The organism is Bacillus pinisoli (genome assembly GCF_023036475.1).
Taxonomy (GTDB): domain Bacteria; phylum Bacillota; class Bacilli; order Bacillales; family SA4; genus Bacillus_BS; species Bacillus_BS pinisoli.
Map to the genome: position 1 here is coordinate 1 of NZ_JAJQKI010000017.1, position 57,671 is coordinate 57,671.

General features: G+C 37.2%; 58 protein-coding genes, 10 tRNA genes, 1 pseudogene and 1 riboswitch (1 of these 70 running past the window's edge). Of the genes and pseudogenes, 10 read left to right on the forward strand and 59 right to left on the reverse strand.

Annotated elements, in window-relative coordinates; translation table 11 throughout:
- Positions 1 to 142: 142 nt before the first annotated feature.
- From LT143_RS17685 to LT143_RS17735, 11 genes are all read right to left on the reverse strand, one after another.
- Positions 143 to 216: transfer RNA gene (locus tag LT143_RS17685), tRNA-Gly, on the reverse strand.
- Positions 217 to 231: 15 nt separating this feature from the next.
- A tRNA-Pro gene (locus tag LT143_RS17690) sits at positions 232 to 308 on the reverse strand.
- Positions 309 to 315: 7 nt separating this feature from the next.
- Positions 316 to 392, reverse strand: a tRNA-Arg gene (locus tag LT143_RS17695).
- A gap of 65 nt (positions 393 to 457) precedes the next feature.
- Positions 458 to 543, reverse strand: a tRNA-Leu gene (locus tag LT143_RS17700).
- A gap of 24 nt (positions 544 to 567) precedes the next feature.
- A tRNA-Leu gene (locus LT143_RS17705) sits at positions 568 to 652 on the reverse strand.
- Between the two features lies 1 nt (position 653).
- A tRNA-Gln gene (locus LT143_RS17710) sits at positions 654 to 728 on the reverse strand.
- A 16-nt stretch (positions 729 to 744) separates the two neighbouring features.
- Positions 745 to 820, reverse strand: a tRNA-Asp gene (locus LT143_RS17715).
- A gap of 69 nt (positions 821 to 889) precedes the next feature.
- Positions 890 to 961 (reverse strand) — tRNA-Glu (locus tag LT143_RS17720).
- Positions 962 to 978: 17 nt separating this feature from the next.
- Positions 979 to 1,069, reverse strand: a tRNA-Ser gene (locus LT143_RS17725).
- A gap of 4 nt (positions 1,070 to 1,073) precedes the next feature.
- A tRNA-Asn gene (locus LT143_RS17730) sits at positions 1,074 to 1,148 on the reverse strand.
- Between the two features lie 303 nt (positions 1,149 to 1,451).
- Positions 1,452 to 1,913 carry a SprT family protein gene (locus LT143_RS17735; RefSeq protein WP_246945288.1) on the reverse strand — a complete coding sequence of 154 codons (462 nt, stop codon included), beginning with the start codon at positions 1,911 to 1,913 and terminating at the stop codon, positions 1,452 to 1,454.
- Positions 1,914 to 2,007: 94 nt separating this feature from the next.
- Between LT143_RS17735 and cmpA the strand changes: the two genes are divergently transcribed.
- Positions 2,008 to 2,121: a cortex morphogenetic protein CmpA gene (cmpA, locus tag LT143_RS17740; RefSeq protein WP_246945290.1), complete on the forward strand. Its 114-nt coding sequence runs from the start codon at positions 2,008 to 2,010 to the stop codon at positions 2,119 to 2,121.
- Positions 2,122 to 2,232: 111 nt separating this feature from the next.
- On the opposite strand, the gene LT143_RS17745 is transcribed toward cmpA, so the two are convergent.
- The 14 genes from LT143_RS17745 to acpS form a co-directional block, all read right to left on the reverse strand.
- Positions 2,233 to 4,386 carry a Tex family protein gene (locus LT143_RS17745; protein ID WP_246945426.1) on the reverse strand — a complete coding sequence of 718 codons (2,154 nt, stop codon included), beginning with the start codon at positions 4,384 to 4,386 and terminating at the stop codon, positions 2,233 to 2,235.
- Positions 4,387 to 4,487: 101 nt separating this feature from the next.
- A complete protein-coding gene (locus tag LT143_RS17750) occupies positions 4,488 to 5,084 on the reverse strand; it encodes a PP2C family serine/threonine-protein phosphatase (RefSeq protein ID WP_246945291.1) in 597 nt (198 codons plus the stop codon).
- A complete protein-coding gene (sigB, locus tag LT143_RS17755; protein WP_246945293.1) occupies positions 5,081 to 5,872 on the reverse strand; it encodes an RNA polymerase sigma factor SigB in 792 nt (263 codons plus the stop codon). The genes LT143_RS17750 and sigB overlap by 4 nt, the downstream gene beginning before the upstream one ends.
- On the reverse strand, positions 5,838 to 6,323 hold the full coding sequence (gene rsbW, locus LT143_RS17760; protein WP_246945296.1) for an anti-sigma B factor RsbW: 486 nt from the start codon (positions 6,321 to 6,323) through the stop codon (positions 5,838 to 5,840). Before rsbW ends, sigB begins: the two co-directional genes overlap by 35 nt.
- 3 nt (positions 6,324 to 6,326) lie before the next feature.
- Entirely contained in the window at positions 6,327 to 6,644 is a 318-nt protein-coding gene (locus LT143_RS17765; RefSeq protein ID WP_246945298.1) for an STAS domain-containing protein, read from the reverse strand.
- 141 nt (positions 6,645 to 6,785) lie between these two features.
- Positions 6,786 to 7,796 (reverse strand): PP2C family protein-serine/threonine phosphatase, encoded by a 1,011-nt coding sequence (locus tag LT143_RS17770; RefSeq protein WP_272495858.1) that lies wholly within the window; start codon positions 7,794 to 7,796, stop codon positions 6,786 to 6,788.
- A 33-nt stretch (positions 7,797 to 7,829) separates the two neighbouring features.
- Complete coding sequence (locus LT143_RS17775; protein ID WP_246945303.1) at positions 7,830 to 8,234, reverse strand: anti-sigma regulatory factor; 405 nt, start codon at positions 8,232 to 8,234, stop codon at positions 7,830 to 7,832.
- Between the two features lie 2 nt (positions 8,235 to 8,236).
- Positions 8,237 to 8,593 carry an STAS domain-containing protein gene (locus LT143_RS17780; RefSeq protein ID WP_246945306.1) on the reverse strand — a complete coding sequence of 119 codons (357 nt, stop codon included), beginning with the start codon at positions 8,591 to 8,593 and terminating at the stop codon, positions 8,237 to 8,239.
- Positions 8,590 to 9,426, reverse strand: a complete 837-nt coding sequence (locus LT143_RS17785) for an RsbT co-antagonist protein RsbRA (protein ID WP_246945309.1) — start codon at positions 9,424 to 9,426, stop codon at positions 8,590 to 8,592. Before LT143_RS17785 ends, LT143_RS17780 begins: the two co-directional genes overlap by 4 nt.
- Positions 9,427 to 9,912: 486 nt before the next feature.
- Positions 9,913 to 10,263, reverse strand: coding sequence for a type II toxin-antitoxin system endoribonuclease NdoA (gene ndoA / locus LT143_RS17790; RefSeq protein WP_246945312.1), 351 nt, complete (start codon positions 10,261 to 10,263; stop codon positions 9,913 to 9,915).
- 4 nt (positions 10,264 to 10,267) lie between these two features.
- The gene (locus LT143_RS17795; protein WP_205603915.1) at positions 10,268 to 10,558 is read right to left on the reverse strand and encodes a CopG family ribbon-helix-helix protein; all 291 of its coding nucleotides are present in this window, start codon (positions 10,556 to 10,558) and stop codon (positions 10,268 to 10,270) included.
- A 144-nt stretch (positions 10,559 to 10,702) separates the two neighbouring features.
- Entirely contained in the window at positions 10,703 to 11,890 is a 1,188-nt protein-coding gene (alr, locus tag LT143_RS17800) for an alanine racemase (RefSeq protein WP_246945315.1), read from the reverse strand.
- Between the two features lie 492 nt (positions 11,891 to 12,382).
- Positions 12,383 to 13,399 (reverse strand): outer membrane lipoprotein-sorting protein, encoded by a 1,017-nt coding sequence (locus LT143_RS17805; protein ID WP_246945319.1) that lies wholly within the window; start codon positions 13,397 to 13,399, stop codon positions 12,383 to 12,385.
- A 78-nt stretch (positions 13,400 to 13,477) separates the two neighbouring features.
- On the reverse strand, positions 13,478 to 13,837 hold the full coding sequence (gene acpS, locus LT143_RS17810; RefSeq protein ID WP_246945322.1) for a holo-ACP synthase: 360 nt from the start codon (positions 13,835 to 13,837) through the stop codon (positions 13,478 to 13,480).
- A gap of 191 nt (positions 13,838 to 14,028) precedes the next feature.
- On the opposite strand from acpS, the gene LT143_RS17815 reads away from it, so the two are divergent.
- Positions 14,029 to 14,757 (forward strand): rhomboid family intramembrane serine protease, encoded by a 729-nt coding sequence (locus LT143_RS17815; RefSeq protein ID WP_246945325.1) that lies wholly within the window; start codon positions 14,029 to 14,031, stop codon positions 14,755 to 14,757.
- A 36-nt stretch (positions 14,758 to 14,793) separates the two neighbouring features.
- Here the strand turns inward: LT143_RS17815 and LT143_RS17820 are convergent, their stop codons facing one another.
- The 4 genes from LT143_RS17820 to mscL form a co-directional block, all read right to left on the reverse strand.
- Positions 14,794 to 16,221 (reverse strand): PH domain-containing protein, encoded by a 1,428-nt coding sequence (locus LT143_RS17820; protein ID WP_246945327.1) that lies wholly within the window; start codon positions 16,219 to 16,221, stop codon positions 14,794 to 14,796.
- Complete coding sequence (locus LT143_RS17825) at positions 16,214 to 16,693, reverse strand: PH domain-containing protein (protein ID WP_246945330.1); 480 nt, start codon at positions 16,691 to 16,693, stop codon at positions 16,214 to 16,216. The genes LT143_RS17820 and LT143_RS17825 overlap by 8 nt, the downstream gene beginning before the upstream one ends.
- A 63-nt stretch (positions 16,694 to 16,756) precedes the next feature.
- On the reverse strand, positions 16,757 to 17,722 hold the full coding sequence (gene uvsE, locus LT143_RS17830; protein WP_246945332.1) for a UV DNA damage repair endonuclease UvsE: 966 nt from the start codon (positions 17,720 to 17,722) through the stop codon (positions 16,757 to 16,759).
- A gap of 69 nt (positions 17,723 to 17,791) precedes the next feature.
- Positions 17,792 to 18,286: a large-conductance mechanosensitive channel protein MscL gene (mscL, locus tag LT143_RS17835; RefSeq protein WP_246945334.1), complete on the reverse strand. Its 495-nt coding sequence runs from the start codon at positions 18,284 to 18,286 to the stop codon at positions 17,792 to 17,794.
- A gap of 82 nt (positions 18,287 to 18,368) precedes the next feature.
- Between mscL and LT143_RS17840 the strand changes: the two are divergent.
- Positions 18,369 to 18,612: pseudogene (locus tag LT143_RS17840) on the forward strand (TipAS antibiotic-recognition domain-containing protein); the annotation flags it as partial.
- A gap of 56 nt (positions 18,613 to 18,668) precedes the next feature.
- Here LT143_RS17840 and cshA read toward each other — a convergent pair.
- On the reverse strand, positions 18,669 to 20,135 hold the full coding sequence (gene cshA, locus LT143_RS17845; RefSeq protein WP_418909854.1) for a degradosome RNA helicase CshA: 1,467 nt from the start codon (positions 20,133 to 20,135) through the stop codon (positions 18,669 to 18,671).
- A gap of 360 nt (positions 20,136 to 20,495) precedes the next feature.
- On the opposite strand from cshA, the gene LT143_RS17850 reads away from it, so the two are divergent.
- A complete protein-coding gene (locus tag LT143_RS17850) occupies positions 20,496 to 21,362 on the forward strand; it encodes a DegV family protein (RefSeq protein WP_246945339.1) in 867 nt (288 codons plus the stop codon).
- A 76-nt stretch (positions 21,363 to 21,438) separates the two neighbouring features.
- Here LT143_RS17850 and LT143_RS17855 read toward each other — a convergent pair whose 3' ends face one another.
- The 7 genes from LT143_RS17855 to LT143_RS17885 form a co-directional block, all read right to left on the reverse strand.
- Positions 21,439 to 22,131 carry an alpha/beta hydrolase gene (locus LT143_RS17855; protein ID WP_272495859.1) on the reverse strand — a complete coding sequence of 231 codons (693 nt, stop codon included), beginning with the start codon at positions 22,129 to 22,131 and terminating at the stop codon, positions 21,439 to 21,441.
- 62 nt (positions 22,132 to 22,193) lie between these two features.
- Positions 22,194 to 23,567 (reverse strand): UDP-N-acetylmuramoyl-tripeptide--D-alanyl-D-alanine ligase, encoded by a 1,374-nt coding sequence (locus LT143_RS17860; RefSeq protein WP_246945341.1) that lies wholly within the window; start codon positions 23,565 to 23,567, stop codon positions 22,194 to 22,196.
- Between the two features lie 112 nt (positions 23,568 to 23,679).
- A complete protein-coding gene (locus LT143_RS17865; protein WP_246945343.1) occupies positions 23,680 to 24,768 on the reverse strand; it encodes a D-alanine--D-alanine ligase in 1,089 nt (362 codons plus the stop codon).
- A gap of 315 nt (positions 24,769 to 25,083) precedes the next feature.
- On the reverse strand, positions 25,084 to 25,980 hold the full coding sequence (locus LT143_RS17870) for an NAD-dependent epimerase/dehydratase family protein (protein ID WP_246945344.1): 897 nt from the start codon (positions 25,978 to 25,980) through the stop codon (positions 25,084 to 25,086).
- Positions 25,981 to 25,992: 12 nt separating this feature from the next.
- Positions 25,993 to 27,207 (reverse strand): hypothetical protein, encoded by a 1,215-nt coding sequence (locus LT143_RS17875; protein ID WP_246945345.1) that lies wholly within the window; start codon positions 27,205 to 27,207, stop codon positions 25,993 to 25,995.
- On the reverse strand, positions 27,201 to 28,382 hold the full coding sequence (locus LT143_RS20650) for a DUF58 domain-containing protein (RefSeq protein ID WP_246945346.1): 1,182 nt from the start codon (positions 28,380 to 28,382) through the stop codon (positions 27,201 to 27,203). Before LT143_RS20650 ends, LT143_RS17875 begins: the two co-directional genes overlap by 7 nt.
- A 1-nt stretch (position 28,383) precedes the next feature.
- The gene (locus tag LT143_RS17885) at positions 28,384 to 29,328 is read right to left on the reverse strand and encodes an AAA family ATPase (RefSeq protein ID WP_246945347.1); all 945 of its coding nucleotides are present in this window, start codon (positions 29,326 to 29,328) and stop codon (positions 28,384 to 28,386) included.
- 251 nt (positions 29,329 to 29,579) lie between these two features.
- Between LT143_RS17885 and LT143_RS17890 the strand changes: the two genes are divergently transcribed.
- Entirely contained in the window at positions 29,580 to 30,029 is a 450-nt protein-coding gene (locus LT143_RS17890; protein ID WP_246945348.1) for a BsuPI-related putative proteinase inhibitor, read from the forward strand.
- A 192-nt stretch (positions 30,030 to 30,221) separates the two neighbouring features.
- On the opposite strand, the gene LT143_RS17895 is transcribed toward LT143_RS17890, so the two are convergent.
- The 18 genes from LT143_RS17895 to LT143_RS17980 all read right to left on the reverse strand — a co-directional run bounded on the left by LT143_RS17895 (position 30,222) and on the right by LT143_RS17980 (position 46,384).
- Positions 30,222 to 30,788, reverse strand: a complete 567-nt coding sequence (locus tag LT143_RS17895) for an SGNH/GDSL hydrolase family protein (protein WP_246945349.1) — start codon at positions 30,786 to 30,788, stop codon at positions 30,222 to 30,224.
- 94 nt (positions 30,789 to 30,882) lie between these two features.
- A complete protein-coding gene (locus LT143_RS17900; RefSeq protein ID WP_246945350.1) occupies positions 30,883 to 31,713 on the reverse strand; it encodes a hypothetical protein in 831 nt (276 codons plus the stop codon).
- A 12-nt stretch (positions 31,714 to 31,725) separates the two neighbouring features.
- Positions 31,726 to 34,140, reverse strand: a complete 2,415-nt coding sequence (locus LT143_RS17905) for a heavy metal translocating P-type ATPase (protein WP_246945353.1) — start codon at positions 34,138 to 34,140, stop codon at positions 31,726 to 31,728.
- A 69-nt stretch (positions 34,141 to 34,209) separates the two neighbouring features.
- Positions 34,210 to 34,416, reverse strand: a complete 207-nt coding sequence (copZ, locus tag LT143_RS17910) for a copper chaperone CopZ (protein ID WP_246945356.1) — start codon at positions 34,414 to 34,416, stop codon at positions 34,210 to 34,212.
- A 12-nt stretch (positions 34,417 to 34,428) separates the two neighbouring features.
- On the reverse strand, positions 34,429 to 34,758 hold the full coding sequence (locus tag LT143_RS17915; protein ID WP_246945358.1) for a metal-sensitive transcriptional regulator: 330 nt from the start codon (positions 34,756 to 34,758) through the stop codon (positions 34,429 to 34,431).
- 103 nt (positions 34,759 to 34,861) lie between these two features.
- A complete protein-coding gene (locus LT143_RS17920; RefSeq protein ID WP_246945360.1) occupies positions 34,862 to 35,350 on the reverse strand; it encodes a DinB family protein in 489 nt (162 codons plus the stop codon).
- Positions 35,351 to 35,556: 206 nt separating this feature from the next.
- On the reverse strand, positions 35,557 to 36,312 hold the full coding sequence (modA, locus tag LT143_RS17925) for a molybdate ABC transporter substrate-binding protein (RefSeq protein WP_246945362.1): 756 nt from the start codon (positions 36,310 to 36,312) through the stop codon (positions 35,557 to 35,559).
- A 23-nt stretch (positions 36,313 to 36,335) separates the two neighbouring features.
- Entirely contained in the window at positions 36,336 to 36,524 is a 189-nt protein-coding gene (locus tag LT143_RS17930; protein ID WP_246945364.1) for a hypothetical protein, read from the reverse strand.
- Between the two features lie 42 nt (positions 36,525 to 36,566).
- Positions 36,567 to 37,232, reverse strand: a complete 666-nt coding sequence (locus LT143_RS17935; RefSeq protein WP_246945366.1) for an MgtC/SapB family protein — start codon at positions 37,230 to 37,232, stop codon at positions 36,567 to 36,569.
- Positions 37,233 to 38,100: 868 nt separating this feature from the next.
- Positions 38,101 to 38,565 carry a hypothetical protein gene (locus LT143_RS17940; RefSeq protein WP_246945368.1) on the reverse strand — a complete coding sequence of 155 codons (465 nt, stop codon included), beginning with the start codon at positions 38,563 to 38,565 and terminating at the stop codon, positions 38,101 to 38,103.
- Positions 38,566 to 38,705: 140 nt separating this feature from the next.
- Positions 38,706 to 39,323 (reverse strand): hypothetical protein, encoded by a 618-nt coding sequence (locus LT143_RS17945; protein ID WP_246945371.1) that lies wholly within the window; start codon positions 39,321 to 39,323, stop codon positions 38,706 to 38,708.
- Between the two features lie 88 nt (positions 39,324 to 39,411).
- Positions 39,412 to 39,789, reverse strand: a complete 378-nt coding sequence (locus LT143_RS17950; protein WP_246938985.1) for a hypothetical protein — start codon at positions 39,787 to 39,789, stop codon at positions 39,412 to 39,414.
- A 394-nt stretch (positions 39,790 to 40,183) separates the two neighbouring features.
- Positions 40,184 to 40,561, reverse strand: coding sequence for a DUF4181 domain-containing protein (locus LT143_RS17955; protein ID WP_246945374.1), 378 nt, complete (start codon positions 40,559 to 40,561; stop codon positions 40,184 to 40,186).
- A gap of 907 nt (positions 40,562 to 41,468) precedes the next feature.
- Complete coding sequence (locus tag LT143_RS17960; protein ID WP_246945376.1) at positions 41,469 to 42,185, reverse strand: YwmB family TATA-box binding protein; 717 nt, start codon at positions 42,183 to 42,185, stop codon at positions 41,469 to 41,471.
- Positions 42,186 to 42,356: 171 nt separating this feature from the next.
- Positions 42,357 to 43,652, reverse strand: coding sequence for a DUF4179 domain-containing protein (locus tag LT143_RS17965; protein WP_246945380.1), 1,296 nt, complete (start codon positions 43,650 to 43,652; stop codon positions 42,357 to 42,359).
- A complete protein-coding gene (locus LT143_RS17970) occupies positions 43,639 to 44,193 on the reverse strand; it encodes an RNA polymerase sigma factor (protein WP_246945382.1) in 555 nt (184 codons plus the stop codon). The genes LT143_RS17965 and LT143_RS17970 overlap by 14 nt, the downstream gene beginning before the upstream one ends.
- Before the next feature lie 137 nt (positions 44,194 to 44,330).
- On the reverse strand, positions 44,331 to 45,386 hold the full coding sequence (locus tag LT143_RS17975; protein WP_246945384.1) for a FecCD family ABC transporter permease: 1,056 nt from the start codon (positions 45,384 to 45,386) through the stop codon (positions 44,331 to 44,333).
- A complete protein-coding gene (locus LT143_RS17980) occupies positions 45,386 to 46,384 on the reverse strand; it encodes a FecCD family ABC transporter permease (RefSeq protein ID WP_246945386.1) in 999 nt (332 codons plus the stop codon). Before LT143_RS17980 ends, LT143_RS17975 begins: the two co-directional genes overlap by 1 nt.
- A 181-nt stretch (positions 46,385 to 46,565) precedes the next feature.
- Between LT143_RS17980 and LT143_RS17985 the strand changes: the two genes are divergently transcribed.
- Positions 46,566 to 47,561, forward strand: coding sequence for an ABC transporter substrate-binding protein (locus LT143_RS17985; protein ID WP_246945388.1), 996 nt, complete (start codon positions 46,566 to 46,568; stop codon positions 47,559 to 47,561).
- A gap of 35 nt (positions 47,562 to 47,596) precedes the next feature.
- On the opposite strand, the gene LT143_RS17990 is transcribed toward LT143_RS17985, so the two are convergent.
- The 3 genes from LT143_RS17990 to LT143_RS18000 form a co-directional block, all read right to left on the reverse strand.
- Entirely contained in the window at positions 47,597 to 48,586 is a 990-nt protein-coding gene (locus LT143_RS17990) for an ABC transporter permease (RefSeq protein ID WP_246945391.1), read from the reverse strand.
- 1 nt (position 48,587) lies between these two features.
- A complete protein-coding gene (locus LT143_RS17995; protein ID WP_246945393.1) occupies positions 48,588 to 50,093 on the reverse strand; it encodes a sugar ABC transporter ATP-binding protein in 1,506 nt (501 codons plus the stop codon).
- A gap of 75 nt (positions 50,094 to 50,168) precedes the next feature.
- A complete protein-coding gene (locus LT143_RS18000) occupies positions 50,169 to 51,284 on the reverse strand; it encodes a sugar ABC transporter substrate-binding protein (protein ID WP_246945396.1) in 1,116 nt (371 codons plus the stop codon).
- A gap of 89 nt (positions 51,285 to 51,373) precedes the next feature.
- A riboswitch (SAM riboswitch) is annotated at positions 51,374 to 51,480 on the reverse strand.
- A gap of 315 nt (positions 51,481 to 51,795) precedes the next feature.
- Here LT143_RS18000 and treP point away from each other — a divergent pair.
- From treP to LT143_RS18020, 4 genes are all read left to right on the forward strand, one after another.
- Complete coding sequence (gene treP, locus LT143_RS18005; RefSeq protein WP_246945398.1) at positions 51,796 to 53,232, forward strand: PTS system trehalose-specific EIIBC component; 1,437 nt, start codon at positions 51,796 to 51,798, stop codon at positions 53,230 to 53,232.
- Between the two features lie 189 nt (positions 53,233 to 53,421).
- Positions 53,422 to 55,101, forward strand: coding sequence for an alpha,alpha-phosphotrehalase (treC, locus tag LT143_RS18010; RefSeq protein WP_246945400.1), 1,680 nt, complete (start codon positions 53,422 to 53,424; stop codon positions 55,099 to 55,101).
- A 25-nt stretch (positions 55,102 to 55,126) separates the two neighbouring features.
- The gene (gene treR / locus LT143_RS18015) at positions 55,127 to 55,840 is read left to right on the forward strand and encodes a trehalose operon repressor (protein WP_246945401.1); all 714 of its coding nucleotides are present in this window, start codon (positions 55,127 to 55,129) and stop codon (positions 55,838 to 55,840) included.
- A 229-nt stretch (positions 55,841 to 56,069) separates the two neighbouring features.
- On the forward strand, positions 56,070 to 56,567 hold the full coding sequence (locus tag LT143_RS18020) for a PTS sugar transporter subunit IIA (RefSeq protein ID WP_246945403.1): 498 nt from the start codon (positions 56,070 to 56,072) through the stop codon (positions 56,565 to 56,567).
- Between the two features lie 318 nt (positions 56,568 to 56,885).
- Here the strand turns inward: LT143_RS18020 and glmS are convergent, their stop codons facing one another.
- On the reverse strand, positions 56,886 to 57,671 hold the 3' end of the coding sequence (gene glmS / locus LT143_RS18025; RefSeq protein WP_246945407.1) for a glutamine--fructose-6-phosphate transaminase (isomerizing). It continues 1,020 nt past the right edge of the window; the window shows 786 of its 1,806 coding nt (coding positions 1,021–1,806); its start codon lies beyond the right edge, outside the window; its stop codon occupies positions 56,886 to 56,888.

The following is a 57,671-nucleotide window of genomic DNA, read 5'->3' on the forward strand; positions in this document are numbered from 1 at the left end:
TTGTTGTTGATTTAGATAAACCAACACGCTTGACGTTTTGTTTAGTTTTCAAAGAACTGTTTTTCTTAAGCAGAAGACTAATATATCATACATTTTTAAGTTTGTCCAATATATTTTCTTCAAAACTTTATTTTTTTTAAAATGGAGCGGGTGATGAGAATCGAACTCACGACATCAGCTTGGAAGGCTGAGGTTTTACCATTAAACTACACCCGCATATATTATATGTGATGGTCGGGAAGACAGGATTTGAACCTGCGACCCCCTGGTCCCAAACCAGGTGCTCTACCAAGCTGAGCCACTTCCCGTCTTACTTGGCGCGCCCGAGAGGAGTCGAACCCCTAACCTTTTGATCCGTAGTCAAACGCTCTATCCAATTGAGCTACGGGCGCTTTATTTGAAACAACAGTTTAATTAGATTAACACACTAGAAGTTATTTTGCAAGTTTTATTTTTTTGGTGCGGCCGAGAGGACTTGAACCTCCACGGGGTTGCCCCCACTAGGCCCTCAACCTAGCGCGTCTGCCGTTCCGCCACGACCGCAAAAGAAACTTTGGCAAAAAACTTTGGTGCGGATGAAGGGAGTCGAACCCCCACGCCTTACGGCGCCAGATCCTAAGTCTGGTGCGTCTGCCAATTCCGCCACATCCGCGTGGCTGGGCTAGCTGGATTCGAACCAACGCATGACGGAGTCAAAGTCCGTTGCCTTACCGCTTGGCTATAGCCCAATAACACAAAATATAATGGCGGTCCCGACGGGAATCGAACCCGCGATCTCCTGCGTGACAGGCAGGCATGTTAACCGCTACACCACGGGACCATAATATCTAATAAGTCTTGTAGGGAATAATGGAGAAAGAAACGAAAGTTTCTCCCTCCATTATTAAAGTGACCCATACGGGATTCGAACCCGTGTTACCGCCGTGAAAGGGCGGTGTCTTAACCGCTTGACCAATGGGCCATATCACTGAAAAGTTATGGCGGAGAAGGAGGGATTTGAACCCTCGCGCCGCGTTAGCGACCTACACCCTTAGCAGGGGCGCCTCTTCAGCCACTTGAGTACTTCCCCGTATTGGCTCCACCAGTAGGATTCGAACCTACGACCCTTCGGTTAACAGCCGAATGCTCTACCGCTGAGCTATGGTGGAAAAATAAAAGTTATTCTATTCTACGCATTATGCAATCACTGGTACGAACGTCCAGATCTCAGAAAGTCTTCCAAGAAGTTGCTCGATCTGTACGCTGATGCGTAACTTAAGGAGCTTGTTCGAACGTGCTCTACCGATGAGCTATGGTGGAATGTTGTTCGCTTGTGTAGTAGCGACTTGTATATAATATAACAGGTTCAAGCCGATGTCAACTCGTCGTAACTTGGTAATAATCACCTTGTTTTGTACAACTTCAAGCGACGGTTTCTATAATTTATCACAAACTATTATGGACAGTCAATACTATTTTTCTTTTATTAGCACAAGTCTCCCTGCACACCTTCCACATACATATCTAGATGTGTTAACTCTACGTCTTCTTCGATACTGTTGCTTGCAATTCTTACACTCATACACTAGGTAAGTGACATTACTATTAGTCCTAGAAGACTCCAATGTAGAGCAAAATCTTGGCGCATCCACTTTCTTTAGTAACTGTCTAAAATCATGATCACGATGCTTATATCCTTTGCCCAAAAGATGAAGATGGTAATGACAAAGCTCATGTTTAATGATTCCAACTAATTCATTTATTCCTAGTTCCTCAAAATACCTTGGATTGATTTCAATATCATGAGAGCGTAATAGGTACCTCCCCCCCGTCGTTCTTAGCCTCTGATTAAAATAGGCTCGGTGGGTAAAAGGTAATTCGAAGTGGGTACGCGATATCTCTTCAACTAATAATTGAAGCTCCTCATTCGTCAATTGGGATCCCTCCTGTCATCCATGCACCTATTAAGATGCTTTTTCATAAGAATGTAATACATCCTTCATTATATCTTTTGAGGAGGTATGAACAATGCCTATCTGGTTAAAAAATCAAATGACTCGTGCTTATTTTGAAAAAAATCGTTACCAAATTAAATTATTAAATCAGTGCTGGTTCTTTTATAGAAAAAAACATCATTCTTAATACAGTAGAAAGGAAGCTAACCAAGTTACATAGATGATTAGCTCCCTTTCTTCATTTACCTATTAAGTTATGTTATTAATTTTCAACCACTTGCATTTAGAGCTTTTCAACTTAACTTAACTGTTCACTTGGAGGTAGCATCGTTAAGGCCACTCTACCTTTTTTCACATCCACATCATCCACCCAAACAGTCACAACGTCACCTACCGAGACAATGTCGAGTGGATTTTTCACAAAACCTTTGGTCAATTTAGAGATATGGACTAGACCATCCTGTTTAACACCAACATCGATAAACGCCCCAAAGTCTACTACATTCCTAACTGTCCCCTGAAGCTCTAATCCCTTTGTTAAATCTTCTAGTTTTAGAATATCCTTTTTTAATAAAGGTTTAGGTAGCTCATCGCGAGGATCCCGTTCTGGTCTAGCTAATGAGTCTAATATATCACGCAACGTTAATTCACCAATCCCCAGTTGGGTAGAAACAGCAGCTACATCCATTTCTTTTAGCTTGTTCTTCAAGGCATCTGTTCCTAATTCAGAGATATCGGAGTCCAGTTGCTTTAGTAGCGCTTGCACTACCTTGTAATTCTCTGGATGGATGGCGGTTCGATCCAGTAAGTTTTCACCTTCAGGTATTCTTAAGAATCCGATACATTGTTCATATGTCTTCGCACCAAGTCTTGGAATCTTCTTTAATTCATCTCTACTTGAGAATTTACCTGTCTCGTCCCTTTTCTTAACAATATTAGTAGCAACTGTTTTGCTAAGGCCCGCTACGTATTGTAATAAAGAAGGGGAAGCTGTATTCACATTGACACCTACTTGGTTTACTGCCGTTTCTACTACAAAGGTAAGAGAATCACTTAGTTTTTTCTGTGCCACATCATGTTGGTATTGACCAACACCTACTGATTTGGGATCAATTTTCACAAGCTCCGCTAAAGGGTCTTGAAGTCTTCTTGCAATTGAAACAGCACTTCTTTCCTCAACTTGCAGGTTAGGAAATTCTTCTCTTGCAACATCTGAAGCAGAATAAACACTCGCTCCCGCTTCATTTACAATTAAATAGTATATGTCCTTATTGCTTTCCTTAATCAGTTCAGCAATGAATTGCTCAGTCTCTCTTGAGGCCGTACCATTTCCAATCGCAATCATTTCAATAGGGTATGAACTCAATATGTGAAGAATCTTCTTCTTCGCTTCTGCTGTTTTTGAAACTGGAGGATGAGGATAAATGACATCTATATGTAATACCTTTCCGGTTTCATCAATAGCTGCTAGCTTACACCCAGTTCGATATGCAGGGTCTACTCCCAAAATCGTTTTACCTTTAAGCGGCGGTTGAAGAAGAAGCTTTTTTAAGTTTTCCGAAAAAATATGAATAGCTCGCTCTTCAGCTGTCTCAGTAAGTTCTTTTCTTATCTCGCGTTCAATAGAAGGTTGAATAAGTCTCTTATATCCATCTTCAATTGCCGTTATCACCCATTCATTGGCTGGGGAGTACTTCTTTCCAATCACTTGTTCTGTCATATATTTAATGAACAACTCTTGCTGTACATCTATTGAGACTTTAAGGATTTCTTCCTTCTCTCCTCGGTTAATTGCCAGTATTCGATGAGGAGCTGCTTTTTGGACAGGTTCTTCATAACTGTAATACATCTCATAAACCTGCTTTTCATCCTTCTCTTCATCTTTAACAGATGTTACAATCTTTCCCTTTTGATATGTAGTTTGACGAATCCACTGACGGTATCTCGCTTCATCAGAGATCATCTCAGCTATAATATCTTGTGCACCCTGTAGTGCTTCTTCTGAATTGGAAATCCCGTGTTCTTCTGATATGTATTTGGTTGCCTCACTCAACACATCTTCTTTATGGAGTTCTAACAGCCAAATTGCTAGAGGCTCTAATCCTTTTTCTTTTGCAATTGTCGCCTTTGTCCTTCTTTTTTGTTTATAAGGTCTATATAAATCTTCGATGGCCTGCAGCTTTTCAGCCTTTTCAATAGAAGATCGTAATTCTTCTGTTAATTTCCCTTGTTCGTCAATGAGACGTAAAACCTCTTCTTTACGCTTCTGTAAGTTCTGTAGATATTGCCACTGCTCCATAATATCCTTAATCTGAACCTCATCAAGTGCGCCCGTCATTTCCTTTCGGTAACGTGCTATAAATGGAACTGTATTATCTTGCTCTAGTAGCTCTATTACATTTTCAACTTGCTTTGTCTTTAAGTTAAGCGCAGAAGAGATTTGTTTTATAATAAATGTTTGTTGGTTAACCGTAGCTTCCAATAGATTCACTCCTAGTTCATATAGTAGTGAATCTATTTTAACAAATTAACTATACAAACTCATCTTTTCCATTACTTAATTTTACCAACTAACACTGTGACATCATCGTTTCCATTATTCTGTTGCCTTACTAAGTCAATAATTGACTGTAAGGAATGGTGATAACTTAAGAGATCTTTACTGGCAATCATACCGACACCATCACTACTCATTAAAAATACTGATTCATTCTCATAAGAAAATCGTTGAATTTGAATGGATATAGGCTTGCCAGATAGGAAGCCCATTTTCGGAAGGGGGTATGTAGATTTTCCACTTGGAGAAATTATGGTGAATTTAATATTACCTATACCAGCGTATACCATTTCATTTAATGAAAAATAAATTTTTATAATTGCTACTGCAGCCCCTCGCTTTGCACGCAAGGAATCATTGCACTTTAATAGGATGGAGTGGAGATCTTCGTTGTGATGTTTATCTAGAACATTCATCACAATTTCTGATGATTCTTTAGCCTGCACTCCACTCCCCAGTCCATCTGCTATTGAAATGATGGCATAGTCAGGTTTTGTAACCACAAGAAAGCTGTCACCACAGCAATCTTTCCCTTTTTTGGATGCTTGATAAGATAGGACCTCTAGTTGTTTTGTGTTGATTTGCTCTATCATGTTATACACTCCGACTGAACGTTATCTGAATCTGCAGCTGTCCTTAACTTCTGAATGGCTCTTCGTTGCAGCCTGGACACATGCATTTGAGATATTCCTAATTTCTCACCCGCTTCTTTTTGACTAAGGTTCTCTAAGAACGTATATTTTATGACCAATCGTTCTCTCTCCGTTAACACTTTCAAAGAAGCCTCAAAATCCATTTTTTGATTAATTTGTTCATACCCTACGTCTTGGCTCCCTACCAAATCTAGGAGGGTGATGGTACTTCCGTCAGAATCGGCCTCTATTTTATGATCGACTGATAGTGCTTGATAACTCCTACCAACCTCCATCGTTTCCAATACCTCTTCTTCAGATACATCTAAGTACTGCGCAATTTCTTCTATTCTCGGAGATCGTTGTAGTTCGGTTGTTAGTTTTTCAACGGTTCCTTTAATTCTCGGTCCTAACTCTTTAATTCTTCTAGGAACATGAATACTCCATGTTTTATCACGTAAAAATCTTTTTATTTCACCAATAATAGTCGGGATGGCATAGGCCTCGAAACCTTTTCCAATACTCGTATCATATCTCCTGATAGCACCTAACAATCCCAACATACCCACCTGCACCAGATCCTCGTGCATATTACGGCCTCTGGAATACTTACGCGCTAATGACTCCACGAGTGCCCTATATCTTTCAACAATATATAGTTGAATTTCATCATCATTTGTTAGTTGAAACTTTTTTATTAACTCGATTACCTCATTATTCGGCTTGGTTGGTTGCGATTGACGTTTCATCGCTTCCCACCTGCTCTCTTTGGAGGTACTTCTTCATAAACACACTTACTCCTGAGTCGTTGTTAATTTTTACATCATCCATTAATGTATCTATCAAATATAAACCTAGGCCACCCTCATTCATTTCATAAATATCCGTTGAACGATTATAGGGTCCAAGTTCTTCTTTCATTTGATTGACATCAAAGCTCTTTCCACTATCCGATACCATGATTTGTAGATGATCATTGAATAAACCAAATCCAATGACAATCTCGCCACCTTCCTCTTCACCATAGGCATGATGTACAGCATTGGTAATAGCTTCTGATGTTGCAATTTTTAGATCTTCAATATCCTCATACGAATATCCCATTCTGCTTGCGATCCCAGAAAGAGTTAACCTCACAACCCCAACATACTCCGGTTTTGAGGGAATCTTCATTTCTATGTAATCAAAAGGCTGATTCACGTTTTATTCACCTCCAGAAATATTGATAATTTCATCTAGGCCCGTTATCGTAAATAAACGTTTTACACGTTCGTTGAGCCCCACTAACTGAAGAGAACCACCATGTTTTCTAGTTAACTTTAATACACCAATAAATACACCTAAGCCTGTACTATCGATGTAGGAAACACCCGAAAGATCAATAATAAGTTGAGCTTCCTTTTCCTCCGCTAAAGGTACAAGCTGTTCCTTAAGTTTGGGAGCTGTATAAGCATCCACTTCTCCTAAAACAGCCACACGCTGTATTAAACCATCTTGGTTAATGTTGACCTGTAGATTCACCCTTACCACTCCCTTATAAACTATCGATATTTTCCTTCAGACTGCCGCTTTGTTATGGCAATACCAACTAACTTAAAAGCGACATGTCCAAGCTATGCCAGGCCATATGAGTTATTTACCCTCATCCAACTGCACATAAACCTATCTTTTCAAAATAATGAAAGTAAAATCATCTTTTAATTGGAAATCCTGAAGTCTTTCTAATTCTTTGTAAATATTATCTACAATTTCTTGAGCGGAAAGTTGATGATATTTTATTATAAGTTCTGTAATTTCTTCTCTTTCAATAAAACCGTCTTCTGTTCTAGATTCAGTGACTCCATCAGACAATAGAACGATCATATCACCTTTTTCCATTTTTATCGTGTGCTCTTTATACTTAATAGCTTTATCGACACCTAGAACTAGCCCTGATTGAGTTAAATCATAAAACTTTTCCTCATGAGATGAATAGTAGAAACCTGGTTCATGTCCTGCTGAGGCATAGGTAAATTCATTTGAACATGGCATGTAAATACCGTACACCATTGTAATAAACATTGTTATATCGACGTTTTGCTCTACTACTCTATTTAGGTTTTCTAATACATAACTCGGGTGGTTTCTTGATTCAGGCAAGCTATCCATTGCGTACTTAATCATAGACATACAAAGAGCGGCAGGAATTCCCTTTCCGATTACATCTGCAACTGCAACACTTATAGCTCCCGTCTCATCTTCAACAAAATGAAAGTAATCCCCATTCATTTGCCTTGCCGGCACACTAATTGCGCCGATATCTAGACCATCGACCTTTGGAATATCTGTTCCCAGTAATGTTTGTTGTACATTTGCCGCTATTTCCATTTCACTTTTTATCTCTTCTTGCTTGTTTCGAAGTAGCTGGTGCTCTCGATAGACAAGGCCATACCCAATCATTACTTCTAGCAGCAGATCAAAGGATTCAACGACCTTCTTCGGTATTTCAGGGTAAAGATCCTGAAGAACTGACTTATGAATGGCTACAATTTCTTCTGGAGTAATATCATTTTCAATGGATTGTCTACTAAACTTTTGACCTTTATATAAAAGCTGCTCATTTGAGTCACGCAGATATCCTGTTAGTAATTCTTCGTATTTACTAAACATCATTTGTTGATTATCCACACTCATCACTCCTTTAGGCCAAAAAACCATTTTATTTAATTAGCTACGAAGCCATTTTATCGTTAAAATTTCAGTTCCTTTACCCACTTCTGTATTAATTGAAAAATCATCCATTAGACGCTTCACTCCTGGTAACCCAGCCCCGAGCCCCCCCGATGTAGTGTAGCCATCTTCCATAGCCCGTCTAATGTCAGCAATTCCAGGTCCTTCATCTATAGATAGAACCTTAATTCCTTTTCGATCTACTGTAAAAACTTCCTCTATACAAATGGAACCTTTTTGGGCGTACAAATATATATTTCTTGCTAACTCAGAGATGGCTGTTGCGATTCTCGCTTGGTCTACTGTACCAAACCCCATCTTTTTTGCGATATCTCTTCCCAATTGTCTAGCAGCTACAATGTCCCATTCTGATATAATTTTAACGCAGGATTGGACTTCCATCCTTATTCCCCCAATTCTTGCTGAAGCTTATCGAGTCCCTTTTCTAAGTCGATTGCTGTTGGAACATCGTTTAAGTGTATACCCAGGTCCACAAGGGTAATGGCAACAGCTGGCTGAATTCCAGTTAGTACGACCTTTGCTCCCATAAGATTGGACATACTCACTACATCTCCGATAACTTTAGCAATAAAAGAGTCTATAATTTCTACTGAGGTTAAATCAATAACAATTCCTTTTGCTCCAGTTTCATGAATCTTTTTTAAGAGATCCTCTTGGAATTGAATAGCTGTTTGATCATCTAGCTCCCATTGGATCGTTACTAACAGATATTGTCGTAGTTTTAATATAGGGATCTTCATTTTACTTCCTCCCCTAACGTGCTAACAATTTCTCGATTTGTCATATTCAATGCAGTTTCAAGACCTTTTTTCAAAGAGTTCTTTGTGACAATATGACTTAAATCTATCCCTAGATTAATAATTGTTTGAGCAATTTCAGGTCGGATTCCTACAATTAAGCATTTCGTTCCTACTAATCTTACGGCTTCTGCTGCTTGGATAATATGATGAGCAACCATTGTGTCTACTACAGGTACTCCCGTAATATCAATTAGCACGACTTCTGAACGGTGTTTGACAACACCTTGCAATAAATTCTCCATAATCTTCCTTGCTCGGTCCGTATCAATTGTTCCTATTAATGGCATCACCGTAATGTTCTCATATACCGGAATAAGTGGTGCAGAAAGTTCTTGAAGGGCCATTTTTTGCATGGTCACCGTATGCTCCCATGACCCTGAGTAATGGTTCACCATATGATTGATAATAGAATCAATCCATTCACTTACATCGTTCATGATCCGTAACTGCCCTACAGGCTCAACTTTTTGGTCCTGTAACCATAATTGAATGACCTTTCTGAATTGTTGTAACCCTTCCGTAATATAGCTAAGCGGCCACCCTAGTCTAATTATTCTCTCTGAGAAATCATTTAGTTGAACCGAGAGCTGTTCTTTTGGTAGCTCAATATCACGGATAATAAGGTCTATAAATTCTCTACTTGTGGTTAGGAATAATTGATCGGAAACAACTCGTAAACTTTTTTCATTTCCAATTACTTTTATTTCTTCTAGCCATCTTGCAACTATTTCTTCTTGGTTTTCTCGTATGAGTGCAAGTAAAAACGTATCCATACATGACTCCCCCTCAATTAAAACAATTCTATTGCACCCTTTTATATAGGCTCTTTTCTAAAACTTTGTTGCTTTCAATCTAATCTTTCAGCAATCTCGCCATATTCCGGCTTTTGGGATTTTTACGAAAGCAACAATCTTTACGAAAACAGCCTATATATATATATGTTCAAAAGGTACAAATATCTAAATCTATTATTCCATTGATGTAATCTTCTTTCAAATTCTTTAACCTAATTGGTAATATTTTTCTTATACATTACGTATAAGAATCTACCTTTATGGCTATGTTAGTTTTTTTCTAATTAATTTTGTATTAGTGAGTTTAATGCAAGTAACCTGTCGTTACATTGCGCTACCATTAAAAACTATGTTAAAAAAGGATAATCTTAACGAAGAGCACTTTACTTATAAGACTTTTAGGAGAAGAAAATAAATAAAGCTGCTTAGAAAAAATTCTAAACAGCTTCACATATGATCTTATTATTAAAAATCGATGAGTCCGAGACTGATCTGCAAGCCTTCGTCCACTTTTTCCATCATTTCATCGTCTAGATGCGTGATTTTGTCCGTCAATCGTTGCTTATCAATTGTTCGAATTTGTTCTAATAAAATGACAGAGTCACGCTCAAATCCATATCGCTTGGCATCAATCTCAACATGAGTTGGTAGCTTTGCTTTTTGGATTTGGGCAGTTATTGCTGCAACAATAACTGTGGGACTAAACCGATTCCCAATATCGTTTTGAAGAACAAGTACAGGCCTTACGCCGCCTTGCTCAGAACCAACAACTGGGGAAAGGTCAGCAAAATAAACGTCACCACGTTTAACAATCAAAGGATTACCCCCCGCTTACTAGGCGTTCAACGGTGTGATCTGCTTCTTCTTCAGCAAGGAATGCTTCGGATGCAATATTCAAGTTGATTTTAGCCATCTCCATATAGCCTCGTCTCATAGACTCACGAATATGGCGTTTTTTTCTTTCTCTCAAATACATCTTCGTTGCTTGATAAATGATGTCACTATGACTACCGTTTTCCTGTTTTATGATCCCATCTAATTCACTGATTAATTGTTGAGGTAAACGCACAATTATCTCAGTAGTTGTTGCACTAGAATCGGACACAAACATACACCTCCACCATCAACTACACACACATATTTTAATCCATTTTTAATCATATCACCTAATAGTCGATTTTGCAAAGTCCTTCTGCAAATCCTACCATATTATCTATTTACCATAACAAAATTATACATTGAATTGTATTTTTCCTTATTCGTCCTGCTTTACAAATTGAAGGATTGGATTGTTAACTTCTACAATACAATTATTTTCGATATATACTCTAGGTACACGATTACCAATCATACATGGGATTTCGTAATTAATGGTGTGAAGTTCACTTGCTATTTCATCTATTGAAATAGTGTGGTTTAACTGACTTCCAATAAGTGTAACCCTTGTGCCTATCTCAACCTCTCTTGGAAGCCTAATCATAAATTGATCCATACAGATCCTTCCGAGAATAGGTGTGCGTTCACCATTAATCAGCACTTCTCGATTACTAAGTCGCCGAAACCAGCCATCTGCATAACCCATTGGTACCGTTCCAATCCATTCATTACGTTCAGCTGTATAGGTGGCACCGTAACTTATACTTTCACCTGCTTTTATTTCCTTTACATGTGTTAATCGACTATGAAGGGAAAAAGCCTCTTTTAATTCAAAAGGCAGTATGTTCTTCATTTCAATGGACGGTGATAAACCATACATAGAAATGCCCATCCGAACGGCATTAAATAATTTGGTTGGAAAGCGAAGACCTGTTGCACTGTTTCCACAATGAATAATTGGAACTTCTATCGATAAAGACGAAATCATATCAACCGCCTCTACAAACTTTGAATACTGCTTATCAAAATAAATAGTGTCTATTTCATCCGCGGTAGCAAAGTGTGTATAGAGTCCTTCTAGTGAAAACAACGGGTTCTCCTGAACAGCTAGGGCAATACGACGAAGCTCATCCAATGTTTTTGCTCCAAGTCTATTCATCCCAGTATCATATTTCACATGGATGTTTAAAGGTAGTTCAGTCTGCAGACCCTTTGTCTTTTGAAGCCAATCTTCTTGGAAAACAGTTAGTGAGATATTATGTTCTGCAGCAATCACGGCATCTTCCGGTCGAGTCACGCCTAAAACAAGGATTGGTTCGGCAATTCCTCCTTTTCTTAAGGCTAAAGCTTCGTCCAGTATTGCCACTGCCAAAACCGAAGCACCTGCTTTAATCGCGGTTTTAGCCACTTCAAGATCACCATGACCATAAGCGTTTGCTTTCACTACAGCTATAATACGAGTTGATGAACCAAGATATTCTCGCATGTTACAAATATTTTCATAAACATTAGTTAAGGAAACCTCCACCCATGTATCTCTATAGAAAGGGGACAAAGCCAATATCATACACTTCCTTAATATCTAAAGGTATTTTTCATAGGCTCTTTTCTAAAACTTTGTTGTTTTTTTAACCTACTTTATCCGAAGTTAAGCCTCTTCTAAACAACGAAATTACGTGTTTTTCGTTTTAGAAAAGAGCGACTTTCTAGATGAAAAGTAGAAGACATTATACTAGTAAGTAAAAATCCGGCTTTTGGAATTTTTACGAAAGCAACAATTTATACGAAAAGAGCCTTTTTATATGTTAAATTATTTAACACCGTACCCTTAATGTCAAACATGAATCATAAGTTGTCATGTTCTATGTGGAGCTCCTTATAATGGTGTTATCAGTAAATAGGAGCACTATATCAGGAAAAATAGAGATTATATCAGCAAAGTTACCTCATATATCCTGAAAAATTGCATTTTATCAGCAATTCTTCCCATTTTATCAGGAATTCCTGAATTACCTAAAAATAGACCCAACATTGTGCTGGGTCTATTCATCATTGCATCTTATTTAACTGACTGACCTTGAACAGACTTTGCAACCATAATCATCTCATCTTGAGAAAGGTCATTGGATGCAATCATAAAGTCAACACCATTATGTGACCATGATAAAGAATTTTCTGTAAGAGCTCCAACTGTGAAACCTAAATCTACTGGTTCACCGCTTACCATTGAAGTTGTAGTTACAGTTGCTACACTTGCACGCTCTTGAATTAAAGTAAAGGATTTACCTTCTCCACCATATGATAGGATCAGTCGTTTACCTTCTTCAGTCTTAACTTCCTTCTCACCAATAATTTTTACCCCATCTGGTAAATCAAATGGATATAAAACTTCAAATGGTGTGTTTTGTTCTTGACCCGCCATTGTTGGCACATCAATTTGAGCAGCCGTCATGTTACGGTTCATATCAAATGCACCTTCATCAAAGCTTGCATTTAACTCAACACTTGTAAATTCAACCAGCAATAATGGGTTACGATCTGGGTCCATTACCTTTACCCCAACAGGCGTTAAATCTTTCTTGTTAAAAGTAATTTCCTGTACTGGGATGGCTTTGCTATTTTTATAATTAGTTTTTGTTTCAAATACATAGTGATCTTCAGTCGCTTTAAACACTGCTTCCTTGTCACTTAAGATATCTTTTACTAATGATTCATAGAGATAAGCTTGACTGCTATTTAGCGGCCAGTCACTTTGGAAACGGAAGCTCTTATTTAATGCAGGTGTTAATACAAATACACCCTCATCATTGCGCAAGATCATTTGACTTTGATCTTTTTGTACATTTTTTAAATCTACCTTGTAATAATGTGGTTTAGAATGCCAGATGCCAACATCATACACTTGTTCTTCTGATCCAGTTTGTAAGGTCATTTTGGCTGTTGCTTTATAGCCTGAAATTTCCTCCATCTTAGTACCTAATGCTTTGACTACATCCTCTTGACTCTTTTCTCCACACCCTGCTAAAGCAAGGACAACTAGCATTGCTAGTAAAACGAAACCTAACTTCTTTCGCATAATTTTCAGCCCCTTTGTCTCATACTAAATAATTGCTTCCCAATAGACTATATGAGACAAAGTATCACAATATGCAGACTAGCTTGACGAGCTTTCAATAATTACTTGAGCAACTGCATAGTCCTTACTATGTGAAATGGACAAATGTACGCCATTCTCTAGGGGTTTCGCGATATAAGGCTTCCCCTTTTCATCTTGTAAAATTTCTATATCAATAAACTGCAAACCCACTCCAATTCCTGTTCCCATCGCCTTTGAAAAAGCTTCCTTCGCAGCAAATCTCCCCGCTAGATACTCATATTTTCTCCGGTCCGTTAGCGTATTCCAGACACTTCTTTCACCTTCTGTTAAAATGCGGTCAACAAATTTAGGCGTCTTCTCTAATAAAGTTTCTATTCTTTTTATTTCTACGATATCTATACCTATTCCCTTAATCATTGGATCCTCTTTTCTTAAGGCTTTTTTTAAAAGCTCTTTTCTAGAACTTTGTTGCTTATTGCTTTCTACAATAAATATATAGAAAAGAGCCTTCCTTAAAGTTTTTTCAATAAAAGCTATCATGTAGGAGTAGTTACTACACATATGATAAAATTAAAACAAGTTATTGATAGAAAAGGAGTCGTTTACACATGTTTTTACGAACGGAAAACTTTCGGACGTTCCTTCAGTTTTATCCTATTGTATCATTTTTAGTAGCACTCCATTTTGTTTTATGGATATGGATTAGCTTCGGATTACCTGGAGGACGCTTCTTACTAGAGACAATGGTAGGATATAATATGTTTATTGAGCAGGGTGAATGGTGGAGATTATTCACACCAATTGTCCTTCATGCAAGCTTCGGTCATGTTTTATTCAATTCTTTCTCCCTTGTTTTATTTGGTCCAGCATTAGAACGTTTACTTGGGAGGAACAAGTTCCTACTGGCTTATGTCGGATCAGCATTTATTGCAAATGTTGCTACGTATTTATTAGAACCTTCATACTTTAGTCATGTTGGTGCATCTGGAGCCATTTATGGGCTATTCGGAATATATCTATATATGGTTATACTCCGAAAGGATTTAATTGACCAGGCAAACTCTCAAATTGTTATCACAATCTTAGTAATCGGATTAATCATGACGTTTGTAAATGGCAACATCAACGTTCTTGGTCATATATTCGGATTTGTGGGCGGTGCAATACTTGCTCCACTTGTTTTACCGAAAAGAAGAGGGTACTACACTCATGCCTCGACAGTTTCAAATTTCTCTTTTAGAAGATTATTTGCCACCATGCCACGCAAACTAGATAAGAGAACAATTATTTGGATGATCCTTGGAATCCTTATTATTCTAGGCATGATTACTCGCTAATAGGCAAATACCTTCTTAAACGACTAAAAAAGCAACCTATAAAGGTTGCTTTTTCTCATAGGAATACCATTGATAGAGCTGGTTCGCATCTTCTTCAGCTACATCCACTACCTTGAAGTGCTTGCCTGCAAGCTTCGATTGTGTAGAGATGACGATTGACGCGAGCCTATTCTTCTTTTGGAAAAAGGAATGTACCAAGTGAAAAGCTTGGATTCTATTCTTCTTCGCATAAACGGTATGACGATTGATGAATCGATATTGCAAAAGAAGTCGATGATCTAACAACACCCAGCCCGCTTCCTTATACATTTGTATCCCTAATAACACACTAATGGGAAGAATCATTAAACTTAAATATCCCCACGGATTAAGCAAGAAACAAACCGCAACACTTACTATTAACGCCGGAATCAATAGTCGAAGAATATATCTCTTTTTTGCTCTTTTTGGTAGAGGATTCACTGCTTCTTCAACTATAAAATCTGGGGTAAACCGTTCGAGTATGTACCTCACATCTTTTTTATGAATAAGGGGGAGTAAATACGTAGAGAGGTCTTCTTTTTTATCCATTGCCCCTCCGGCTACCTCGATATAGATGCTAGCGTATCCAATCAATTGACGAATCATATTTTCTTGAATTCGTACTGCTTGTACACGTTTAATCGGTATGGTCATTTCTCTTTTCTCTAACAATCCTCTTGTTATAAAAAGATTCTCTCCCTTTTTCACTAACTTATAATTTCCAAACTTAATTAATGCACTTGCAATAGAGAATACCCATGCAAAGAGGATAATCATGCTAATCCCAACCGCAATAAGAATAAAGCTTGAGCCTACGATATTTTTTGCAAAACCGTACACATAATCATAAGGGATCATATCATCTAACTGTGTAAAGAAAGCAAATAAAGCTGAAAGAACGACACCTATTCCACCAGACGTCGTTGCCATTATTAAAATGTCTTTTGGAGAAAGAGTGATTTGCTCATATTTCTCGTCCGATCCTGCCTCTTCTTCTAACGATCGTTTGGATAGGGCTATCTTCAACTCTTCTGCATCTTCTTTTGTGACAGCCGAAAGCACCGCCTCTGCTTCGTCTCCTCCTCCAGCTGTTTCTACCTGCAGCTTTACTAATCCAAAAAGTCGCTGAATGACGCCAGAAGTTATATCAATAGATTGAATTCTTTCAAGTGGAATATACCGTTTTTTACGTACAATCACACCAAATTCTATCCTCAACTCTTCATTTTCCACTCGATAAGAAAAACGAAGCCAAGATAGAATGCCGTAAATGAGCATGCCGACTATAATGACAAACATTCCCACAAGGTAGATTGAACCAAAAAAACCATCCCCTCCGCCACCAACAAACAGAAATACAATGAGGGGAACAGCTAGTTCTCTGAGTGAGCGGATAAATCGCAGCAACACCGCGATGGGATGTAACCTCTTTTTATTAATCATGCTCATCCACCACTTTTGCTAGCGTTGAAATCCGATCTCTCAGTTGCTCTGCCTCTTCCTCATCTAGCGCAGGGATTTCATGAATCGTCGCTGCTGTTGAAATGGTAACAGTAGCTAATTGATATCTTCTAAGCAGCGGTCCTTGTTGAGTATCTACATGTTGAACCCTTACCATCGGAATTAATGTTCTTTTTACCACAAATACTCCATGCTGAATATCAATTTCCGATTCATGTACCTCATATCTCCACTTTTTCCACTGCCATTTCGGGTAAAACCAAACCGAAAAGATCGATAGTAATAGAACGAATATTATTAATACAATACCGATGAAAATTGGCCAATCAAAAAACAGGGTGACAATCAAAACAGCAATAGCCACTAGTAAAAAGAATACCATGGACATGGCCGATGAGATTCTCCATACAACGAGTGCACGGTTACTTAATTTATTAAATGGTTCCTTTCTCATAAATACGCTCCTTACATTTAATCAATCTAACCTTACTATAACTAGGAACATATTTCCATTCAATTAATGAATCTTAAACGTAGATTCATTTACCTTTTCAATTCCATCTTCTTTAAGAAGATCTTCCATCAGGCGGAATAATGCATCATCCTTCTTCTTTGCTTCGATCATGCAATCAATATGAGAAATAGAACCTTTTACTTTATGAAGAAACTGTAAGAAATATTGTGGATCAATATAATCAGCATGTGCACGGTAATCCTTTTCATCACGTGGGCTGCTAATATGCATTTTAAGTGGAAGTGGAGAATGAGACCAAGTTTGAATCACTCTTTCCCACTCCTGCTCCCAGTTTTCATCTTGAAAGTTAGCCAAGTGGTGATGATAATCAAAAACAAGAGGAATGCCCAGCTTTTCACATAAATATAACGTGTCATGCAAATGAAAAGTGACATCATCATTTTCTAGCATGATCATTTTTTGGATGCTTTGAGGTACAAACTGCCAATTATGTATAAGTTGCTCCAACGCTTTTTCCTTGTCGTTATACCCTCCACCAACATGCATGACACAACGGTGTTCAAGGTCGATATTCATCCCCTTTAATAAGGACTGATGGAGCTTAAGAGTTTTAATAGAAGCATTTAACAGATCGATGTCAGGAGAGTTAAGCAGCACAAAATGATCAGGATGGAAGTCCACCCTCATCTTATGCTCTTTTACAAACTCACCAATTTCTTTAAGGTGATCTTTAAGATTAGCTAGAAAATCCCAATCCGATAGTTCTTCATGATTGGCTAGTGGGATTAGTTTTGAGCTAAATCTAAAAAATGTTATATCATGAGCGAGATTATGTTTTAATAAACGGAGGCAATTATGGAGATTAGCTTGCGCAATCCTCTCTAATTTAGCAATAGCAGCTTCTCGGTTCTTTAGCCGTTTAAACTGAGCATATGTCATGGTTTGGGATGGAGAACTGTTCTGCAAGTGAACACTCATTGCCACATATCCAAGTCTTACAATCGTCAAGTGGAACACCTCAATTAAAAATTTATTATCTTTAGTATTCCAAGACTTATCTAAGATTATTGATTTGCTTTATTTGATTCGAATCTTCATTTTAGGTTTTCGACGATCATTAGTAAAAGGTACTTCTTCCATATCTAAATAAGTTGTACAATTCGGACAGCGTTTCGCTAACGTTGGAATACTCATAAAACAATGAGGACATTCTTTTCTTGTAATAGACTCCATAGGGGCTTTTTTCATACGATTAATCTGCCGAATAATTAAGAAGGTGGCAAAAGCCACAATAATAAAGTGGATAATGGTATTTACAAATAAACCATAATTAATAGTAGCAGCCCCGGCTTCTTTTGCCTCTAGTACACTCTGCACATCTTGATTGGATAAATTAATAAACAGATTAGAAAAATCCACCTTACCCAGCATCAGACCAATGGGAGGCATAATAATATCCGTGACAAGCGAGTCCACAATCTTCCCAAACGCCGTGCCTATAATAACACCTATCCCCATATCAATGACATTTCCACGAACAGCGAACTCTCTAAAATCTTGAAAAAACTTCATATCTGATCCGTACCTCCTTTACTTTATAAAGGTATGTAAGGAATATAGTGTTATGACAGCTTGGTCATATTATCGGATTGATTACGAAAAACTTGCCTCAATTAGAACCTCTTTTCCAAATTCAGAAGAGGCACAAAATGCAATAAAAGAGTGGTTTGAATGCTTAAACTATAATTTTGGGCAATATTCACTTGAAGCCTTCAAAGGATTAGGACAGCTATATGTGGAAGATGAAAGATTTACTAAAATATATTGATCAATACGGAGAAGGTTTAGCAAAATTGTGTGAAGCTATGACTTATTTTGCTGAAACTAATAAGAATTAAGGTTACATTTAGAGAGCCAAAAGAAAGAGAGATTGGAAGCCCAATCTCTCTTTTTTTTATTGTTGCTTTGCACCTACACGGCGATTTGGTCTACGGTTACTGTTCGAAGAAGGTCTTCCACCTTTTGAACGGCTACGGTCACCACGGTCTCCGCGGTCTCCACGGTTTCCACCGTCTCTACCTTTATATCCGCCACCTTGACTGTATCCACCTTTACCTTTTGGCTTACGCTCCTTCACAACTAGTGGAGGCTCTGAAGTAAGCTTAACAGGTGTACTGTCTGGCTCTTTTGTCATTAGCTTTAACGCTGCAGCAATAATAGTAACTGAATCATGCTCTTCTAATAACTCTTCAGCTGTTCTCTTATAGAAGGACAAATTGCTCGTTTCCATTGTGCTTAAAAGCTTTTCTATGGTCATTTTTTGTTGACCTTCTAATGCTTCATCTAAAGTTGGTGCTTTCATTTTATCGATCTTACGTTTTGTTGTATTTTCGATATTTCTAAGTTGGCTCAATTCTCTTGATGAAACGAATAACATCGCTAACCCTGTCTTTCCTGCTCTACCAGTACGTCCAATACGGTGAACATACGACTCAGGGTCTTGTGGAATATCAAAGTTGTATACATGCGTAACACCTGAGATATCTAAGCCACGTGCTGCAACGTCTGTCGCAACAAGAATTTCAATTGTACCTTCTTTAAATTGACGAAGTACAGACATACGCTTTGCTTGTGTCATGTCTCCATGAATTCCTTCTGCTGAATATCCACGTGTATTCAACGCTTCAGCAAGCTCATCAACTCTACGCTTTGTTCTACCAAAAATAATAGCAAGCTCTGGAGACTGAATATCTAAGAGACGAGTTAGTACATCAAATTTTTGTTTTTCATGTACTTCAAGGTAGAATTGTTGAATATTAGGAACTGTAACCTCTTTTGCCTTTACCTTTACAACCTGAGGGTTACTCATAAAACGTTCTGCGATACGTTGGATTGGTCCTGGCATCGTTGCCGAGAATAATAGCGTTTGTCTCTCATCTGGTACTTCAGAAAGAATAGACTCAATATCTTCAATAAAGCCCATGTTTAACATTTCATCCGCTTCATCTAACACAACCGTTTGGATGCTTTGAAGACGTAAAGTCTTTCTGTTAATATGGTCAATTAATCGACCTGGAGTCCCAACGATAATATGAGGTGTCTTTGTTTTAAGAGAACGAATTTGACGTCCGATATCCTGACCACCATAAATAGGTAGAACGCGTACACGTTTAGATGCACCGATTTTATATAGTTCTTCTGAAACCTGGATCGCTAATTCTCTTGTCGGAGCAATAACAATACCTTGAACTTTTTCTTGTCTTACATCAATTTTTTCCACTAATGGAATACCAAAAGCAGCTGTTTTACCAGTACCTGTTTGCGCTTGACCAATTACATCATTACCTTCTAAAGCTAATGGAATTGTTTGTGACTGGATAGGTGTTGCTTCCTCAAAGCCCATTTTACTAATTGCATTCATTAAATCTGTGCTAATTCCTAAATCTTGAAATTTACTCAATCTAACATTCTCCTTTAATCATTCTTTACGTGTTTAATTCATTAAACGGACATTTATCCTTTACAAGTTCCGTATTCATTCATGAAATTTATATGATTAAGTAATACTACTACAGATGTATTTTGACCTATATAAAAGAAAAGCATTCCCCTTTGGAATGCTGGAAGTGGAAATTGTAAAAGAGAACTTATTCCAAACACTAAACTCCATCATACCATTATCAAGAACATTAAACAACTTTTAGTAATTATCTAACCGACAAATCATACTTATGTTAAGATTAAGTATATTTGCTATTTTATTTGAGTAGGTGAAAATGAAATGAGTATAAAAATAATTACCGATAGCAGCTCAGACTTACCAAAAGATCTTAAAGAAAAATATGATATTGAAGTTGTTCCTCTTAACATTCAATTTGGTGATGAACATTTCAAAGCTGGGGTAACAATAGATAATGAAACCTTCTACAGAAAGATGAAAGAATCAAAGGAGCTTCCAAAGTCCGCTTGTCCAGCACCGTATGATTTTCTTGAAACATTTAAGGAAACAGACGACGATTTAATTGTTCTTACGATCTCTAAAGGACTTAGTGGAACGTATGACAGTGCTGTCTTAGCGAAAAACATGCTTTTAGAAGAGCAACCTAACCGTAAAATAGAGGTACTTGATGCAAGTACTGGTTCCCCTGGAATGGTCGTTTTACTTGTACAAGCTGCAAGAGAAATCGAGAATGGGAAATCCTTTGAGAAAATTGTTACGTTATTAAATGAAGCAATTCCTAAAGTAAATACTTTTATTTTGCTTGAAACACTTGAGAATGTCATTAAAGGTGGAAGATTAGATCGATTTAAGGGGACGATTGCCAACGCGCTTAACATAAAAATATCTCTACGTGTTGATGTAGATGGAAAAATTGAGGTATTTGAAAAAGTACGTGGTGACAAAAAGGCTCTTAGACGTTTTATTGATGCCATTGGCGAATATACGAAGGAATTTGAAGATCAGACTGTATGTCTTTCTCACAGTAATTGTGAAGAAAAAGGAAAAGCGGTTCTTTCTGAAATTATGGAACGTTATCCTTTTAAAGAAGGCATACTAACAGAGATGGGTCCTCTTATTGGTACATATGCCGGTGAAGGTGGTCTAGTCTTCTCGTTCCAAGGTCCAGCTCGTAATCAAAAAATATAAACCCTTACATTTTTTACACATCAAAGACGCTTGAATTGATACTCAAGCGTCTTGTTTTTGTCTCATCTTACATAAATTAAAGTATTTCAAAAAAGGTCGATATCTCTTCCACCAATTGTTCAAAATCTGGGCCATGACAAACATGGTGAGGGGATGAGTCTAGGAAGACTAATTTTTTATCTTCAGTACCGATATGTTTAAAAATATAGTGAGCACTCTTTGTAGGTACAATTCCATCACATTCCCCTTGTATGATTAAAGTTGGATTGTGCACATCTTTTAATCGAGGCTTGATATGTTTGACCAGCATACGAAATTGTTTCGTAGCAGAAACAGGAGTGTCCATTATTTTTTTCCGGTATCTTTGGTAAAGAGTATTATCCTGAAGATGACCCTTTATTCCATCAGCTGCCATCTCCCTAATATCAATAAGTAGTTGACGAATATTTACATAATAGGCGGCAGCACTTAATAGCACCAGCTTATCAATTGGATATTTTGTAGCTAAATAGGCGGCAAGTAAGCCCCCCATGGAAAAACCTACTACATAAATCGTCTCGCAATCAGCTACTAACGATTCTAGGGCCTCTTCTACTGCATCAATCCATTGCTGATACGTGATATGAAGTAAGGTTCCTTCTTCACCATGTCCTGGTAAAATAGGTGCAACGATCTTCCAATCTGTATGGTCTTCTAGATAAGACATTAATGGCTCAACTTCATAGGGAGAGCCTGTAAATCCATGAATACAAAGACAACCAATCACCATGATCACCTTTCCAAAAAATGTTACATTACTAATAGAATGAACAAAGGTTCATCCAACTATTATTATTTCTGTGATAATGCCTCTACGACCTCTTCTAACCTCATTCCACGTGAAGCTTTAACAAGTACTACATCCTTTTCGTTAAGTTTACTTTCCACACTCTCAATAAGCTCATGTTTATTTGTAAAGGAGAAGACACGTTTGTCTGTTAGCTGCGCCGTAGCACCTGTGGCAATTTGCTTACCTAGTTCACCAAAAGTAAAGACATAGTCAATCTTTGTCGGATCAATAGCTCTACCTACCTCTTGATGAAATGGTATTTCCTGATCTCCTAGCTCTAGCATATCACCTAGAATAAGAAATTTTCGTTTATATCCTTCAAGGTCTTGTAGCAATTGAATAGCTGCTTTCATAGAGGTTGGGCTCGCGTTATAAGCGTCATTGATAATAGTCGATCCCTTGATGCCGGAGCTAATCTCAGCCCGCATTTTCGTCATCTTCAGCTGGGAGAGTCCTCTTATTGCGTTTTCCCATGTAATATTTAGTACCTGGCTTACCGCAAGTGTAGCCAATGAATTAAACACATTATGTCTCCCTAGAATAGGAATAAAAAATGGTCGCGACGCTTTATTACATGTAAAAGAGGTGCCATTAGATTCCTGCTTAATAAACACAGGATAGTATTCGTTGGTTTCTTCCTGTCCAAATGAAATAAGCTTAATATCAGTGTAGCGACCAATTCGTTCCTGTAATAATGGTTCATCTCCCATAAAAATTAACGATCCACCAGCCTTTAAACCAGCTGTAATTTCAAGCTTAGCTTCTGCGATTTCTTCGCGAGACCCTAAGTCTTGTAAATGAGACTCACCGATGTTAGTAATGACAGCTACGTCAGGCTCCGCAATCTTAGATAATAACTCTATTTCTCCTCTGCCGCTCATCCCCATCTCTAAAACAAGAATCTCTGTATCCTCTTCTGTTTTCAGAACTGTTAATGGTAATCCAATATGATTATTGAAATTCCCTTCTGTTTTTTCCACTTTATACTCAGTAGATAGAACAGAGAAAATCATATCCTTCGTTGACGTCTTACCATTACTTCCTGTGACTCCTACTACTTTTAACTTCAATTCATGGCGGTATGAATGAGCCAGCTGTTGAAGGGCAGTAAGGGTATCATCCACTAAAATTAAAGGGACATCTGAAGGCTTGTTTGGTTCATCCTTCTTCCATAAGCAGGCAACTGCTCCTTTTTGAAACGCATCTGCTACAAATTCATGCCCATTAAAACGTTCTCCTTTAATAGGGATAAATAATTTCCCATGTAGGTCATCTCTTGAATTGATGGAAACACCCTGGATGGATAATTCGGCATCTCCATGTAGCTCAGCATTTTTTATCATTCTCTCAATATCACCTAATGCTCTATTAATCAAGGCTCTGACTCCTTTCTTTTACACTGAATGTTTTTATAAATATTCTAAAACAAGGCTTTCAATATTCGTAAAAGAAACACCATTTTTTCAAATGGTGTTTAGGTTGTGATTATTAAAACGTGTGTTTGATGCTTTGTTTTTGTTCATGTCGCTCAAGAGCTAATTCAACTAATTTTTCAATTAGTTCCGGATACGTAACGCCAGTATGCTGCCACATTAGTGGAAACATACTAAACGGAGTAAAACCTGGCATTGTATTAACTTCGTTAATTAAAAATTCCCCATTAGCCGTTAAAAAGAAGTCTGCTCGAACAAGTCCCGCTCCATCAATTGCTTTAAAGGCACGAATTGCTTGCTCTTTTAGATCCTCGTATTGCTCTTCTGAAATAGAGGCCGGAATTAAAAGAGCCGTATCTCCGTCCTCATACTTTGCTTTATAATCATAAAAATCCTTCTTAGGAGCAATTTCACCTGCAACTGAACACTTAGGATCGTCATTTCCAAGAATCCCGATTTCAATTTCTCTTCCAACGATTCCTTCTTCAATAATGAGTTTACGGTCGAATTGAAAAGCTTCTACACAAGCTATCTCCAGCTCTTCACGATTTCGGCACTTACTAATTCCTACACTAGAGCCTAAGTTTGCCGGTTTCACGAAGCAAGGAAACCCAAGTTTCTCTTCTATCGCACTCATTAACTCTTCTTTTTGTTGGTCCCACTCTCTCCTAATAAAAGAAAGATATTTCGCCTGCTTTAAGCCAGCTTGAGCGAATAAGTTTTTCATGATAACCTTATCCATCCCTGCTGCAGAAGATAAAACACCATTTCCTACATACGGAATGTTCATCAATTCTAACAAACCTTGTACGGTTCCATCTTCCCCATTCGGTCCGTGTAATAGAGGAAAAATGACATCTATAGATTGATCCTCTTCCGTTTTAGTTGCAGGAAATAATTCTTTGTTTAAAGAGACAGGAGAAATGACTTGATTATCCTTAGATAATTCTAAAGCCTTCACATCTTGAGCCGGAGCCGTCAACTGTCCTCCACGGATCCACTCCCCTTGATCCGTTATGTAAATAGGATGAACATCAAACTTTGACATATCCAACGCCTTCGTAACAGCTAAAGCCGTCTGAAGCGACACCCTATGCTCTGCTGACTTACCACCATATAATAAACCTAACTTAACCTTCTTCATGAGGTTCCCCCTTATTAGAAAAGCTGAAGCGCCTCGCTCAGGCCCGACAAGCAAATGTTCCTTGGACAAAGAAAAGGCGGTTTTTCCTTTTATTTGTCCAAGGGTTATTTGACTCGAGGGCCTAGGCGCTGAAGCTAGACAAATCGAAAAGCTGAAGCGCCCCGTTTAGGCCCGACAAGCAAATGTTTATAATAAAGATCTATACTCTTTAGTTTCTATAAACAACACAATACTGATTATACAACTTTCTTAATAAAATATATATGATTCTTACGGCTCGTTTCAACACTACCCATTTTATTGAAAGGATTTAGATTACTGACGAGTATGAGCATAGTATTGAATTAATGGGCGTAATACATCCTCTACAGTACCGAACTCAAATCCTTCTGCTTTAGCTTTACTAGCATCTACAGACCAGTCTTTTGGCATCGCATAGGGACTGATTGTTTCGGGCTCGGGCTGCGATTCTTCTTTGATGATGGCTTTCTTGCCTGTTATATCTTCTATTTCTTCAATTAACTGGCGATGTGTCCAATAGCCATCTAACGCTCCATTCCATGCCCCTGTCTTCTTCGTATTCCCAAGCCAAAAAAGGAGTTCTGCTGCTTTCTCAGATGTGACGAACCCTAATCCCAGATCAAGTTCAAATACACTTATTGGCTCTTCATTCATGACTCGGTCCACAATAATTTTTAGTCGGTTTGTATAATCATCCTCACCAATGACTAACGGAAATCGGACAACCGATACTGGAACCGGCGAGAATTTTTCTAAATACTGCTCACACGCTCTTTTTGCTTCTTGATAACCGCTAAGGCCAACGTACTCATTCCTTGCTTTCAGCTCATACTCAGTATCTCCCGGTATAAAATCCGTCTCTTTCTTTTGGAGACCAAAGTCATATACAGCCATCGTGGATGTAAAGACGTAATGTTTCATCTGATCCTGCACAACATCTAAAACATCTTTCACTTCAATTGGAGAATAGGCGGTTTGATCATAAACAACATCCCATTGTAGGCCTGAAAGTCCTTTTACGATGGACTCTTTTTTTGTACGATCCAGATTTATTCTTTTTACCGTATCTCCAAATGGATCAGAAGTCGTTCCTCTTGTTGCAATCGTAACTTCTACACCTCGGTCTATTAATAATTGCACCAAGCGTTTGCCAAAAAACATAGTTCCACCTAAAACTAGTGCTGTTTTCATATTATTTCCTCCTTATTCCTTCTTAGTAGAAGATTTTTCTTTAAATTGGTTTTTGATCTGCTTAATTCCATTTGCATAGATTTGAAACTCTTGGTCTGAGAGACTAGTAACGCTATACCTGGATCGCTCATAGATTTTAAGAACTTCAGTAGCTGTCTCATCGTCCAACTGAAGACGGTTAAACCACTCTTCTACTGTCTCTTCTTGTTTTCTTTCATACCCTCTTTTTTTCAAGTAAGCTTGCAATTTATAAAACTGAAGTCTTACGTCATTCCGACCATGATCACTGTAAAAGCTATTACGCAAATTTCTAAATGCTTGTAAGAAGGAACTCTTATTCTGGTGATCTTCCTCAACCGATATCAATTGTTCTGGCTCCAAATCTGTATCTTTTACACTCTTTTTAGCTATGTAAGAAAAGTAAAGGGAGATCACCACTATTAACAATACGATAATAGTCGTAACAACATCATATTGGAGCCCTTCCATCCCTGTTTGTACATCTTTAAAAGGAAACTCAGAGGGTTCATCCATGATCCCATCTATCTCTCCCTCTTCTTGCTTTGCTTTTAACTGAAGTTTCTCAAGCATCCATGAAATCGGAAAGCCTATTATATACCCTATTACTGTCGCTAAAAATGAGAGGATTATCTTCAGAACATACATTCCAACTTGGAAGACAAGTAGTAGCCCCAGAGCAGCTCCTACCATATATAGCAATAATTGCTGGTAACTGCCCTTAACTAATACCCAAGCATGTTCTCTTACCTGCAATAACACCCTAATGACAAAAAATAATAGTAAAAGCAGTAAGAACCAGCTTACATGTTCCATTAAGAATTCTCTTTTTGACATCAAGACGAAGAACGTTGTCGCCAACACCGCTGCAAGCCAGGTTGCCTGTCTTTCTGGGTAAGATTCCTTAATGAATGTATATACTCTCCAAAAGCTAAATAATAAAAGTGAAGCTAGGATTATCAGGCTATAGCCAAACAAAGAGAGCAATACTACCTGTAAGATTGGTATAAATAATAGGACTTGCTGCGAAACTTTACTCTTCCCTAACTGAAGCCATTTTAGAATGGCTAAAGGAGTAGAATACGCAAAGATGAGCTCAAAAGGATTAATAGCATCTGTTACCACCTTCGTGAGTAAGTAGAAACTAATAATCTCAAACAACGTAATAGCTATATACAAGCAGTATAAATTCCAATCCTTTCTTAACATCGTTGAACAGCCCCCCCTGCTTCCGTCGAGTGCAGCTCAAACATTGGTAGTTGGAGGATATAACGATCAGACAGCGTTTGAAGTACTTCCTCCTTAGAGATTCCACATAAAATAACCCCAGTCGAACGCCTTAAGCTCGATTCTGCGCTACCTATCAATCGATTCACCTTTACAAGAGGGCTCAGATGATCAATTCTCGCTAAGAGGTCTAATCCTTTAATAAGATGTTCTTTGCCACTTCCTTCTTCTAGATAAACAAGTCTATGAGGATTTCTCGCTACAATATTTATATACATCTCAAATTCAATACCTTGCTTTTCTGCAAGCTGAAGTAAGAAGGCAATATGACTAATCCGATCTTCTAATTGCTCAGAAAAGTAATGGGAATAAGTCGTTCCCTGTCCCTCTTCACCTACGTTAACTAAAAAGGTCCATTTTTGCTGAAAGGTTTTCTCCAGAATTTTTGTTTGTAAAAGTCCCGTTCTAGCAGATGCCTTCCAATGAATCTGTTGAAAAGCATCGTCAGGCGTATAGTCTCTTACTCCAGAAATCAGAATCGGTTCTTGAAAAAAGGAATAAAGGGACGGATTATTTCCATGTACTTTTGAAAGTAGATTCTCCATTCCTGATACTGGTTTCATCTTAGGGAGCACGACGATTTCCGTTTTATAAAAAGGATTATAGATATATGTAGACTCTCCTAAAAATAACGGATCGAACAGATGAACCTCCATTTGTCGGAAGATAACCCTTCCCCTTTTTAGAGCTTTAACTGTGTATGGATAGCTACTTTTCCCACTAGAAATATCAAAAGAGTAAATAGTTGAATCCTTTTTTTCAACTAAGCTTTTCATGTTTTCAACTTTTAGATGATTAGATACTAGGAAAGAAAATCTTCCATAATAGAGTGGGACAATACTCTTAGCATGAATGTCAAAAGAAATATTTACCGTTTCTTCAGGGAAAATCCGTATTGTTTTACGCTTATTTGCTAATGAAACAACCAGAAACTTGTGGTAGAAATGAGAAAAGATAAAGATCACGAGTATACTGGCTAACAGCATTGATAAAATCATAGATAATAAGAAATAATTACAGATCGTTAAGAATACAACAAAAACGAGAAGTATCTTTGCCTTTTCAGCATGAAGGCCTTCCTTCCTCCAATCTCTCACCTTACACGCCTCTTTCAACAGGCGCTTCTGTAGCCTGAATAATTTCCTCGATAATGTCTCGCTTGGTGGATCTCATACTCCCCTCCATCGTTAGTTGTATTCTATGACTTAGTACAAAAGGCGCAATATACTTTACGTCATCCGGTGTTACATACTGTCTATTCTCAAGCATCGCTTTGGCTTGTACGGCTTTCATAAAAGCCAGTGTTCCCCTAGGACTTACGCCCGCTGAGACAAACTCATGGTCTCTTGTACGATGAATAATTGTTAAAAGATATCTTTCAATGTCCTCTGTCATCTGAACGGTTTTTACTTTTTCTTGTAAATCAACGAATGCCTCAATTGATTGAAAATAAGAATCTAGTTCAGCCATTGGTTCCGTCTCACGGTAGATTCTCATCATTTGTTGTTCTTCTATAAAGCTCGGATAACCCATGTTAATACTCATAAAAAAACGATCTAGCTGCGCATCCGGTAATGGAAATGTCCCTTGTGACTCTAAAGGATTCTGAGTGGCAAGTACAAAAAATGGGACGGGAAGTTTTATTGTTTCATTTCCTATCGTCACTTGACGCTCTTCCATGACCTCTAGCAAGCTAGACTGTGTTCTTGGAGTGGCACGATTGATTTCATCTACTAACAACACATTTGTCATCACCGGACCTAAGCGAACCTCAAATTGCCTTTCCTTCGGGTTAAAGAACTCAACACCTGTTACATCACTCGGTAGAACATCCGGTGTAAATTGAAGTCTTTTGAATTGTCCTCCTACTAATTTTGAGATTGTTTTAGCAAGCATCGTCTTCCCTGTTCCAGGGACATCTTCTAGTAATACATGTCCCTTACAAAGCATAGAAACTAATATCAGTTCTGTAACTTCTTCCTTACCTAGTACAACTTTACCTACCGCTTTAATCAGGTCATTTTTTAAAGTTGAGTATAACAATTAGTTGTCCCCCGTTCTATTTTGTAAACCAAATTATACTATAAAAAATGGAAATATTATGAAATGCTAAGTCATTAATACATAAACACAAATAACACTCACTATATAATTTACTAATATCAACGGAAAAAGTATATTTCAACTCATTATTAGTTTCATGTTTTCAAAATTTCCTTTAATTGTGTAACATTAGAGGATACTAATACGACTAATAAAATAGATTCAACATTTCCTATAGGAAGGTGATACTTTTGAAAAAATGGTTCATTATTTTATTGTCTGCTTTTTTTATAACTGCTTGTGGCACAGGAAATTCGGAGGAATCTCAAGGTGAGAATTCAAACGGTAGTGGTGTTGCAGCTGGAGAAATGGAACCTAGCTTAGTTGAAAAGAGTCCCCTCGTATTTGAATACACGGTAAAGAATCAAACAGAACAAGAGGTAACACTCGAGTTTACTAGCTCACAGCGCTATGATTTCTCAGTTGAAAACAAGCAAGGAGAAGAAATATATTTATTCTCAAGTGTAGCTAGCTTTCTTCAAGCGATCGGGGAAGAAACTGTCAAACCTGGTGAATCATTAAATTACGAAATTATTTTGAATGAGCTTCAATTAGAAAAGGGAGACTATACGCTAAACGTTTGGATGACTCCTAAAGAGGGCAAAAAATATCAAGTAAAACAAACCTTCTCAGTGAAATAAGTGACAAAGAAAAGCAAACAACCGTTCAACGATTGTTTGCTTTTTATTGTATTACTCGTAGATTATCTTCCGGTCTGTTTCGAGTAATTCCGAAATACCATACCATTGGCTTTTAGCATATTAAACCTTTGATAATAACCTTGTAAATTCTGATCACAGATGAGATCAATATGAGTATGACATTCCCCCGAATTAATTTTGAAGTTCTGTAATCTTTTGAACAATCAATTGTGAAAGTATTTCATATCCGAGCTCACCAAAATGAAGGCCATCATTATCTAATCCTTTAAGAATGGTTTGATATTGATCTTTCGATAGTATGTACCCAAATAAATCAATAAAATGGCTTTCTGTTTCAATGGAAACTTCTCTTACTGCATCTGCATATTTACTTAATATTATGTTGGTCCTCGCTTTTTGAAGCTCTTCATCAACTGGCGCGGGCGAGATTAGGATCGTTCTGTTTGACCCAATAGACGTTGTAATCTTTCTAATATTTTCTTTAAATACCTCTAGTTCTACCGTCTTATGCAATGCTGCATCGTTTGCTCCAAACAATACAGTTACCAAGTCAGGTTTATATACTAAAACATCATTTTTTAATCTATCAAGAGCTTGATTTGTATTATCACCAGGTACTCCAGAGTTAATAATCTTAAAGTCTACCAATTGTTTGGACAGAAGTGAGGTTAATAACGACTCTTTGTGTCCCTCTTTTCCTGCCGTTATACTATCACCAAAGCATACTAACGTCTTCATTTTTCCACCCCTATTAACAGTCTATTATCTATTTTACCATTTTTTTCAAATTAAAATAAGAAAAACCCCCATCATAAGATGGAGGATTTGTTGATTACTTAACTTCTATAGTAAATGGATAAACATGCACTTCTTCACCGATTTGAAACTCTCCCCATATTTTATATATTCCTGCAGCTGGGAACAATGTTTCAAAGATTGTCTCATTGTCAGATAGAGGGTGAACATGTATATAATTCGTCCCCGATTCATCAAGTATGACGACATGCCCTAGAGCCCCTAAATATGGCTGGAGTTCTGGATTAGAAGGAAACGTATAGGAAAGTGTTACAGGTTCATTAGCTTTTAGAGACGATGGCTCTAATATCGTAACCACTCCATTTACTTCTCTTTGTAGTTCAGTATCCACCTGAAGACTAGCATGACTGTGTTCTTCATTAACTTCACCTATTGTAAACTCAACAGGCTTTGTCACATACTCAAGACTTTTAGGCTTTATATCGACGAATGCTTTATACACCCCATCGGTCAATTGATGGTCCACTTCATAAATTCCAGGAGCTACTTCTTCTGGGTGAAGATGATAATATTGTTCGAGATGCTCATCTACAATAATAAGGTGTAAAAGTTTTTCATGGTTTATTTCAAGTTCCTCTACAGGCTGATTTTCTTTATCTGTCAGTAAAATGTTCAATTTTGCACTAGTGACATTAAGCTCTACATTTACTTCACTTTCTTTATGCTCTTCACTCTCTCCATGATTTCCATGATCTCCATGCCCATTATTTGAGCCTGTTTCATTATGCCCCTCATGTTTATTCACATTTGTTTCTTCCACAGGTTGAGAAGAAAAGGCAGCGTAAACAGAGTAACCTATAATAACAACTAGCAAATAACCGATTGCTGAAAAAATCCATTTTTTCATGTTAATTCTCCTCTAAAATTTAACCTTTTGTAATCTCAATGCGTTTAGTACGACCGATACTGAACTAAACGCCATTGCCGCACCCGCTAACCACGGAGCAAGGAAACCTAATGCTGCAATGGGGATTCCTAGTGTATTATAACCAAAGGCCCAAAATAGGTTTTGCCTAATGTTACTCATTGTTTTCCTACTCATGACAATTGCATCAGCTATAGATTGCAGATCTCCACGAATTAACGTAATATCTGCTGCCTCCATCGCTACATCCGTTCCTGTTCCTATCGCCATACCTATATCAGCCACTGCTAGCGCTGGTGCATCATTGATACCATCACCAACCATCGCGACTTTTTTGCCAGCTTGCTGAAGCTTTTTCACTTCCTCTGCTTTTCCTTCTGGTAAGACTTCAGCGATATATCGGTTAACACCCACTTCATTTGCAATAGCCTTTGCGGTTCTCTCATTATCACCTGTTATCATAAACACTTCTATACCCATATTTTGTAATCGAGTAATCGCTTCTCTTGATGTTTCCTTTATGGTATCAGCCACGGCAATAATTCCTGCCAATGTCTCATTAACTGAGACAAGCATGGCTGTTTTACCTTGATTCTCTAATTCTTCCATTTTTACAATGGCGTTATCAATGGACACTTTATGTTGAACCATTAGCTTTCTAGTCCCAACTAAGACCATTTGATCGTTAACCTTACCTCTTATACCATAGCCTGGTATAGCTTCAAAGTCAGTGACCTCTTGTAAGCTAAGACCTTTTGTTTTAATTCCCTCTACTATAGCGATAGCTAAAGGGTGTTCCGAATTTTTTTCAACAGATCCAGCTATTCTTAATAAACTCTCTTCTGTAAAACCATTGAACACCACTACATCTGTTAATTCAGGAGTGCCTTTTGTAATGGTCCCTGTCTTATCTAAAATGACCGTATTAATGGTATGAGTAGACTCTAAGTGCTCTCCACCTTTAAATAAAATCCCTAGCTCTGCAGCGCGACCAGAACCAGCCATGATCGAGGTTGGGGTTGCTAAACCGAGGGCACAAGGGCAGGCTATAACCAATACGGCAATGAGTTTTTCTAACGCCTCTGCAAAATTACCAGGAGATACCCATATTATCCAAACTAAGAAAGTAATGAAAGCAATCCCTACTACAATAGGAACAAAAATACCTGAGATACGATCGGCTAGCCGTTGAATAGGCGCTTTTGACCCCTGTGCCTGTTCAACTACCTTAATTATTTGAGATAATGCTGTATCCTTCCCAATTTTTGTTGCCTTCATCTTTATAAAACCATTCTTGTTAATGGTTGCGCCTATTACTGAATCACCTGTCGTTTTATCAACTGGGACACTCTCCCCTGTAATCATAGATTCATCAAAGGCAGAATGACCTTCCATTATTTCTCCATCAACAGGAACCTTTTCACCGGGCTTTACGTGCAGGATTTCTCCTACGACCACTTCTTCTAAAGGAATGACTCTTTCCTCTCCATCCCGAAATACAGTCGCTGTCTTAGCTTGTAAGCCCATTAACTTCTTAATAGCCTCAGATGAACGCCCTTTTGCCTTCGCTTCAAAAAGCTTACCAAGTAGGATTAGCGTGATGAGTATGGCACTTGTTTCATAATATAGTTCGACCATATGCGCACCACTACCGATTGAAGCCACTGATAAATAAAGGCTATAGACATATGCAGCGGATGTTCCTAAAGCTACTAATACATCCATGTTTGCACTACCGTTACGCAAGGCTTTGTAAGCCCCTACATAGAACTGTTTCCCAACGATAAACTGTACTGGTGTTGCAAGTGCAAGTTGAACCCAAGGATTCATAAACATTTCCGGGAGATAAATCCAAGTGGTAAAAGAAAAGTGACTAACCATTGCCCAAAGTAGTGGAAGAGAAAGGATGGCAGAGAAGAGAAATTTCCCGGTTTGTTTTTCAATTTCAGCTTGTCGATGATCAACTAATTCTTCTGATTCTTCCTTAAGCTTTGCCCCGTATCCTAATTTTTCTACTCTTGCTTGGATATCTGCAGTTGATAACTCAGAAGGATTATACTCTACCATAGCTGTTTCTAGCGCAAGATTAACAGTTGCAGATTGAATTCCTTCTAGCTTGTTTAGACCCTTTTCCACTCTGGCAGAGCACGCCGCACACGTCATTCCTGTAATGGTGAACTCTTTTTTCTCCGTTCTAACGCCAAAACCTAGGTCCTTAATTTTATTTTGTAATGCCTCTACATTGGTGACATTGGGATTAAATGTAATAGTAGATTTCTCTAGCGTTAAATTTACATTTGCTTCTTTAACTCCCTCAATTTTTCTCAGCCCTCTCTCAATACGAGTTGAGCAGGCTGCACACGTCATTCCTGTAATCTGAAGAGTCGTCTCTTTTAATGACTCACTCATGTTAATCCTCCTCTACATACCCAACGGGGGTATATTGCAATCCAAAAGAAAGTGCTATTACAGCACTTTTTACGCTACATCATAGCCTTGATCATCAATTGTTTCTTTAATTTTATCTAACGTTACTTCATTTGAGTTAAACTCAACATCTACCGTCCCGTTTTCAAGGTTCACTTTCACTTCACTTACACCAGATAACGTTCCCACACTACCCTCAACTGCTTTTACACAATGTCCACATGACATTCCTTGAACTTGTAATGTTACTTTTTCCATGTTTCATTCCTCCTATTTCTTCATTAAACGTTGTATCGTTATAAGAAATTCATCAATAACTTCCTGGTCACCCTCTTGTATTCTTTCCACTACACAGCTTTTTAAGTGTCCTTCTAACAACATTTTCCCTACACTGTTTAGCGCGGATTGAATGGCTGAAATTTGGGTAATGACATCGTCACAATATGTGTCTTTCTCAATTAACCCCTTAACTCCGCGGATTTGACCTTCAATTCGATTCAATCGACTTATTAAATTTCGCTTCGTTTGATCTGAGTGATGACTTTTACGAGAGCTTAACTCAGATGAACAACATTCTTCTATATGATTATGTTCAGTCATCTATTAACCTCCCCTCAGTTAGAATATACCACAGGGGGGTACATTTAACAAGTTATTTACTGATCCTAATCTACCCGTTTTAACCTCTTTTTACGAAATTACGTTAAGCCGGTTCACTACTAGTTATGGTTTTGTTTAAGAACTCACTGACTTTTTGAATATGTGCTTGGTCATGCTCAATATACGACTGCAAATATTCAGCAACTGTCATCTCAGCTGCTCCTAATTTAATGATCCGTGAAAAACTCTCTTCTGATCGCTCCTCTAATAAATCAAGTAGTAGCGTTCTCGTCTCTTTATATTCATGAATTAATTGACTTTTGGTGATACCTGAACGAGCATAGACTGACGCTGACCGATTGACATGATCAACGTTCACATCTAATTTTGGAAACGGAATTGACTTTTCCATATAAGGAAGTCGATAATCCATACAGAAACGATCCCAAGATATGAAGTGGGAGAGGACATCAGCTATTGCCCATTTTCCTTCACTAAGAGGTTGAAACCATGTATTCTCATCCAGATCTTCTAGTTGCTCTACCCAATGTAGAACTTCTCTTTTTGCTTTCAATAACTCTTCCTTGTTCATCTTCTCTCACACTCCTCAGTTTTTTTCATTATAGGTGCTGTTACTCCTATCATCCAGCATTTTAACTTGCTGTTCCAACTAACTTTCCATTTTTTGTTATTATTACTATTACGCGAACCCTAACTAGAAAACCTTTATTTTTTATTAATTTGGTATTTTTAACCTTCGGTAATAACAAAAAAGCCGAGACAACATGTCCCGACCATTTAATACGTCCCAAATCCATATTTCTTGAAAATATCGATAGCCTCTTCACTTTGTAGATATTGGAAAAACCGCTTCGCTTCTTCTTTGTTTTTTGAATCGCTTATCATTCCCAGTGGATAGACAATAGGTGTATGCGAACCTACCTTTGCTGTTGCGACCACTTCCACTTCTTCTGAAAGGAAGGCATCTGATTTATACACAATTCCTGCATCAACATTATTTGTTTCTACATACGTTAATACTTGTCTAACATCCTTTCCAAATACCAACTTATCTTCTAGTGTGGACCATAAACCTAGAGACTCAAGAGATTCCTTTGCGTATTTTCCCGCTGGTACAGATTCAGGAATACCTACTGCAATTCTTGATGTTTGAATTAGGTCCTCAAATGTCTTAACGGGCTTTCCGCTATTTTTAGGAACAATAAGGACTAACTCATTGGTAAGAATATGAGCAGTCTCTGTCTCATCAATCTTTCCCTCTTTCACTAAAGTATTAAATTTATCTTCAGCTGCTGAAAAAAACAGATCAACAGGAGCTCCTTGTGTAATTTGTTCCTGAAGCGATCCTGAGGATCCAAAGCTATAGTTAATTTGAGTCTTATACTTTTCCTCATAATTAGCTTTTACTTCCTGAAGTGCATCTGCTAAACTAGCTGCTGCTGCAATCGTTAGCTCTTTGTTTTGAGTGCTCTCCTCATTAATTGAACATCCTATAAGAAAAGTAAAAAGGAGTAGTACTCCTATTAATTTCATAAATAATCCTCCTGTTGCAGCTCTCATTTTCTGTTATGTTGATCTCGTTTTTGTTTTTCAGTTATAAAGCTAAGATAGATCATTGCTATTAGACCCATCATTCCGAATAAAGTTGCAACAAGGGCTGGAGTAGACAGCTCGAAATGTTGAAACCCCATAAAGAAGCTAACAGTCATAACAATTAGTAAAATCCAGTGAAAATTTCGTTTCATTATATATCTATCCCTTCTCTTTATAGTTTAGGGAGGTTTTTCCTATAAAAGCTCAATCTCAATAGAATTGACTTCCTTTAAGTATTTAATATCTTCGTATACATCGGATGTATATCTTGTTTCGTCGATTGTCACAACTAGGTCGACAAGACGACATTCTTTACTTTGGTCATCTTTTATTTTTACTCGTACAATGGTAATGTCCAGATCTCTAATGTGCTGAAAGGTCTCTTTTAATGAAATGTCCCTTTTCACTTCTAGCTTTAATCGAATTTCTTTTTGTCTTAATGTTTTTGGACCAATCTTTTTTAATAATGGACTTAGCATCTCGACGGAAATAAGCATAATGACGGTTGCGATAATAGCCTCAAAATAGAAGCCTGCTCCGACTGTTATTCCAATTCCAGCTGCAGCCCAAATCATAGCTGCCGTTGTTAATCCGCTGATCACATCGTTGTTCCTTCTAAGGATTGCCCCAGCACCTAAGAATCCAACTCCAGAAATTATCTGTGCAGCAAGTCGTAATGGATCCATTGGTTTCTCATAGGCTACAGCATAATAATTGGCTGCTTCAATTGATACAAATGTTAGCAAGCATGAGCTAACGGAAATAACGATTGTTGTTTTTAGCCCTAAGGGTTTCTTCTTTAGTTCCCTCTCTAAACCGACAGCGGCACCCAGTACAAGAGACAGTAATAATTTTTGCAATAGTACATAATCAAGAACCAACATATCCACCTCTCTTTACGTTGTTTTTATGTATTTTACCAATTCTACTATAAACTACTTCAAGCTATTATTATTCTACTTAAAATCCAGACTAAACTACAACAAGATTCTTTAGCCCTCTTTGGATAATCTAGATGGACTAAATAAAATGGGGATGGATTTCAATAAGACGAGGTTTTATCATATTTCAATATATCTTCCGACCACGATCGATTGGTTCGATAACATCAAGATCTCTGTATCTATCCAAGACGATGGTTAAACATATTAACTTTAAACAAGCCAACTATATTATAGAATAAGGTTCAGGTACAGGGGCCTTCACGAAACAGCTCTTAAAAAGAAGACAAGAACAAACAACTATTATTATTTTCGAAAGCAACTCAACCTTCTATCAATGCTTAATTGAAGAGTTTAGCGATGAACCTAAGGTTAAACGGTTCCGATACTGTGGGTAAAACGAAAAAAAAGGTGATATTACAAACCGTATCACAGCAAATTTAGTAGTTGAAAAAGTTAACAAAAAAACGCTTGGAATTTCTTATCCAAACATTTTTGTTTTAATTCCTTTTTAAGTAAAGGGAAGTTATCTACAGTACCTGCAATAAAATGTTGATCTGTAGCACCTTTTATCTTTATGTACATGTAGTCAAAGATAAGTGATTAAGGACTTGACTTGGAGCCTCTGTGGGCATGATTAGTCTTGAAAGGCTGAAGCAGGTGTTTCAATAGGCAAGCCAGCCTATCATACCCACCCCTCCAAGTAAAGTCCTATCGTTGCATACTTTAAAAACTATAAAAACTTACTGTAGATAAGCACCCGTTTGTTGAATAAGAATCTCTAGGGTTATTTTACTTCTATAACAAAAGCATAATAGGAATCTCCTAATGAATACTTACCATCTTCTGAGTGCCAATACACTAAAAAATCATAATAATATATACCTTCTTCAATTGGAGCAGTAAGTACATCATCTACTAATTCATCTTTTACCCATTCTTGGTCTTTGTCGAGCATTCTGGATACAGAAATACTAGATGGCTTTGGTTCATAATCAAATCGGATTTTAATGTTTGCACCTTTTTGAACTTGGAAGGGTAATTTTCCTCCTAGTATCTCAGGAGGTCCAGCATAGTCAACACAACCAGTATTCCAACAATAGGATGCTCGCACAACTTCAATGTTCTCTTCTCCAACAGTAACTATTGGTATTGGTGGAGTATCGCCTTCTAACTCTTTAACGGAGCATCCTGATATAACCACCACTATGACGGTAAACAACCAAATAACCATTTTAAACGATTTCAGCATCAAACTCCCCCCAATTATAAAGACGATTATGATCAATAAAATTTTTCTTCTTTGACTAAACTCACCCGTTACTACAATAAGGTTAGCTGTAATCAAGCTTAAGAAGAGTAACTACTCTTATTTGATTTTCATTCACGAATTTATAATTTGTTCATTTTTGTTTTTACTTCTTCCCCGTATTTTTCAACTAATTGATTGTTATCTGTTATATTGTATTTCTCCGTTAACTCAGTCCGTAACTTTAACCAGATAACATTTTTCTCGTATAGATCTCTATCAAAATTATGATTTAGTTCTACTAGAGACATTCCTAATGCATCAGCATAAGCAAGATGCTGCGGTAAATCACTTGTATCTGGTCCCTCTTGAATATTTTTATCGACTTCATCTTCGGTTACTTTAATACCGTATTCCTCTTTTGCAATGAGTTTCCACACTTTATCTTCGTCCATTGCTTTCTTAGAAAGATGTACTACTTCTTCATCAGTTAAATCGGTTTTATAATAGAGTTTTTCCATTGCCAATGTGCGGATGATCCATTTAACCAATTGTTCATTCTCATCATACGCTGCAGCCACTGACATTACACCCTCAAAAACCCTTTTATAATCATCGTAGGTATACGTATCTAACATCTGTTTTTGTTCATCTTCACTTTTCATTTCTATTTCAACTTTTTTCAGTTCTGTTTGACATCCAGTTATCAAAAAAATTGAAGTAACAAGAGCAAAGAAATTTTTAATACTATTATTCATCATTTCACCTCGATAACCCTTAGGATAATAGTAGCTCCTTGTTAAACAAACCTGCTCGTTAGCGAAATATGAACATGCTTATACAATCATGTTAATTCCCTCTTTTTGCTAAAAGGACATCTTGATGAAAATTTATCATCATTTTGAGAAACCAATTGTACCTGACTCTCACTTCACCTATGGTCTCTTTAACTTCGATATAATGATGGAAATCGTGCCTTATGTATAAAATATGTAATCCATCTTCTAACTTAAATACACTAAAGATGAAACTGACATCGGAATCATCGTATGTATCCTTGATTATTAAATTATAGCTAAAATCATTAACAACATTTACTTTTGTTAGTCGTAGTGTATTTAAATCCAGATATGTAACTTGTCCTCGCCCTAAATACTTATTTAAAGTTATGTAGGTTTCATTATTAATTTCTCTATTCGACCTTAGAACAATCTCACTGGTATTCAAGAACACACCTCCAAATCGTTCTTTACTATACTTCCCGTTAGCTTAATATAGCCTGAAAGTATCAACTATTGAACTTAGTAAGACCATAATGACAGCGATCCCAAACAAGAATAGGAAAACATTGAAAATCATCTTTTGGTGCTTGTCTTCTGGAAACATTGATGTATATTTTTTGTTGATCCAATATAAGACAAAGATTTCAATAAGTATCATAAGGAAGAAGATAATATTAAAAGCTATCCTTATCACCCCATTATATTAATTACGTTATGCTCTTCTTAAAGTAATCTTCTCCTTTAGTTTAATAGTTTATATAAAAAGAGCGTCAACCGCTTCCTGGATCAACGCGCACATTAAACATGATGAATAAAACGATCTAAGACAAAACATTGAACTACATTTGTGAAATCACTTCAACTCCAATGAACATAACCATGAACATAAAAGAGGTTACAATACTTATAATATACTGCTTCGACTCTTTTCTATATTTCCATTCCATAATAGAACGGAATACCTGAATAACTATCGCACATGCGAGGAAGTAATATGGTTGTAACATAACATTATCCAATATAAACGCTATTAGAAATAAGATAATTAATGATAAAAAAACAATAAATCCTTCGCCCCAAAAATGAATTCTATTTGTATGTTTATATAGAAATTCTCCTTCTCTCTTCTTAATATTTAATTTATTTCTTAAGACCCTTTCAGCAACAAAAGCCAGGATTAGAACAATAATTAAAAAGAACAATACATTTGGTTCCATATTTCCTCACCCCTATACTAAGGCGTTTATTTAGCTATATTTTACCACATCTCCATTATCATTTTTCTAATAATTCCAATTAATGAAATCAAACTAAGCCACTTATTAAACTAAACTTCCCTTATCTACAGTATGAAAATCCACCGTATTCAACGTAAGTAAAGAAAGTAAAAGTGCTAGTTTTCTATCTTTGTGGAAGCAATATCTACAGTAAGTTTTTATAGTTTTTAAAGTATGCAACGATAGGACTTTACTTGGAGGGGTGGGTATGATAGGCTGGCTTGCCTATTGAAACACCTGCTTCAGCCTTTCAAGACTAATCATGCCCACAGAGGCTCCAAGTCAAGTCCTTAATCACTTATCTTTGACTACATGTACATAAAGATAAAAGGTGCTACAGATCAACATTTTATTGCAGGTACTGTAGATAAGGAAAGATTAGTTTAAGTGTAAAACTTCACAAGCTCTCTCTTTATTTTAACATTAAATTACAATTAACTGATGAATCTTTAAAATCATCTTAGCTAATGACATACTAATTAACATCGTAATTAGCACGGTGACAACTGTTGTTACTATGTTGTTTGAGTTGCGATTGAGTATGCGAATCTTAGTATTTATAACCAATGAACCATGATATATAAGGGAAAAAAACAGACCAAATCATTTGCGATTTGGTCTGCTAATTAGTATGCCGTCCACTATGAAGTAAAGGATTCATTTAAAATCACCTAATAGTTTAGGTTTATAATTGGCTGGATACTTATGTCCCGGCCTCATGCACTATCTTATTTACGTCGTTCCATCAAACGCTAAGCAATATTGATCTAGATCATAGATGGAAGATTCTTACCAAGGTCCTTCCTTATAGCGTTTTAACATAGTTAAGGTAGTCCATTACTTCCTTTTAATATCCCGACGTGATAATAGGGGTGCCCATCGCAATATCTGCTATCTTCTTTTCTGAGTCTAGTCTTACCCCTACCTGCAAATTAAAAGCTTTTCCCCCTTTTGTCGGGAGTTTCACCTTCCAGTCATCACGGTAGGCGGATAAAGAGATAAATTGTTCCTCTTTCATCTCTTCCACTGTCTCAGCATTGAATTCCGTCATAAGATCTGTCGCTACTTGTTCCAAATTTTGATCAAGCGCCTTTGTCCCATAGAGTGAATAAAAAACTTTCTCGCTATTCTTTAGTTCTTCCTTATAGGTGGAAGACACATACTTCCATAGATTTTCACTCCACTTACTTCCTAGCACCTCATAAGTACGTGAAATTCTAAACTTATCTTCTTCTTCATAAATGGTAATCACTGCACTTTCTTTAAGAGTGGGAGAACTTGTATCTTTGTAGCCTACTAACTTACTATATTCACTACTTGTCGACTCATCCTCTTGAAAGGTATATGCTTTTGCACTTTCTATTAATTGTTTTACCTGTTGGTCCGCTTCTTTCTTGGAATAAGCATAAGACACTGTATCTTGTACATAAATTTTCCAGCTCGTAATGGATATATTTTGATCATCAGCCACTTGTACCATTTCAAGTAGTGGTGACTGCATGTTTGTTTGTGGGACTAATTGTAAGAATGTTAAAATACTTACTACTATTGTTAATAATTTCAATTTACCTCACCTCTGGTTACATCATTGACAAAAACCAGAGAGAGTATACTAATTTAATAAATTAATATTCTATTAAGTACTGTCACTTCATTACTAGAATAAATATGCATTCTATAAAAAGATTAAAAGTCCTGTCAGCTTCGCTAACAAGACTTTTCTATCACTCATTATCTAATTCAATGGAATTGTAATGATTTCCTCATAACGTTTACTATAATAAATCCCACCAATTAATAACTCTTCAGGATCTTCCGCCGTATCGAATAATAAGATTCTCTCATAGGCTAATTTCCCAGTTATATCTGATTTTTCTTGGTGTCCGGTTGTCGTGGTAAGCTCCACCTTTCCTGTTGCAGTTTGAATAAAAACGTCATCTAACAGTACTTGATTGTTCGTGGCTATTTTCACTTCTACTATGCCCTCTTTTACAAGAACCTCTTTGATTACTAATTCCTCTCCTCCAATATTGATAGGAGTACCTTTAACTTTTTTTAATGAGATAGATTGATTGATCTTCTCATACCCAATAAATTCTTTTATATAAAGCTCAAGTTTATCCAAGTTATCTGGAAGAGCATCAAAATCAATCTCAAATTCACGTCCGCCAAATATAGAGCTACTTATACCCGCTCCCAATTGTTGTACTGGTTCATTATTAGCTCTTAACTCTATTCCTTGAAGGCCAAGTGAAATTCTATCAAAACCCTCAACATCTAGCTTTCCAGAGATAACCGTTACCGTCGGAGAAGCCACAATAGAATCAAAGCGAATCTCTCCCCGGTCTACCTTGACCGTTTTGCGGATAGTCTGAACAACCTCTTCCTTCATCGCTTTATTTGGGTCATAAGGTATAGAGATTTTTTGTTCTTGCATCTGGCCATGTTGTAAATACTCCCAATAATAGAGCGTTAATGATTTGGAAAAAGGGCTTGGTGCTTCAAACTCCATCGTACCTTTAAGCTCTGTACCATCATCGTTTCTAATTCCTTGTCCCCCTTCATAATGGGCATTCGTTAAGAAACCAGTTAACCGGTCAGGCTGAAAATAATCGCTATAAGCTTTTTCAATCCCATTAGGATTAGTCAAAGTATAATACATGATCATCCGATTCACATCCATCATTAATCCATTGATCGTTAGTACCGTCCCATCATGTAACGAAAACGATTCCTCGATAATTTGCCCTCTACCTTCCTCATTTAACTCCTTTAATGTGCCATCAATAAGTTGATCAAATCCAAGAATTTTCTTTCCGTAGAAAGCGAGAGCATTGTAATGATAACCTGCAAATATTATTAACAGGATCGCGGCAGTTAGAGATAACCATACAGATGACACCTTTCTGCCACTTGGTTCCTGTATTCTTGTTTCAAGTGCTTGCTTTAATCTATTTTCTAATTCTGGTGGTGCTTCAATGTCATTGAACTTATTTTTTGCCTCATGAAGTTGTTGTTCAACTTTTTTCACGTAAATCACCTCCATATAAATGCTTCATCTTCCTCAACCCATGGAAGATTCTGGATTTAACGGTTCCGACCGATACATTCGTCATTTTGGAAATTGATTTGTAATCTAAATCATGAAAATATTTTAGTTTTATGGCCTCAGCTTGATCTATATTTATACTTTCTAATAAGGCATGGATATCTATCTCCTGTTCCTTACTTTGATAAGGGTCAGGTATGGACTGCTGGTTGGCATTGCTTTCTTCCATTTGATCACGCCATTCTTTAATCAGCACTACCTTCTTCTGCTTTTTTACTAGATCTTTACACCGATTAACTAATATGGTTTTACTCCAACTATAGAAAGACTCTGGTTTCTTCAGTTGATGCACCTTTTCATAGACGATGACGATCATCTCTTCTAACACATCTAGTGCATCATGTTTACTTCCCATATACGAGTATGCCAATCTATAATATTCATCCTTCTGAGCCATTACTAGCTGAAGCAGAGCTTCTTTATCTCCTTGTTTTGCCTCTTTAACCTTCTGAATAATATCCATGCCATCACCTTTCTCTTGTAAGAGTGTTTGGGGTTAAGAAAAGTTCACTTTATATTAAGTTTTTTATAACTTTTTAGTATCCAATAAAAAAGGTACGTTCTTCTAATGAGAGTGACGCACCTTTTTAAAACTTATGCTTATTTATTACGGCTTTTGTATAAAAGATAAATAAAATATGGAGCACCAATAGCTGCGGTGAAGACACCTGCTGGAACCTCAATAGGGGCAAATAAAGTTCTACCGATCAAATCTGCAACTATTACTAAGATTGCCCCCACTAATGCTGATACCGGTATTAGTGCACCAAAAGCTGAACCTACCAGTTTACGAGAAATATGTGGAGACATTAAACCGACAAATCCAATCGCTCCTCCAAAAGCCACTGCTCCTCCAGTCAGTCCGGTTGCAATAAGCAGTAATAGAAATCGATTAGATTGCACGTTCGTTCCTACACTTGCAGCGACTGCATCTCCAAGCTCTGAAACATTTAGTCTCCTAGCAAAAATAAGAGCAGCCATTATTAGTAACATGGACCAAGGCATGAGGATCTGTACGTTTTCCCATGTGGAACCATAAACCGTTCCAGTCAACCAAATATTTGCCTGGCTAGCTTGATAAATGGGCCCCATAACCATTAGTAGTGTGGTAATGGCTTGAGCCAAAGAAGAAATACCGATTCCAATTAGTACTAGTCTCATAGGGGAAACGCCATTTTTCCATGAAAGTGTATAGACTAAAAGAGCCGTAATGGTTGCACCTAGAAATGCTCCAACTGGCAACCATTTGATGCTAATGGTTAATGAATTACTAGTATCTGAATAGACTGCTAGGAATAAAACCACCGCTACGGATGCGCCTCCCGTTAATCCTATAATATCGGGAGAAGCTAGTGGATTCCTAATAAGTCCTTGTAAAATAGCTCCCGCCACTGCGAGTGAGACTCCGACTAATAGGGCGATGAGAATCCTTGGTAATCGAAAGGAAGTGACAACCAAAGTTTCTATTTTTGTACCTTTGCCAAGTAAAGCATTAATGACCTGGGTTGGTGAAAGTTTCATATCACCCATTCCTGTACTCAAGATCATAAGAGCTAGTAAAACTAAAAGTAGTGTAAAAGTAATCAACATTGATCTTTTATCTATGAGGACGGATGCAACTCCCTTAGGAAGTCTTATTGACTGATATTTTTTCATCATGTCATCCTCCTACGGGCAATGTATATAAAAAACGGTGTTCCTACTACTGCTGTCATCACTCCTACTGGTACTTCTTCTGGCATAATGACATAGCGAGCTCCAATATCTGCTAACATCAGTAATATTCCACCTAAAATAAAGCAATAGGGAATAATCCACCTGTGATCTATTCCTACTAGTGCTCTAGCTAAATGTGGAATAACAATGCCAATGAATCCTATAGGTCCCGCTATAGAAACAGCACTTCCCGCTAACAAAACAACAATGACTAAAGCCATTAGTTTAACCATTAAAGTTCGTTGTCCTAGACCTTTTGCTACATCTTCACCCATTGATAACAGATTAATCTGATTTGCCAATAATAGCGAACCAATCCATGCTATGAGTAGGTAAGGTAAGACAGAGAATAATAATTCTAACTTTCTCCCCTGTATAGAACCGGCTAACCAAAACAAAACTTCTTCAAGAGCTTTTTCATTCACAACAAGTAACCCCTGCGTAAAAGAAGAAAAAAAGGCTGCCATAGCGGCACCAGCTAATGTTAACTTCATTGGTGTTAATCCTTCTCTTCCTAAAGACCCTAAGAAGTATACGGTTAAGGCTGCCACAGCCGCACCTAGGAATGAACTCCATGTTAATTGGCTTATTGACGCAGTTGATAAAAACGTAACGGTTATTACAACAAAAAAACTCGCACCTGCATTTACCCCTAATATTCCAGGAGATGCAAGTGGATTTTTTGTCATTGCCTGCATAATTGCGCCTGCAATGGCAAGGCTTCCTCCTACTGCAGCCGCAATAAAAGCCCTTGGTACTCTTGTCGTTTGGATAATTAGATGTTCGTTACTACCATTAAAGTTTGTATATGCTTCAATAGCCATTTTCCATGTGGTATCTGTATACCCCAAAAGTATACTGGCACATATAGAGAAGAGAAAGCCAATCAATCCAATAATTAGCCCAATTGTTCGAGTAGTATTTGATTTTAATAACATATTAAACTCCTAGTTTTTTATACGAAATCTCCTTATCTTACAAATATAGTCTATTTTAGAACGAATAGGCTGTCAATGATGTTGAAAATCATTTTCAATTAAACTATTGACATTACTTCTTACAAATTATAACATCATAATTGTGATTGAAAACCATTATCATTTATACAGGAGGATTCTTATGTTTTCAAAAAACAATAAATCATTTTTTCTATTATTAAGTCTGTTTTTAACTTTTGTGGTCATTATGGCTGGTTGTGGATCAGCTAACAACGAGGGCGCTGTATCTACACAAACTGATAATGAAACGACGGAAAATGCGGAAGAAGTAGCCTCAACTATTACAGTTGAACATGCCATGGGCACAACTGAAGTGCCAGCTGACCCTAAACGTGTAGTTATCTTAACAAATGAAGGAACAGAAGCATTACTTTCAATGGGAATTACTCCTGTAGGAGCTGTAAACTCTTGGACTGGTGATCCTTGGTATCCTCACATTAAGGATCAAATGGAGGGTGTAGAGCCTGTTGGACTTGAGAGTGAAGTGAACGTAGAAGCTATTTTAGCACTTGAACCAGATTTAATTATTGGTAACAAAATGCGTCAAGAAGCGGTATATGAACAACTAAGTGCCATTGCTCCAACTGTCTTTGCCGAAACACTACGTGGTAACTGGAAAGAAAACTTTGAACTATATGCAAAAGCTGTAAATAAAGTGGAAGAAGGACAAAAGGTCCTATCTGAGTATGATACACGCCTTTCAAATTTTGCAGAGCAAGCTGGTGATAAACTTAACATGGAAGTGTCCATCGTCCGTTTTATGGCAGATCATGCTCGTATTTATCACAAAGATTCATTTTCAGGAGTAATCTTAGAGCAAATTGGATTTAAACGACCAGAATCACAAAATGTAGATGACTTCATGGAAAAAGCTACAAAAGAAAGAATTCCAGCAATGGAGGGTGATATCTTATTCTACTTTACATATGAGCCAGGAGACGGTGCAGCTACAAAGAATGAAGAGGATTGGATTAATGATCCACTGTTTAAAAATCTAGAGGTGTCAAAAGCAGGGAAAGTTTATAAAGTGGATGATACCATTTGGAACACAGCTGGAGGAGTTATAGCAGCAAATCTACTAATCGATGATTTAGAAAAATACTTTTTAGAGCAATAAGAAAAATCCAGGGATCTATCCCTGGATTTTTCTTATTAATGCTTCATCTTATAGTAGGTTAATCCCAATGCAAAAGCCAAAACAGCACCCTTTACAATATCCATAGAATAATAAGGTACAGACATCATCACAAGTCCGTTTTGCAGAATTCCAATAAGAACCGCACCTACAAAAGTTCCAATTGCATTTGGCTTACCAGCTCCTAACACAGAAAAGCCAATAAATGCTGCTGCTACAGAATCCATTAAGTACGGGCCACCTGCATTGATTTCTGCAGTCATCACTCTTGACGCTAGGATAATTCCTCCAATCGCTGCAAATAGAGCAGATAATAAGTAAGCAACTATAATATATTTATTGACAGCAATACCAGAAAGTCTAGCTGCTTCTTTATTCCCACCAATCATATACATATATCTTCCATGCTTCGTATAGGTTAGGAAGATATGAACCAGAATGACAATCAGGAGCATAATGATAATAATCCAAGGTACCTGTCCAATCTTGCTAAAAAGTGGACTAATAGTCCCCTCTGCAAACGTACCATCAGGCATAACCATATTTTGAGAGATGGTTGCACCCTTTGTATAAGTCAGCGCAACCCCTTGAATGACAAACATGGTTGCCAATGTTAACAGCATATCAGGGATTTTTACTTTTACGATAAGAAGAGAATTAAACGCTCCTACTAATAAGGCTGCCGCTATAGCAGACAAAATCGCAACAAGAGTATTTTGTGAGAACCATACAAACATCGAGATCACAACGGCATTGGATAAAGATGCAACGGATCCAACGGACAAGTCAAATCCGCTTACAGATAATGAAATGGTGATACCAATAGCGATGATTGTAACGATAGATATAGATCTAAATATATTTATGATGTTATTGGACTGAATAAATGCTGGATTCGCCAAAGAGAAAACAATAATCAAAATAACGATTGTTAAAATCGTTCCGTATTTGTATAGAAAATGAAAAAGCTCAAATGTATTGGCTTTGGAGGCACTCGGTGAACTCATCTTACTTTCCTCCTGCTGAATAGTATAATATTTCTTCTTCAGTTGTGTTATTTGTTTTTAATTCCTTTACGATCTTACCGTCATACATGACATACATTCGACTCGTAATTCCCATAATCTCGGACAGCTCAGATGTCGCATAAATAATGGCTTTTCCTCGCTCTGCTAGGTTAACCATTAGATTAAAAATATCCTTTTTAGCCCCAACATCGACACCTTTTGTTGGTTCATCAAAAATATACACATCTGCGTCAGCTACAAGCCATTTACCAATGGCAATCTTCTGTTGATTACCACCAGATAAATGCTGAACCAGAGTATGCTCTGAGGGAGTTTTTACTCCTAAATTACGAATCATCTGTAAGGAAGCATTAGATTCCTTTTTCCGATCAATAAAGCTAAAAAGCTTTGTGAATGCAGAAAGATTGGAAACGGATAAGTTCGTTGTCACATCTTCGTTTACAAAAATCCCCTGTTTCCTTCTCTCTTCGGGAACTAACGCAATACCCGCTTGGACAGCAGCATATGGGTTGGATAAGCGAAGTTGCTTTCCTTTTAACGTAATCTTCCCAGTAGAAATTTTAGAATGACCAAATAAGGCATTGCATAGTTCCGTTTTTCCTGCTCCAACAAGACCTGCTACACCTACAATCTCACCTGATTTAATTTCTAAGTCAATATCCTTAACTTTTTCATAGTCAGATAGATTTTCAACTAAAAAAAGTGTTTCTCCAACCTGGATTTCATAGGAAGGAAACTGATCTTCTAATGACTTCCCTAACATTTGCTCAACAACCTTATGCTGGGACGTCTCTGTTACCTTACATCGTGAAACATGTTGACCATTTCTCATGACCGTAATGTCATCACAAATCTGAAATATCTCAGGGAGACGATGTGAAATAAAAATAATGCCTACACCCTTATCCTTTAGCTCCGAGACAATTCGAAATAGCTCTTTTGTTTCTGAATGACTTAATGGTGCAGTAGGTTCATCTAATATTAAAAACTTACAATCTGTTGAGATCGCTCTTGCGATGAGGACCATTTGTTTCTCTGCTAATGTTAGTTCACTTACTAATTTTTTGGACGGTATCTTCAAATTCATGCTGTTTATAAGACTAGAAGCCTTTTGATGAAGTTTTTTCCAATTTATAAATAAGTTGCTGTCATTTGAATGTATCGTATCATTCATAAGAATGTTTTCACCTACAGATAGGCTTGGAATTAGTGCTGTATCTACTTCCTGATACACGATTTGAATGCCTACATCTTTTGCATCCTTTGGTGACCGAATCACAACTTGTTTACCATCAATTTTAATTTCACCCGTATAGTGAGAATAAGCTCCTGAAAGTACTTTCATTAAGGTAGACTTTCCTGCACCATTCGCTCCAATCAACGCCTGTACTCGTCCTGCTTCTGTTGAAAAGTCGACCTGGTCTAGTGCCTTCACACCAGGAAACTCAATTGAAATTCCGGTCATTTGTAACAAGTTTTCCCCCATTCTAGCTTCCTCCTTTCTCCCTAGTAAAGGAAACACCCTCTAAGTAGAGATTAGAGAGTGTTTCAAAAGCTTTGGTTATTTACTATAATGTTCCTTTAATACTTTCATCCAATCTTCTTCAAAAGCTGTTGATTGTCCCCAGCCCTCTACTACATCAGAAAGGTTTACCATGTTTACAGGCTCAGAAGCTTCTAATAACTGTTCTTGAGATATTAGTGAGGCTTCTAGATTGTATGTTTGCGGAGTTTCTTCTCCCGCTAGTTTCTTAGCTAGTAATCTCACATTGACTGCTCCGATTAACTTCGGATCTACAGCTGCTGTGTATTTCCAAGGATTTCCTTCTGTTTGAATTTCTTGAAGGTCTGCATTCGAAACATCAATTCCATAAATCTTAACTTCTTCTCTTCCCGCTTCTTTCAATGCACGAGCAGCTCCAATGGCGAAAGCATCCCATGTTGCGAAGATTGCATCAATTTCGCCTTTAGGATACTTGGTCAGCATAGCAGCTACCGCATTTTGCGTTTGAACCGAAGTATCTGCTGCCGCTACACCAAAGCGCTCCAGTTCCTGAATGCCAGGATTTGCGTCAAGAGTAGCTGTATAGACATTATTACGTCTAACCATTGGAGGGAAACCGTCTACCCATAGGTACACAATATTTGCCTCACCGTTAAAATCTTTAACAAGTTGATCTAATGCTAATGTTGCTAATGCTTCATCATCTTGAGAGGTTAACGTTACACCACCTATATTCGCTACATCACCATTTGAATCAAATGTAACTACTTCAATACCAGCATCGCGAAGTTTTTGTACTTGTTTTACAGTCGCTGCATCATCACCATGCGATAAGACAACTCCGTCATAATCTTCTTCTATCGTTTGGGCAATGGCATCATGGAATTTCGCTGTATCACCGTTAGCTGTTAAGACATCTACTTGAAATCCAAGTGCTTCCCCTTCTTCTTTTGCTCCTGCTAAAAATTGAGCAGTATGATCATCTCCACCAATTTTGCGGATTACTTTAATTTTGGCTCCTTGTCCCTCGGCAAAACGCTCAGGTACATTTTCAAATGTTACCTTCTCATTTGAGTTAGTAGGTTCGGCTGAACCTCCACCTGATACGCAACCTGTTAAAAGAAGTGTTGCTGATAGTGCGGTCACAACTAGACCTTTTAGTGTTTTTCTCATTCTATTAACCTCCTAATAATATTCCAATATTATTAAAAAGAAAAAGCCTCTCCAAAAGAGAGGCTTCTACAGTTAAATAGAATATACCTCTCTTATCTGTCAGAACACATACGATTCTGCAGGATTTAGCACCAATTCCTCATGGAACGGTTGCCGGGCGTCATAGGGCCAGTCCCTCTGCCACTCTTGATAAGAGAACTTTTAAATTTTAATTAATGATCGGATGAATGTTTAGATAAACTTTACTCTTTTAGTCTAGTAAAGTCAATACTAATATTTAAATTTAGAGAAGCTCAACAATAAAACTTACTGTTATCTACTAAGGAAAAAATCTCATTTTAATCGGTATGTTATTGGAATCATTTACAAATAGTATATCTAGAGTTAAAGTTTATTTTGTTTGACAATCTTGTATATACAAGTTAGAATGAAACCGCAATCATTACTTGTATATACAAGTTACAACAGCGTTGCCAAAGACTTTTGAAAATAGATTAGGGGGATAAGTTATATGAGTAAATTCACAGACTCAGCAAAGCAATTGCTTGAGCACGTTGGAGGTAGTGACAATATTTCTGTTGTTACACACTGTGCGACGAGAATGCGATTCGTTCTAAAGGATCCAAACAAGGCAGATGTTAAGAGTGTGGAGCAAATTGACCTTGTTAAAGGTACTTTTACACAAGCCGGTCAATTCCAAGTTATCGTCGGTAATGAAGTAGCAAGTTTCTATAATGAATTCACTAAAATTGCAGGTGTAGGTGATACGGCTTCAAAGGATGAAGCAAAAGAAGCAGCAAAGCAAAATATGAACTTCATACAACGTATGATTGCTCACCTTGCTGATATCTTTACACCATTAATTCCTGCACTAGTTGTTGGAGGTTTGATCTTAGGGTTTAGAAACCTAATTGGTGAGATTAAAATGATGGATGATGGTACTAAGACGCTTGTTGAGCTTTCTCAGTTCTGGGCAGGTACACATGCATTTCTATGGTTAATTGGAGAAGCTATATTCCATTTCCTTCCTGTTGGTATTACATGGGCTATTTCTAGAAAAATGGGTACTACTCAAATCCTTGGTATTGTTCTAGGTATTACTCTAGTTTCTCCACAGTTACTTAATGCTTACGGTGTTGCAGGAGGGGCAGATATTCCGGTGTGGGACTTCGGTTTTGCCCAAGTTGAAATGATTGGGTATCAAGCACAAGTGATTCCTGCCATTCTTGCAGGTTTCGTCTTAGCTTATTTAGAATTAGGCTTACGTAAAGTCATTCCAAATGTTATTTCTATGATATTCGTACCATTTTTCGCTTTAATACCTGCCGTTTTAATTGCACATGTTGTATTAGGACCGGTTGGTTGGACAATTGGTTCGTGGATTTCAGGCGTTGTGTATGCAGGTTTAACTTCTACCCTTGGCTGGTTATTTGCAGCTGTATTTGGTTTTGCATATGCACCACTAGTTATTACTGGACTTCACCACATGACAAATGCCATTGATTTACAACTAATGAGTGAGTTCAATGGGACGAACCTTTGGCCGATGATTGCATTATCAAATATTGCTCAAGGTTCAGCTGTTGTTGCGATGATTATCTTAAATCGTAAAAACGAAAAGGAAAAGCAAGTTTCTGTTCCAGCTGCTATCTCATGTTATTTAGGTGTAACAGAGCCTGCCATGTTCGGAATTAACTTAAAATATGTATTCCCATTCCTAGCAGCCATGATTGGTTCTTCCATTGCAGCGATCATCTCTGTAGGAACTGGTGTTATGGCTAACTCAATTGGTGTAGGTGGGATCCCTGGTATCCTCTCCATTCAAGTGGCCGATATGATTTCATTCACTATTGCAATGCTTGTCGCTATTGTGGTACCAATTCTACTAACATTTGCACTAGCAAAAACAAAAATGGGGATCAATGCTTACAACCGAATCGGTAAATAATTAATTTAAGCAACAATCTATACGAAAAGTAATTGCTCGAGGCGCCATTCGCTTATTGTCAATATACAGAGACATTTCATACCTGTCCTATGTCTTATATTTGATGATAACAGCAGGCGTCTTGTAGTTTTTATGTAACTTACAAGCTAACGAGAAACAGCCTAAAATGACAACAGGAGGGTATTAAAATTGACTCAACCTTGGTGGAAAAAGTCAGTAGTTTATCAAATCTATCCTAAAAGTTTTAACGATACAACAGGAAATGGCGTAGGGGATCTTCAAGGAATTATTGAAAAATTAGACTACCTTAAAGAATTAGGTGTGGATGTCCTCTGGTTAACTCCAATCTATGATTCCCCACAAAGGGATAATGGTTATGATATTAGTGATTATTACAGTATTTATGAGCCCTATGGAACAATGGAAGACTTTGACCGCCTATTAGATGAGGCCCATCAACGTGGATTGAAAATTATTATGGACATTGTGATTAATCATACATCGACAGAGCATAAATGGTTCCATGAAGCTATGTCCTCAAAAGAAAACAAGTACCGTGACTTTTATATTTGGAAAGATGGAGAAAACGGAGAACCACCTACAAACTGGATTTCCAAATTTGGTGGGTCTGCTTGGCAGTATGATGAAACAACAGGACAGTACTATTTACACCTATTTGATGTCACTCAAGCTGATCTAAATTGGGAAAATGAAGCTCTACGTAAAGAATTATACGATATGATGGACTTCTGGTTAAAAAAAGGGGTAGACGGGTTCCGACTAGATGTCATCAACTTAATCTCTAAGGACCAAGACTTTCCTAATGATGATGGGTCTATCCCACCAGGTGATGGAAGAAAGTTTTATACAGACGGCCCACGAATTCATGAGTTTTTAAAGGAAGTAAATCAAGAGGTCTTTTCCAAGTACGATATCATGACTGTTGGTGAAATGTCATCGACTACGATAGAAAATTGTATTCAATACACCAACCCTGAAAGTAAAGAGTTAAGTATGACATTTAATTTTCATCATCTAAAAGTGGACTATCCAAATGGTGATAAATGGACGAAAGCTGATTTTGATTTCCATCAATTAAAAAACATTCTATCTACCTGGCAGGTTGAAATGAACAAAGGTAACGGTTGGAATGCACTTTTTTGGTGTAACCATGATCAACCACGAGTTGTTTCAAGGTTTGGGAACGACCAAGAATACCACAATGAATCAGCAAAAATGCTAGCCACTACCATCCATATGATGCAAGGTACTCCTTACATTTATCAAGGTGAAGAGTTTGGTATGACAGATCCAAAGTTTGAAACAATAGAAGAATATAGAGATGTAGAATCATTAAATATTTTTAACATAAAGAAAAGTGAAGGTATGTCTGAGAAAGAAATAGTAGACATTCTTAAACAAAAATCGAGAGATAATTCGAGAACACCGGTTCAATGGAATAGCGACACACATGCAGGCTTTACAACAGGAACTCCCTGGATTAACACAGCTTCTAACTATAAAGAAATTAATGCAGAAAATGCCATAACTGATAAAGATTCAATCTATTACCATTATCAACAACTCATTAAACTTAGAAAAGAATATGACATTATTACGGATGGGAATTTTGAGTTAATATTGGATGATCATGATCAAATATTTGCTTATATAAGAAGTACAGAAAAAGAGAAGCTTCTTGTTATTAATAATTTCTACGGTGAAGAAACCACTTTTGACTTACCTAAAACTCTAAAGGTTGACGAGTTTTCCAGTGAAATACTACTATCAAATTATAAAAACTCATCAGCTGATATAAAGCAAATCAACCTAAGACCGTATGAATCCATCGTATATCACCTGAAATAATGATTATTGGGGAAGATTTTACGTAATGAAAAACAAATACTTAGCGATTTACAATGAATTATCAAAGAAAATTAAAACAGGGGAGCTTGCCCCGAATACGCTTCTTCCTTCTGAACATGAAATGACAGAGCTCTATGAGACATCAAGGGAAACGATACGAAAGGCCTTGAATCTCCTTTCTCAAAATGGGTATATTCAAAAGGTTAGAGGAAAAGGTTCCATTGTCATTGATGTAAACAAATATGATTTCCCTATATCTGGTCTAGTTAGTTTTAAAGAGTTAGCAAATAAGATGGATCATAAAGTAAATACCATTGTAAACGAATTATCTTTAATTAAACCAAGCCAGTATATTAAACAACAACTTAATATACAGAGAATGAGTTCTGTTTGGAAAGTAGTAAGAACAAGAGAAATTGATGGTATCAAAGTAATCCTAGATAAGGACTTTCTTATTGCAGATTATGTTCCTGATCTTACAGTCGAAATATGTACAGATTCAATTTTTGAATATCTAGAAAAGCATTTAAACTTAACCATTAGTTTTGCGAAAAAAGAAATTGTAGTCGAAGAACCTACAAATGAAGATAGAGAATTACTTGATCTTGAGGGCTTCACAAACATCGTCGTCATAAAAAACTTTGTATACTTAGATGATGCGACTCTTATTCAATATACAGAATCCAGACATAGGCCCGACAAATTTAGATTCGTTGATTTTGCCAGAAGAAATCACTAATCAATACTTATGGCTCTTTTCTAAAACTTTGTTGCTTTCTAATCTTTTTTATCTGAAGCTAAGCTCACTTTTAACGATAAATGCCGTATTTATCGTTTAGAAAAGAGGAGCTGTCATGATGAAAAGCAGATAACACTAAACTAGTAAGTAAAAATCCGGCTTTTGGGATTTTTACGAAAACAACAATCTATACGAAAATAGCCATACTAATAGAAAAAGGAGATGTATGATGTTAAAAAGTCTATTTGGAAAAAAGAAAGATAAGATCGACCATATATATGCACCGCTTAAAGGTAAAGTTGTTGATATTACGGAAGTCCCTGACCCTGTTTTCTCTCAGAAAATGATGGGTGAAGGGGTAGCTATCGAACCAACTGAAGGTCTTCTTGTTTCTCCAGTTGATGCTGAAGTCGTGTCAGTTTTTCCAACGAAACATGCAATCGGTCTGAAAACCAATTCTGGTTTAGAATTATTGATTCATATCGGGCTAGAAACAGTAAACTTAAACGGAGAAGGTTTTGAAAGTTTTGTTCAAGCTGGAGATAAAGTAAAACGTGGCGAACAGCTAATTAGGTTTGATTTAGACTTTATTAAGGAAAAGGCAGCGAGTACCATCACGCCTATTATTATTACAAATTCCGATGATAAGGTTGATAACCTCGAAAAACATATAGGAACACAAGTAACCCCAGAAGAATCAGAAATACTTACTATCACAACTAAATAACTTCATCGCTTCAAACAAGTTGTATAAACCATAGAGATCATTCATCTTTATGGTTTTTGTTTTATAGTAATTTCTTATAATAATTGTCTCTAAACCATACTTTTCTCCATGTAAATATCCTATTCCCGGGAAATAACTTAAAAGATCGGATTTAAGCTTTTTTAACGTAATCGTCTCTTATAAAGTTTTTTTCAAGAGTATAGTGATAAAAGTCTACTGCGTAATACAAGCATTCCTCTGTAGTGGTTCATTAGTTAATAACAAAGGGATAGAGCATATTTATACTCTATCCCTTACATGTATTATTTATTTACCTATTTACTCTACCGTTACGCTCTTAGCTAGATTTCTTGGCTTATCAACATCACAGTCTCTATGAAGAGCTGCATAGTAAGAAATTAGTTGGACTGGGATTACTGATAATAATGGTGTAAACAACTCATTGACTTCCGCCGGAATCACATAACGATCATCTGATTCATCTAAGCCTTTCATTGAGATGATACAAGGGTTAGCTCCACGAGCAACTACCTCTTTTACATTTCCACGAATTCCAAGGTTCACTACTTCTTGCGTTGCTAGAGCAATGATCGGAGTTCCATCTTCAATTAACGCAATTGTACCATGCTTTAATTCTCCACCTGCGAACCCTTCTGCTTGAATGTAAGAGATCTCTTTTAGCTTTAGAGCTCCTTCCATTCCTACATAATAGTCAATGCCACGACCGATGAAGAAACAGTTACGTGTTGTAGATAGATATTCACGTGCGATTTTTTCCATTTCTTCTTTATCATCACATAGAGTTTCCATTGCACTTGCTACGATACCTAGCTCTTTACTTAAGTCGAAGTCTAGCTCAATTCCTTTAGCTCTTGCTGTATCACGAGCTAAGATGGATAGAACAGCTACTTGAGCTGTATAGGCTTTTGTAGAAGCAACTGCAATTTCAGGACCTGCATGTAAAAGTAACGTGTAATCTGCCTCACGAGAAAGAGTAGATCCTTGAACATTTGTAATGGTTAATGCTTTATGACCCATTTCCTTAATTTGTACTAATACGGCACGACTATCTGCTGTCTCACCACTTTGAGAAATAAAGATAAA

Bases quoted from the DNA above. Each gene is read 5' to 3' on its own strand.
- cmpA (WP_246945290.1), top strand. From the start codon at position 2,008: ATGCCTATCTGGTTAAAAAATCAAATGACTCGTGCTTATTTTGAAAAA.
- LT143_RS17750 (WP_246945291.1), bottom strand. From the start codon at position 5,084: ATGATAGAGCAAATCAACACAAAACAACTAGAGGTCCTATCTTATCAA.
- sigB (WP_246945293.1), bottom strand. From the start codon at position 5,872: ATGAAACGTCAATCGCAACCAACCAAGCCGAATAATGAGGTAATCGAG.
- LT143_RS17770 (WP_272495858.1), bottom strand. From the start codon at position 7,796: ATGAGTGTGGATAATCAACAAATGATGTTTAGTAAATACGAAGAATTA.
- LT143_RS17775 (WP_246945303.1), bottom strand. From the start codon at position 8,234: ATGGAAGTCCAATCCTGCGTTAAAATTATATCAGAATGGGACATTGTA.
- LT143_RS17780 (WP_246945306.1), bottom strand. From the start codon at position 8,593: ATGAAGATCCCTATATTAAAACTACGACAATATCTGTTAGTAACGATC.
- LT143_RS17785 (WP_246945309.1), bottom strand. From the start codon at position 9,426: ATGGATACGTTTTTACTTGCACTCATACGAGAAAACCAAGAAGAAATA.
- LT143_RS17795 (WP_205603915.1), bottom strand. From the start codon at position 10,558: ATGTTTGTGTCCGATTCTAGTGCAACAACTACTGAGATAATTGTGCGT.
- alr (WP_246945315.1), bottom strand. From the start codon at position 11,890: ATGATATTGGCTTTGTCCCCTTTCTATAGAGATACATGGGTGGAGGTT.
- LT143_RS17805 (WP_246945319.1), bottom strand. From the start codon at position 13,399: ATGCGAAAGAAGTTAGGTTTCGTTTTACTAGCAATGCTAGTTGTCCTT.
- acpS (WP_246945322.1), bottom strand. From the start codon at position 13,837: ATGATTAAGGGAATAGGTATAGATATCGTAGAAATAAAAAGAATAGAA.
- LT143_RS17815 (WP_246945325.1), top strand. From the start codon at position 14,029: ATGTTTTTACGAACGGAAAACTTTCGGACGTTCCTTCAGTTTTATCCT.
- LT143_RS17820 (WP_246945327.1), bottom strand. From the start codon at position 16,221: ATGATTAATAAAAAGAGGTTACATCCCATCGCGGTGTTGCTGCGATTT.
- LT143_RS17825 (WP_246945330.1), bottom strand. From the start codon at position 16,693: ATGAGAAAGGAACCATTTAATAAATTAAGTAACCGTGCACTCGTTGTA.
- mscL (WP_246945334.1), bottom strand. From the start codon at position 18,286: ATGAAGTTTTTTCAAGATTTTAGAGAGTTCGCTGTTCGTGGAAATGTC.
- cshA (WP_418909854.1), bottom strand. From the start codon at position 20,135: ATGAATGCAATTAGTAAAATGGGCTTTGAGGAAGCAACACCTATCCAG.
- LT143_RS17850 (WP_246945339.1), top strand. From the start codon at position 20,496: ATGAGTATAAAAATAATTACCGATAGCAGCTCAGACTTACCAAAAGAT.
- LT143_RS17855 (WP_272495859.1), bottom strand. From the start codon at position 22,131: ATGGTGATTGGTTGTCTTTGTATTCATGGATTTACAGGCTCTCCCTAT.
- LT143_RS17865 (WP_246945343.1), bottom strand. From the start codon at position 24,768: ATGAAGAAGGTTAAGTTAGGTTTATTATATGGTGGTAAGTCAGCAGAG.
- LT143_RS17870 (WP_246945344.1), bottom strand. From the start codon at position 25,980: ATGAAAACAGCACTAGTTTTAGGTGGAACTATGTTTTTTGGCAAACGC.
- LT143_RS17875 (WP_246945345.1), bottom strand. From the start codon at position 27,207: ATGTTAAGAAAGGATTGGAATTTATACTGCTTGTATATAGCTATTACG.
- LT143_RS17895 (WP_246945349.1), bottom strand. From the start codon at position 30,788: ATGAAGACGTTAGTATGCTTTGGTGATAGTATAACGGCAGGAAAAGAG.
- LT143_RS17900 (WP_246945350.1), bottom strand. From the start codon at position 31,713: ATGAAAAAATGGATTTTTTCAGCAATCGGTTATTTGCTAGTTGTTATT.
- LT143_RS17905 (WP_246945353.1), bottom strand. From the start codon at position 34,140: ATGAGTGAGTCATTAAAAGAGACGACTCTTCAGATTACAGGAATGACG.
- copZ (WP_246945356.1), bottom strand. From the start codon at position 34,416: ATGGAAAAAGTAACATTACAAGTTCAAGGAATGTCATGTGGACATTGT.
- LT143_RS17915 (WP_246945358.1), bottom strand. From the start codon at position 34,758: ATGACTGAACATAATCATATAGAAGAATGTTGTTCATCTGAGTTAAGC.
- LT143_RS17920 (WP_246945360.1), bottom strand. From the start codon at position 35,350: ATGAACAAGGAAGAGTTATTGAAAGCAAAAAGAGAAGTTCTACATTGG.
- modA (WP_246945362.1), bottom strand. From the start codon at position 36,312: ATGAAATTAATAGGAGTACTACTCCTTTTTACTTTTCTTATAGGATGT.
- LT143_RS17930 (WP_246945364.1), bottom strand. From the start codon at position 36,524: ATGAAACGAAATTTTCACTGGATTTTACTAATTGTTATGACTGTTAGC.
- LT143_RS17940 (WP_246945368.1), bottom strand. From the start codon at position 38,565: ATGCTGAAATCGTTTAAAATGGTTATTTGGTTGTTTACCGTCATAGTG.
- LT143_RS17945 (WP_246945371.1), bottom strand. From the start codon at position 39,323: ATGATGAATAATAGTATTAAAAATTTCTTTGCTCTTGTTACTTCAATT.
- LT143_RS17955 (WP_246945374.1), bottom strand. From the start codon at position 40,561: ATGGAACCAAATGTATTGTTCTTTTTAATTATTGTTCTAATCCTGGCT.
- LT143_RS17970 (WP_246945382.1), bottom strand. From the start codon at position 44,193: ATGGATATTATTCAGAAGGTTAAAGAGGCAAAACAAGGAGATAAAGAA.
- LT143_RS17975 (WP_246945384.1), bottom strand. From the start codon at position 45,386: ATGAAAAAATATCAGTCAATAAGACTTCCTAAGGGAGTTGCATCCGTC.
- LT143_RS17980 (WP_246945386.1), bottom strand. From the start codon at position 46,384: ATGTTATTAAAATCAAATACTACTCGAACAATTGGGCTAATTATTGGA.
- LT143_RS17985 (WP_246945388.1), top strand. From the start codon at position 46,566: ATGTTTTCAAAAAACAATAAATCATTTTTTCTATTATTAAGTCTGTTT.
- LT143_RS17990 (WP_246945391.1), bottom strand. From the start codon at position 48,586: ATGAGTTCACCGAGTGCCTCCAAAGCCAATACATTTGAGCTTTTTCAT.
- LT143_RS17995 (WP_246945393.1), bottom strand. From the start codon at position 50,093: ATGGGGGAAAACTTGTTACAAATGACCGGAATTTCAATTGAGTTTCCT.
- LT143_RS18000 (WP_246945396.1), bottom strand. From the start codon at position 51,284: ATGAGAAAAACACTAAAAGGTCTAGTTGTGACCGCACTATCAGCAACA.
- treP (WP_246945398.1), top strand. From the start codon at position 51,796: ATGAGTAAATTCACAGACTCAGCAAAGCAATTGCTTGAGCACGTTGGA.
- treR (WP_246945401.1), top strand. From the start codon at position 55,127: ATGAAAAACAAATACTTAGCGATTTACAATGAATTATCAAAGAAAATT.
- LT143_RS18020 (WP_246945403.1), top strand. From the start codon at position 56,070: ATGTTAAAAAGTCTATTTGGAAAAAAGAAAGATAAGATCGACCATATA.